The sequence below is a fragment of the Streptomyces sp. NPDC044064 genome (assembly GCF_056434245.1).
Genome location: NZ_JBWKFN010000010.1, coordinates 224230 through 265105 on the forward strand (window position 1 = coordinate 224230; position 40876 = coordinate 265105).

Below are 40876 nucleotides of genomic sequence, written 5' to 3' on the forward strand. Positions count from 1 at the left end.
CTCATGCCCAGCGCGTGGGCCGCCTCGGTCTGGCCCTCGTCGACAGCGAGCAGACCGGCACGGCAGATCTCCGCCATGTACGCGGCCTCGTTCAGACCCAGGCCGAGCAGCGCCGTCAGCAGCGGCGTCATGAAGTCCGACCAGTAATTCTTGTAGATCGGACCGAGGTTGATGTACTCGAAGACCAGGCCCAGGTTGAACCACAGGAACAGCTGGACCAGGACCGGGGTGCCGCGGAAGAACCAGATGTAGAACCACGCGATCGACGAGGTCACCGGGTTCTTCGACAGGCGCATCACGGCGAGGCCGATGCCGCCGAGGATGCCGATCAGCATCGACAGGACCGTCAGCAGGAGGGTCTTGTAGACACCGGTCAGGATCCGGTCGTCGAAGAAGTAGTCCGGAACCGCGTGCCAGTTGATCTTGCCCTGGCCGAACGCGTAGATGATCGCGACGAGGAGCGCGATCGCGATGACGGCGGTGACGTACCGCCCGTAGTGGCGGACCGGGATGGCCTTGATGGCCTCCGGGCCGGCCGGCGGGGTGTCCGCCGGCTGCGCCGTCTTCTCGATGTCAGTCACGGGTGTTGCCTCTCGGTGGCCGCTGGGGTGCCGCGGGTCACTTGCCGCCGTTGATCGCGGACTCCTTGACGGCGCCGTCCTGGGCGCCCCACTTCTCGAGGATCTTCTGGTACTCACCGCTCTTGATGATCGCGTTCATCGCCGCCTGGAGCGCGTCCCGCAGCTGGGTGTCGTTCTTGGCGACGGCGATGCCGTACGGGGCCGCCTCGACCTGGTCACCGACGATCTGGAAGTCCTTGCCGCCGCCCGAGGTCTTCACCGCGTACGCGGCGACCGGGAAGTCCGAGGAGGCCGCGTCCACGCCGCCCGAGCGCAGGCGGGTCTGGGACTGCTGGTCGTCGTCGAACGCCTCGATGGCGAGCTTCTTGCCGCTCGGACACTTCTTGGCCTCCTGCTTGGCCAGGTCCTCCGAGACGGTGCCGCGCTCGACGGCGATCTTCTTGCCGCACAGGTCCGCCCAGGACGTGATGCCCTTGGCGTCGCCCTTGCGGGTGTAGATCGAGACGCCGGCGGTCAGGTAGTCGACGAAGTCGACGCCCTCGCCGACCTTCTTGCCGGTGTCCGGGTCGACGCCCTCCTGACGGTTCTTGTTGTCCGTCATCGCCGACATCGCGGTGTCGTAGCGACCGGAGCGCAGGCCGGTGAGCAGGGCATCGAAGGTGCCGTTCTCGAACGTGAGCTTCACGCCGAGCTGCTTGCCCATGGCCGCCGCCAGGTCGGGGTCGAGGCCGACGACGTTGCCGGAGGAGTCCTTGAACTCGACCGGGGCGTAGGCGATGTCCGAACCGACCTTGATCTCGCCCTTGTCGCGGATCTCCTTGGGGAGCTTGTCGGCGAGCGGGGCATTGCTCGTGGACGCACTGCCGGAGCCGTTGTCCTTGCCCTTGGTCTGGTCACCGCAGCCGGTGAGCAGCAGGGCGCCTGCGACCGCGATCGCACCGACCGCGGTGAGCCGGGAGTACGCGGCGGTCGTACGACGGGTGGAGCTTGCGGTCATCGTGGTTCCTCCGGCGGATGGGAAGAGGTGCCGATGGGTCGACGGAAACACACACCATCGGGTGTCGCGACCTCGTGGGTTTACCGCATCTTGCCATTCGGACTACGCCATTCAGGGGCGTGACTATGTCAAAATCGCATAACGGGTGACCCCCGAACCGCGTCAGGTCCCGCCAGGACGGGACTTCACGGCCGCAGATCTGCGGAAATCCATCACTCCGGCCGGAAAATCTTCGGGTCATCTCACGATGTGGTCCCCCCGTTGCGCGATGATCGATCAAGTCCGAGTTACCCATGAGTCACATCCGTGTTGTGCTCGTGTCAGCCGCGTGTCATCCACGTGTGGCCTTCTGGTCGCGAGATGTGACCTTGCACCTAATGGACTCGTCGTGAGCGCCGTCCGTCCGGTAAGAAGGTTCTTTACACCCCTCATCCGGGGCTCAGGGCGCGTGTGCGGCGCGCCCGTCGCGTATGTGCTCGTACGTATCAGCAATCGGGCCTTGCGCGGTGCCCGCCCACCCCTCACCAGGAGTGGTCGACCCTCAAACCATGCATACCTAAGGGGTAAATCAAAGTGGCAGCGGAGATCGTCAATCCTCGCAGCGACAGCAGTACGGATCAGGACGGGGCCGAGCCCCTCGATTCCTTCGATCCGGCATTCGCGCTGCACCGTGGCGGCAAGATGGCCGTGCAGGCCACCGTGCCGGTCCGCGACAAGGACGACCTTTCCCTCGCGTACACGCCCGGCGTCGCGCGCGTGTGCACCGCGATCGCGGAGCAGCCGGACCTGGTCAACGACTACACCTGGAAGTCCTCCGTGGTGGCTGTCGTGACCGACGGTACGGCCGTGCTCGGGCTCGGGGACATCGGTCCCCAGGCCTCCCTCCCCGTGATGGAGGGCAAGGCGATCCTGTTCAAGCAGTTCGGCGGCGTCGACGCGGTGCCGATCGCGCTCGACTGCACGGGCGTGGACGAGATCGTGGAGACCGTGGTCCGGCTCGCTCCCTCCTTCGGCGGAGTGAACCTGGAGGACATCTCGGCACCCCGGTGCTTCGAGATCGAGAAGCAGCTCCAGGAGCGGCTCGACATCCCGGTCTTCCACGACGACCAGCACGGCACGGCCGTCGTGACCCTCGCGGCGCTGCGGAACGCGGCGCGGCTGAGCGGGCGCGAGATCGGGCAGCTGCGGGCCGTCATCTCGGGCGCCGGTGCGGCCGGTGTCGCCATCGCCAAGATGCTGGTCGAGGCCGGCATCGGGGACGTGGCGGTGGCGGACCGCAAGGGCGTCGTGTCCGCGGACCGCGAGGACCTGACGTCGGTCAAGCGCGAGCTGGCCGGATTCACGAACAAGGCCGGCATCACCGGCTCGCTGGAGGACGCCCTCGCGGGCGCCGACGTCTTCATCGGCGTCTCCGGCGGTACGGTCCCGGAGGAGGCCGTGGCCTCCATGGCGGAGGGTGCCTTCGTCTTCGCGATGGCCAACCCGAACCCGGAGATCCACCCCGACGTGGCCCACAAGTACGCGGCGGTCGTCGCGACCGGGCGCTCGGACTTCCCGAACCAGATCAACAACGTGCTGGCCTTCCCGGGAATCTTCGCGGGCGCGCTGCAGGTGCGGGCCACTCGGATCACCGAGGGCATGAAGATCGCTGCCGCGGAGGCGCTGGCCGCCGTGGTCGGGGACGACCTCGCCGCCGACTACGTCATCCCGTCGCCGTTCGACGAGCGGGTGGCTCCGGCCGTGACCGCGGCGGTTGCCGCCGCTGCCCGTGCCGAGGGCGTTGCGCGTCGCTGACGTTGCGCTGAATGGCCCCGTGCGTTCGGACGGGGCCATTTTTTTACGCACCCGCCCGCCCGTTCGGGTGCCGCGAGGGCGCCCCTGAGGGCGTGGGCTGCGGGCTGCGCCGCACGGGTGCCGTCACGCAAGAGGGCATGTGTCACAGCGCCGTGCAGTTCCGTCAGCTGCACGGCGCACCTATCGTCGAGCCCATGTTCGCTGCCTACGCCGCCCGAATCGACCGCGACCAGCCGCTCTCCGGCCTTGAGTTGGGGGAGCGTCCGGCCCCCGGGGCCCGGCCCGGCTGGAGCACGATCACCGTGCGGGCCGCCTCCCTCAACCACCACGACCTCTGGTCCCTGCGGGGCGTCGGACTCCCGGAGGAACGGCTGCCGATGATCCTCGGCTGCGACGCCGCCGGGATCGACGAGGACGGCAACGAGGTCGTCCTGCACTCCGTCATCGGCCAGACCGGTCACGGCGTCGGCCCCAAGGAGCCGCGCTCCATCCTCACCGAGCGCTACCAGGGCACCTTCGCCGAGCAGGTCGCCGTGCCGACCTGGAACGTCCTGCCCAAGCCGAAGGAGCTGTCCTTCGCGGAGGCCGCCTGTCTGCCGACCGCGTGGCTGACGGCGTACCGGATGCTGTTCACCAACGCCGGGGTGCGACCCGGTGACTCGGTCCTCGTGCAGGGCGCGGGCGGCGGTGTCGCCACGGCCGCGATCGTGCTGGGCAAGGCGGCCGGCCTGCGGGTCTTCGCCACCAGCCGGGACGAGGCGAAGCGGAAGCGGGCCCTGGAACTGGGCGCGGTCGAGGCGGTGGAGCCGGGGGCCCGGCTGCCGCAGCGGGTGGACGCCGTCATCGAGACCGTCGGCGCCGCCACCTGGTCGCACTCGGTGAAGTCCCTGCGGCCCGGCGGGACGATCGTCATCTCCGGCGCCACCAGCGGCGACCGTCCCTCGCACGCCGAGCTGACCCGGATCTTCTTCCTGGAGCTGAAGGTCGTCGGCTCCACCATGGGCACCAAGGAGGAGCTGGAGGACCTGCTCTCCTTCTGCGCCGCCACCGGCGTACGGCCCGTCATCGACGAGGTGCTGCCCCTGGACCGGGCCCGCGAGGGCTTCGAACGGCTGGAGTCCGGTGACCAGTTCGGGAAGATCGTCCTGACCAACGGCTGACGTGCCGCGGCCGCCGAGGTGCGGCCGAGGTCTCTCCGTCCGGCGGCGTGTCCCGGGTGTCCGGGGCACGCCGCCGGGTCGTCCCGGGCGGTCAGACCTTCGGGCCGCGCAGCAGTGCCCCGATGTGGGCCGCCGCCGTGGACAGATGACGGCGGGCGTCGCGGAACTGCTCGGCGGTGACGCCCTGGTCGCGGGCCGCGTCGCGGATGTCGTCGCGGAAGCGGTCGAGCAGGCGGTCCAGGTCGCGGGTGGGGTCGCCGCTGCCGTCCTCATGGGCCCAGGACGGCTCGTACTCGGCCGGGAAGTCCTCCGGGCCGGCGGAGTAGTCCGGTCCCTCGGCGGCGGCCGGTTTGCGGGCGGCCCGGCCCGGCCCCCCGGCGGTGCGGCCGAAGCCCCGGTCCCTGCCGAACTCCTTCCCGTAGTCCTTCCCGAACTCGCCGAACTCCTTGGCCAGTTCGGTCAGGCCCTCCCGTACGCCGGTCGGCCAGTCGCCGCGCGTGAAGTGGTCCTGCACCCGCTCCTGGACATGCCGGGCGATGCGCTGCATCTCCTCCTGGGCCTGCGCCCGCGCCCGGGCCTGGGCCTCCTGGGCCTGGTGGCGGGCCCGCTGGGCCTCCTCGCGGGCCCGGCGGCTCTCGTCCTTGGCGCGGCGGGCCTGTTCCTTCCACTCCTGCTTGACCCGGCGCATCTCCTCCTTGGCGGCCCGCCAGGCCTCCTTCTCGGTGAGGTCGCCGTACTCCGCGAAGGGGCCCGCCTCGCCGCTGTCCGCCTTGGCGCCCCGGCGGGCCTCGGAGGCGGCGGCGCGCATCTCGCGCCGCAGGTCGCCCGCCGCGCCGCGCACGTCCGCCTTTATCTCGGCGGCGAGTTCGGCGACGGACTCGCGGATCTCCAGTTCCAGGTCGGCCAGCTCGCCGCTGCGGTCGGCCAGTTCGGCGCGGCCGGCGTCCGTGATGGCGTACACCTTGCGGCCGCCCTCGGTGGTGTGCGTGACCAGGCCCTCGGCCTCCAGCTTGGCCAGGCGGGGGTAGACGGTGCCCGCCGAGGGGGCGTACAGGCCCTGGAAGCGCTCTTCGAGGAGCCTTATCACCTCGTAGCCGTGGCGCGGGGCCTCGTCGAGCAGCTTGAGCAGATAGAGGCGGAGGCGGCCGTGGGCGAAGACGGGGGGCATGTCAGAGCACCTTCTTGTCGGTCGTGCCGTCGGCCGGGTCACCGGGGGCGTCGGGGCCCTGGCCGGAGACGGAATTGTCCCCCGGGGCGGCGGCAGGTCCGGCCGCCGGGTCGGCCGGTGTCCCGGTGGCCGCGGGGCCGGCGGGTGCCGCCGCCTCCCACGGGGTGTCGTGCTCGTCCTCGCCCGGCGGGCGGCGCAGCAGGGCGATGGAGCCGGAGACCGTGGTGGCCCGGAGCTTGCCGTTGCCCGCGCCGAGGCGGCCGGTGATCTTGTGGGCGCCCCACTGGCCGTGCACCCGCAGGCCGTCGAAGGCGTTGGAGATCGTGCCGCTCGCGGTGTTCGCCTCCACGTCCGCGTCCGCCGGATGCGGCAGGCGGATGGCGATCTCGCCGGAGACGCTGGTCAGCCGGACGTCGGTGGGGCCGTCCGGGTCCAGGTCGATGATCATGGAGCCGCTGACGGAGTCGGCGCGGACGGAGGCGCCCGATCCCTCGACCACCGTCAGGTCACCCGAGACCGAGTTGAACCGCAGGTCGCCCGTGACGGCCTGTGCCACCAGGTTCCCGGCGACGGTGTCGGCGCGGACCGGGCCGGAGAGGCCGACGAGGGTCGTGTCGCCGTTGACGCCCTTGATCACCGAGGGCCCGCTGAGGCCGGAGACGACCGCGCCCGCGCCCACCACGCCCACCTCCACGCGCGTGTCGGCGGGGACCGCGAGGGAGACGACGGCGCTGCGCCGCCAGCCCTTGCGGTCGAGCCACTTGAGGAACCCCTTCCAGGGCAGGTCCTCGTACGCCACCGTGAGGGTGCCGCCCTCCTGCGTGACGGTCAGGGGTGGGCCCTCGATGTCCGAGACCTCCAGACGGGCGGAACCTTCGTCCGTGCCCACGACGTTCACCGTTCCGTTGACGATGCGCACGTGCAGGTCGCGCACAGGGGTGTCGAAGGTGAGCTTCTGCGGCTCGGCGACGGACCACTCGGACATGGGGAGCCTCCTCGGCGGGACACGGTCGCGCTGCCGCGACACGCCATATCGCGTCTTCTGTCAAACACGATATATCGCGGTCGCCGAAAGTCAAGACACCCTTTCGTGTCGCTCCGGGCGCACGCGGTGCCGGGTCCGGCGTGTGAAGGACCGCGCGGGCGCGGGTGGCCCATGCGCCGGGGCGCGGCCCTGTGCGGGTGCACGGGCACGCGGCCGTTCCGCGTTGCATAGGCTGTCCCTGAGCTCCGTACACGCAGGAAAGGCAGCCCATGTACTTCACCGACCGCGGTATCGAGGAGTTGGAGAAGCGGCGCGGCGAGGAAGAGGTCACGTTCGAGTGGCTTGCCGAGCAGCTGCGCACGTTCGTGGATCTGAACCCCGACTTCGAGGTGCCCGTCGAGCGGCTCGCGACCTGGCTCGCGCGGCTCGACGACGAGGACGACGGCGAGTAGGCCGCAGCGGTCACTTCCGTCACAGCAGGGGCGATCATCGGCCTTCTCGTCCCATGACCCTCCCCCGTCGCTTTATCCGGAGTTAGCCTTCTCCTCCCATTCAGCGAACGGGGGCGTCATGGGTGGAGGGGTCGAACGCATACGGCTCGACGACGGAACCGTCGTCTGGGCCAGGCTCGCAGCGGCCGACGAGGAAGCGCTGGGCGACGGCGCGTACTGGGACACCGGGTTCGGGGACCGGGTCATCGACATGGCGGGCGGTCTGGCCGGCACGGTCGGGGGCGTCGTGCGCTCTCTGCGCGCCGGTCTGGACACACCCGCACCGGTCGAGGTGTCCGTCAGCTTCGGAATCGAACTGACGGCGCAGGCCGGCAAGATCGTGAGCGCCATCGCGGAGGGCGGCGGCAAGTCCTCCCTCACGGTCTCCCTGACCTGGACCGAACCGCCCGCGACGGCGGACGGCACGGACCCCGCGGCGCCCGGCGGCGCCGTCGTACCGCCCCGGTCCCCGGACCCCGGCACCGTATGAGCGCCTTCGACGAGATGGTGCGCCCCTCCCTCGCACGCATCGGCGCACCGGGTGACGGGTATGCAACGGACCGTGACCTGTACTGGGGGTCGGGGTTCTTCATGGCCCCGGGCTGGCTGTTGACCTGCGCCCACGTCGTGGGGAAGGGGGGAGCCGCGGTGTGCCGAGGGGAGAGCGCCATACGCGTGACCTGGCAGGAGCGCACCGCTGCCGGCACCTGGGAGGAGCGCACCGGCGCCGGGACGGCCGAACTCCTCGCGCCACGGCCCGCGACCCCCGAGTCGTTCCGCGACCCCTGGCCGTTCCCCGACCTCGCGCTCGTCCGCGTCAGCGGCGCGGACGACGTGCGCTGCCTCTGGCTGAGCGACCGCGAGCCCGGCGCCCGCACCCCGGTCGGGCTGTACGGCTGGTCCGCGCAGACCGGCGAGCTGGGCATCCGGCACGGCACCGGCGAGCTGGCGGGCTCCGACGCGCGGGCGCTGCTGCTCGGCGGCAGTCTGCCGATCGGCGGGCTGTCCGGCGGGCCCGTCCTGGACCTGCGGCACGGTTCGGTCATCGGCGTGATCAAGGGGCGCCGCCGGGAAGAAGGGGTCGCCGTCCCGGTCGCCGCGCTGCACGAGCTGCCGGACCCGCGCGAGGGCCCCGCCGTCCTGCACGAGGTCCTGCGCGCACACGACCTGCACCACCTCCGCCTCCTCGACGACCCGTCGCCGTACGCGAACTGGACCACGCTGCAGGCCGCCCTGCCCGCCCTCGCACCCCCCGCCTCCGGGATCACCGCCGACCTCCGCGCCCGGCTCCACGGCCATCTCGCCGAGCTGCCACCGCCCGCCGGGGCGGGCGAGATCGTCCACCTCGTGGAGGAGGTCAAGGAACAGGTGCGCGGCGAGCGGCTGCGCTCGCTGGTGCTGCAGAACGTGCGGACGTGGCGGGAGGGCGCCGGGCTGCTGTACGGGCTGCGCACGCTGGAACCGGGCGGCGGCGGCACACTGGTCGACCTCGACGCCGTCCTGCTGTACGCCGCCAAGGTGGTCCGCAGGTGCGTGAAGGAGCGTCCCGGCGAGGTGGATCCCGCGCGGCTGAGCGCGTTCGCCGGCTGGCTCGGCGGGCAGGCGGACGGCCACCGGAACTGGGCGGTGGGCGAGGCGATCCGGGGGCTGCTGGAGGGCGTGGACGGCCAGGCCGCCGGCGGACCGGGTGACGGTGGCCAGGGGAACGGCGGCCTGGGTGACGGCGGTCAGGGGGACGGAGGTCGCCCCGCCGGGCCCGCGGCCCCGCCCCCCTCGCGGCCGGACGCCACCCGGACCGACGTCCTCGTCAAGGTGGGCCGGCCCATGTACGACGGGCGCTACCCGTGGAGCGTGCAGCTGATCTACGACGGCCTGGACGTCACCCCGGTCGACGCCGACGACCGGGGTGTCCGTGTCGAGGAGCTGGCCGCGGCGCTGCGCGCACCGCTGGCGCAGGCGCTCAGCCAGGGCGACCACGGGGAGCATCTGGCCGCGCTCGAGGTGTTCCTGCCCCGCAAGCTGTTCGATCTGCCGGTGGACGAGTGGCAGTTGCTGCCGGGCGCCGAGGCCATGACGGCCCTGGACACGGACGAGTACGAGGAGGGGTACGAGGGCGAGGAGGACGACGACGGTGACTTCGTCGACGAGCGGTCCATGCCGCTCGGGATGCGCCGGACCGTCATCATCCGGGACCTGCTGCGCAACGACCGTCCGCCCACGCCGGAGTGGCGCAGGCGCCGGCGCGGCGTGGTCGGTGGGCCGCTCGCGCACGAGCCGCTGCACGGCCGGGCCCCGGACGACGGCCACCCCGCCGCGGCCCGCCCCGCGGGCAAGTACCCGTACTACGGCGCCCTGTCGGCGATGGACGACGCGTGCGTTCCGGTCTACTGCGGTCCCGTCGGCAGCGGGGAGGGGCAGGCGGCGATGAGGGACGCGCTGATGGCCGGCCACTCGGTGGTGCTGTGGCGCCGGGACCGGCACGACCACGACGAGTGCAAGGACTTCCACCGGCAGGCCGCCCATCTGCTGGGGATGGCCCGGAACGCCGAAGGCCTGCACGGCCCGGTGCGTGACCTGCGCATCCGCCTGTACGACCCCGAGTCGGCCCGGGCCCAGGGCCTGCGCGGGAAGCTCGCCGTGCTGTTCGATCCGCCGGACCGGCCGCCGTACGGCACCGAGACGATGCGACCGCCGCCACTGGCCGCCCCCGGCGGCTGACCCGCTCCGCGTCCACTCCGGACACCCAGTCAATTCCCATGATTCGCAAGGCTGTTCGGCGGGCCGGAAGTGAACGCCGGACCCTCCGAACCCAAGCGGACACGGCCGCCTGATGGCTATTCTCGTACGGCCGGGCCCGCAGCATGATCACCAGAGCCGGGAGGAGCCCAAGGTGAACGACTGGCGGATCTACCGCGGAGTGGGCCAGCCGCACGACGGCATGCTGCGGTTGCCGGCACCGCCGCCCTGGCGCGATTTCGAGGCCTCCCGGGAGAGCACGGAGACCGGCCCCGAGGACCCCAGCAGTGCCCGCAGGCTCGGTGTCCGCCGGCGTCTGGTCGAGAGCTACGCGCCCCGGCCGGCCGAGGTGGACGCGGTCAACGCGGCCCTCTATCTGCGCCGGCCGCTGCTGGTGACCGGCAACCCGGGCACGGGCAAGTCCACCCTGGCGTACGCGATCGCCCATGAACTCGGTCTCGGCAAGGTGCTGCGCTGGCCCATCGTCAGCCGCACCACCCTCCAGGACGGCCTGTACCGGTACGACGCGATAGGCCGCCTCCAGGACGTCCAGCTGGAGCGCGCCCGCGGCGCCGAGGGCGCGACGGCCGCCCCCGGCATCGGCTCGTACATCCGGCTCGGCCCGCTCGGCACCGCGCTGCTGCCCTCCGAACAGCCCCGCGTGCTGCTCATCGACGAACTCGACAAGAGCGACCTCGACCTGCCCAACGACCTGCTCAACACCCTGGAGGAGGGCGAGTTCTCGATCCCCGAGCTGGAACGGCTCGCCGACCGCGAACCCGTCGTCGAGGTGCTCGACCACGACGGCGGCCGGGTCGCCGTGCACGGCGGACGGATCGCCTGCACCGCCTTCCCGGTGATCGTCCTGACCTCCAACGGCGAACGCGACTTCCCCGCCCCCCTCCTGCGGCGCTGCGTCCAGCTGGAGCTGGACCCGCCGGGCGAGGAGCAGCTCACCGCCATGGTCGAGGCCCATCTCGGCGCGGACGGCGTCGAGGCCGGCCCGGATCTCATCCGCAGGTTCCTGGAACGCGAACCAGGCGAGGTGCTCGCCGCCGACCAGCTCCTCAACGCCCTCTTCCTCACCCGGCACGACCCGCGCGCACAGAGCCTCACCCGGGAGCGGATCGCCGAGATGCTCATGCAGCCGCTCGACCGTACGAGGTGATGGCCCGATGCCCGGGATGCGCCTGGACGAGCTGATCGGCAAGCTGCGCCAGGGCGGGCTCGACCTCACCGCGGAGGACGTGGCGGACGCGGTCTGGCTCGCCCGGCGGCTCGGCGCCGCCCCGCCCCGCGACGCCCCCGGACCGCCCGGCACCACCCCGGCCCGCCGGTCCGACGCCGACTCGGAGCCGTCGCCCGCCGACTCGGCCGCGACACCGGTCACCGACCCGCCCCCGGCCCGGACGGACGCCCCCGCCGCCCCGGTCCCGCTGTTCACGCCCGGCCTCACGCCGCGCCCGCGGTCCGACTCCGCCGCGCCCGCCGCGTTCCCCGTCCGCGCTCCCGCCGCCGGCGCCCTGCCCGGACTGCTCGGCCTGGAGAAGGCGCTGCGCGCGCTCGGCCGCTACCGGGTCGCCTCCGTACGCTCCGAGGACGACCCGATCGACGAGGAGGCGACCGCCGACCACGCCGCCGCGAGCGGCATCGTGCTCCCGCTCACCCGGCCCGGCCGCCGCCGGCGCTGCGACGTCCAGCTCCTCATGGACACCGGGCCCGCCATGGCCGTCTGGGGGCAGCTGGTCGAGGAACTGCGCCAGGCCTGCCAGCAGTCCGGCGCGTTCTCCTCCGTCCGCGTCCACCACCTGTACGCCGACGCCTCCGGTGCGCCCCTCGTCGGTACGACCGCGGGGCCCGGCCGGCACACCCGGCTGCGCCCCGCCGACGAACTGCACGACCCGACCGGCCGCCGGCTCACCTTCGTCATCAGCGACTGCGTGGGCCCGCTGTGGCAGAACGGCAGCGCACAGCGCCTGCTGCACCAGTGGCCGCGCACCGCCCCGCTGGCCGTGGTCCAGCCGCTGCCGCCCCGGCTGTGGGGCCGGACCGCGCTGCCCGCCGAGCCCGGCGTGCTGCTGCGCCCCGCCGAAGTCGGCGGCCGCCTCGGCTTCCTGCCCGACGACGAGCCCTGGGAGGAACCGGCGCCGGGCGCCCGGCCCGTACCGGTGCTGCAGCCCACCCCGGAAGCCTTCGAGGCCTTCGCCCGGCTGCTCGGCGGCGCCGGCCCCACCAGCGAGCGCGCCTGGGCGGCCTTCACCGACCCGGGTACGACCCCGGCGGCCACCCCCGCCACGGCGGCACCGCGCAGCGACGACGACCTGCTGCGCGCCTTCCGCGCCGGAGCCTCACCCGGCGCCCTGCGCCTGGCCGTCTACCTCGCCGCGGCCCCCCTGACGCTGCCCGTGATGCAACTGGTCCAGCGGGCGATGCTGCCCGACACGGGCCCCATGGAACTGGCCGAGGTCCTGCTCGGCGGGCTGCTCCGGCAGCTCCCCGGCACCGAGGGTCAGCCCTGCTTCGCCTACTCGGGCCGGGTGCAGGACCTGCTCCTGTCCTCCCTGGACCAGGACACGGCCGGGCTCGTGCTCAAACACTGCTCGGCCTATGTGGAACGGCACTTCGGCCGGGGCACCCGCAACTTCGCCGCCCTCGCGGCCGCCCGGCTCGCCGACCACGGCCCGGCCGCCGGAGCCGCGCCGCCGCCCGAGGACACCGGCCCGGCGGAGCGCGGCGGCAGCGTCGAGGCCGAGCTGTTCGCCCGCATCCCGGCCCGGGTCCTGCGCTTCTACCTGCCGGACCTGGTCACGCCCGACCCGCTGACCGAGGCCGAGCGCCTGCTCGACCAGTGGCACCACCTGGCCGACCCCGAGGTGCTGCACCGCGCCCGCGAACAGGCCCTCGCGGCAGCCGCCCCCGGCACCGGGACCGTCCCCGGCACCGGCCGGCGGTCGCACCTGGTCCTCGGCCGCATCCTGCGCGCCGAGGCGGGCACGGCGGCGGCGCGTACGGCGGGCCGGCGCGCCGAGCTGCTGCGCGAGGCCGCGGCAGAACTCGCCGCGGCCCACACGGCGGCCCCCGCCGACAGCCGCGAGCGGGCCGAGGCCGCCCTGGAACTCGCCTCCTGCCGACGCGAGTTGTGGCAACTGACGGCCGAGACCGACCACCTCACGGCCGCCCTGGACGTGCTCGACCCCGAGCCGGCTCCCTGGCCGGGGCTGACGGATCAGGCGCGGTCCTGGTTCCGGGCGCGACGACAGGAGGACGGGGACACCGAACCCGACGGCTCCGGCGGAACCGACGCGCGTCAATCCGAGCCGGACGGTTCCGGCGAAACCGGCGGGCGCCAACCCGAGCCGGACGGCTCCGGCGCAACCGGCGCGCACCAACCCGAGCCGGACGGCTCCCGCGCCGGCCCGGGCGATCCCGTGGCGTTCGGACCCGCCCCGGCGGGCTCCGTGGACCGTCCGGGCCACGGCCCGGCGCAGGAAGCGTCCGGTGTGCCGCAGGCCGCCGGGACGGGCTCCGTGCCGTGGCCCGTCGCCGCCCACCGGGCCCGGTTGTTGCTGCGTGGCCGGATTCTGCTCGATCTGCGGCATCCCGGTGCGGCCGTCGGGGAGCTGCGGGAAGCCTGCGGGATCCTGGACGCCGAGCAAGCCGCGGATGCCGTACGCGGGCCCGCGTTGCTCGATCTGGCGCGGGCGCTGCGGGAGTCGGGGGCCGAGGACGGTCAGACGCGGCGGGCGCTGCTGCGGGCCCGGCGGGCCGCCGGGGACGACCCCGAGCTGCTGCTGCCCTGTCTGGCCGCGCTGGCGGCCTTCCACGACGCGGCGGGGGAAGCCCGGGAGACCGACGAGACGTACGAACGGGCCGCGCTGCTCGCCCCCGCCGACGGCACCCTGCGCTGCCAGCTCCTCACCGCCTGGGGCGAGTCGCTGCTGCGGCGGGCCTCGGCACGGGACGGCGCGGGCATCGTGGACCGGGCCGAGTACGTCCTGCGCGAGGCGCTGAAGTCACTGCCCGCCCGGTCCGCCCAGCGTGGGCGGCTCCAGGGCCTGGTCGGCAGCGCACTGGCCCAGCGGTTCCGCCATCTCGGCTTCTTGCCCGACCTGTTCGAGAGCCGTCACCTGCTCGGCCAGGCCGTGCGCGCGGCGGCCGACGCGGCCGTAAGGGCCGAGGCGTGGCTGCAGTTGGGGCGGGTTCGGCTGGAGGGGTGGCGTCACGCCGGTGCGCCGCTGCTGATGGACGCGTTGCAGGCGTACGAGAACGCCGAGCGGGAGGCGCAGGCCGCGCACGGCGCGGACCCGGGCTCGGTGACGGCCGCGCGGGCGCGGCACAGCAGCGGGGCGGTGCTCGCGCTGATGGGGCGGCCCGCCGCGGCCCACAACGCCTATCGGGCGGCCCGGGACCAGTGGCAGCGACTGGTGGCGGTCCTGCGGGAGGTCGACTGGGCGGACGTGGAGTTGACCCGTGGCGCCGCGGAGGAGCCGACCGCGGACGGGTCCGGGTGGATGCCGGATGAACAGTGGCGCCGAACTGCCCCACCGTGGTGGCCTTGGAACCCGGAGTGGAACAACTCGATTGAGCTTGACCGGAGTTGATCCCGGTCGGGTTTCTGCTCCCCGCCAGTCGGGAAGAACTGGGCAGCTGTCACGGCCGTGCGGGGCGGGCGTGGGGCAGGGAGGAGCCGAGGTGGGGGAGGACAGGATACGGGCGGTCGGCCTCGGCCGGACGACAGGAGAGGGCCTGGTTCTGCCCGACCTCACTGACGTCGACCTGCGGACTTTGCGGGACCTGGACGATCCGGAGCTGATCGCGGCGGTGGAGGGGGTGCTGGCGGACCCGGAGGAGCTGCGCCGCGTCTGGTACACCAACCCGGACGACGACGCCGTACCGGAAGGGCCCGAGGGGCGCGCGTTTTCGGCCGGTCGTGCACCGCGCCCTTTACTGAGTGAGGACACCGTGGCATGACCTCGGGGCCGGTCACGTCGGAGATCTTCGCCGAGCTGGCGCGGACCCGGCCGCTGCCCGTGACCACCACCGCGCTGCGATCCGCGCTGCATGCCCGCCGGATGCTGCTGCTCAAATCCCTCCTCGTCCGCGTCGAACGCCGGCACGATGCGCTGCCGCCCGCGGTACGACGGCGCTTCGAGGAGGACTGGGCACTGCTGGAGCGGGCCGAGCGGGCCGACCCCGCGGTGGTCCGTGACGTGCTCGACTATCCGACGACCGGCTCCTGGCTCGCCGAGCTGCTTGCCGCACCCGACGGTCCGGCCTTCGAGGAACGGCTGGGTCGGCTGGGCGATGTGGCGGTCGCCGCCGCGCTCCGGGCGGGGTGCCGTTTCACCACCACGTACCCGCTGCCGACGGGCACCCTTTCCCTGCCCGGCATCGGCCTGCTGCGCTGCGCCCCCGGACCGGCCCGGCTGAGCGGCCGCGCCGGCGTCGTACGGCTCACCGACAGCGCGGGCGGCACGGTCCTGCTGTCCGCGGCGGCACCGGAGGTCCCGGAGCCGCGCCGGGTGCCCCACGGCCTGCCGGCCTGGTCCGCGCTGCACATGCTGCCCGGTGGCGCAGCCGTCCTCGACGATATGGACCCCTACCGGGTGCCTTCGGGCGGCATCGGCCCGGCGGCCCTGCCCGCGGCCGAGCGTCCGTACTCCGACCACCTCGCCTGGACCACCCGCTGGCGTGACGCGCTGGCCCTGCTGGTCACCACGCATCCCGGCCGGGCCGCCGAGACGGCGGCGCTGGTCCGTTGCGTCGTACCGCTCACACCCCCGGCGGGCGCGGGTACGCCGATGAGCGCGACGCTGCGCACCGCTCCCGGCGCCGTCCTCACCCAGCTGCCGGCCGACCGGCGGGACCTGGCGGAGTTGCTGGTGCACGAGACGCACCACACCAAGCTGGCCGTGCTCGACGAACTCGTCCCCCTGCGGCGGCCCGGCGGCGGCACCCTGCACCGGGTCGGGTGGCGGCATGATCCGCGGCCCGTCTCGGGAGTGCTGCAGGGGGCGTACGCGCATCTGGCGCTGATGGACCTGTGGTGGAGGGCCCGGACCGGGCCGGGGGGCGACTGGACCTGGGGCCGGCGCGCGGCAGAGCGGTTCGAGGTACACAGGGACCAGGTCGGCCAGGCCTTGTCCGTGCTGCGCGATTCCGATGAACTGACCCCTGAGGGAAGGGAGTTCGTCCGGAACATGGGTGCGCACCACGGGAGTCTCGGGGCGACCGCCCGGCAATCCGGATAACGCTCCGTAGAAGCGCCTTTGCGTTACGTTATGTGTGTGGCTGCCCGAGAGGGCGGCAGCCGCGGGAACAGGGAGCGACGATGGCGGAACAGCGGCGGGCGGGCGAGGCCGGTGCGGCGGCACACGAGCACGTTCTCGTGGTCTTCCCGGGATACCACCGCTCATGGGCGGCATGGATCGCGCAGTGCCTGGAGCGCCACGGGCACCGGACCACCCTGCTGCGCTGGGACCCGCCGCGCGCGGTGCCCCTGGAGGACTCGCTCGGCGACCTGCTGCTGTCCAGCGGCAAGGTCCTCCTCGTTCTCAACGACTGGTTCTTCGAACTCGGCCCGCGTCCGCCCGGCGAGTGGAACGATGCCCTGCGCGGTTTCGTGGCCGCTCACGCCGACCGCTTCGCCGCGGTCAACCTCACCAACCGGCCGCTGCTCCCGGCCACCGCGGTGCTGGAGCCGGCCAGTCTGTGGGCGCTGAGCGAGGAGGCCGCCGAGGAGCGTCTGCTGAGCAGGCTCGGCCTCGAGCGCCGCCCGCGCCCGCGGCCCCTGCCGGATCAGATGCGTTACCCCGACGAGCGCTGCGAGATCTGGGGCGAGGTGCCGCGCCGCAACCCGCGCTTCACCGGCCGCGACGACCTGCTCAACGATCTGCACCAACGGCTCGCGGACGCCGAGCGCGGGGCCTCCGCCTGCACGCTCGTCGGCATGTCGGGCATCGGCAAGACCCAGCTCGCCGCCGAGTACGCGCACCGCTTCAGCACCGACTACGACCTGGTGTGGTGGGTCAACTCCGACGACCGCAACATCCAGCGCGACCGACTCGGCGAACTCGCCGTGGAACTGGGCCTGCGGATCGGCAGCGAGCCCGGCGAGCGCATCCGCGCGGTGCGCAACGCGCTGCGGCGCGGAGATCCGTACGCCAACTGGCTGGTGGTCTTCGACGGTTGGGACGACACCGAAGGCGTGTCGGCCCTGCTCCCGCAGGGCACCGGCCACGTCCTGATCACCTCACGCAACCGGGCCTGGAGCGAGCACACCGACGTCCTCGCGATCCCCTCCTTCCTGCGGGCCGAGTCCACCGCGTACCTGATGCGCCGCGCCCCGCACATCAGCGCCGCGGAGGCCGACGAGGTGGCCGCAGAGTTCGGCGACGTCCCGCTGCCGCTCGTGCAGGCCGCCTCCTGGCTCGGCGAGTCCGGCATGGACGTGGCCGAGTACCTGCGGATGGTCCGGGAACGACGGCTGTCCACCGTCGACGAGCCCGTCACCGGCGAGGGCTTCCCGCGCTCCTCCCTGACCTCGTGGGCCATACTGCTCAACCGCCTGCGCCGCTCCCAGCCGCAGGCCATCGACGTGCTGAGCCTGTGCACCTCGTTCGCACCCGGTCGTATCCCGCTCGGCCTGATCCGCGCCTACCCGCGGGCCGAACTGCCCGAGGAACTGCGCTGGATGTCCACCGACCTGCCGGCCTGGACCAGGGCCCTGGACACACTCGTCAACTTCTCCGTGCTCACCCGGGAGACCCGCGGACCGCTGGCCGCCGAGATGGGCCCGCACCAGGAGTCCGTGCACATGCACCGTCTCGTCCACGACATCGTCTCCAAGCTGACCAGCGAGGACAGCCGGGACCTGCACCAACGGGCGGTGCGCACCCTGCTCGCCGAGGCGGACCCCGGTAACCCCGCCGACAGCAGGAACTGGCCGCGCTACGCCGAACTGCTGCCTCACCTGGAGCCCTCCGGCGCCCTGGAGAGCCGCCAGCCCCGCGTCCAGGAACTGGTCCTGAACTGTCTGCGCTACTGCTCACGCAGCGGGGAGTACAGCGGCGGCCTCGAACTGGCCCAGCAGGTGCGCCCCCACTGGTCCCGGTTCATGGAGCCGCTCGACCAGCCCATGCTCGACCTGGCCACCCAGGAGAGCAACATGCTCCGCAACAGCGGCCGGTTCCGCGACGCCTACGAGCTGCACCGCGGCGTGCTGGACCGGCTGCAGGCCGCGCCCGGGCGGAACGAGATCGGCGAGCTGGTCACCAAGAGCGCCATGGCGTCCGGCCTGCGCAACCTCGGCCGCTACCAGGAGGCGTACGACCTGCAGCGCGAGGTGCTCGACGGCAACGAGCGGCTCCTCGGCCCGGACGAGCCCCCCACCCTGGTCGCCCGGCACAACCTCGGTGTCGGCCTGCGCCTGCTGGGCCGCTACGCGGAGGCGCTGGAACTCGACCTGGAGACGCTGGGCAGGCGCGAGAGCGTGCTGCGCGCACGGCACATCAACACCCTCAACTCGGGCAACGCGGTCACCCACAGCCTGCGGCTGCTGGGCCGCTACCGTGACGCACTCGCCCGCCAGGAACCGGTCGTACGCCTCCATGTGCAGGTGCTCGGCCCGCAGCATCCGCAGACCCTCGAAGCCCGGGCCCAGCTGGCCATGTGCAGACGTCGCGAGGGCGGTCACGCCCCGGAGGTAGGCCCGACCTTGGCCAGCCTGCTGGAGCAGCTGATCCAGCTGCACGGCCGCGAGCACTACCGGACCCTGGCCTTCATCACGAACTACGGCAACTACCTGCGGGAGCACGGCGACCTCTCCCAGTCCCGCGAGCTGATCGACGAGGCCGAGGCCGGCTACCGGGCCCTGCTCGGCCCGGCCCACCCGGTCGCCACCGGCATGCTCTCCAACACCGGCCTGGTCATGCAGGCCGCGGGCGAGCGCGGAGAGGCCCTGTCGATGTTCGAAGCCGCCCTCGCCGGTCTCACCGCCACCCTGGGCGCCGACCACCCCTGGGTCCTCGGCTGCGCCCTCAACGCGGCCAGTGCCCGCAATCTGAACGGCCGGATCGCCGATGCCGTCGAACTGAGCCGGGACACCCTGCGCCGGGCCCGGCACACCCTGGGGCACGAGCACCCGCTCACCCTCTCCGGCCAGGTGGCACTCGCCGCGGACCTGCGCGCCGCCCGTGAGCAAGAGGAGGCCGGGAAGCTGGAGGACGACGGCCTGCTCGGGCTCACCCGCACCCTGGGCGCCCAGCACCCGCACACCATCTCGGCCCGCCAACGCACACGCCCCTACTGGGACTTCGAGCCGTACCTGGGCTGACGGTCACAAGCGGAAAAGGGCCCGGCCCCGAGTCACTGTGAACTCGGGGCCGGGCCCTGCTTTCGGCTGAACCGCCGGAGGCTCAGGCCTCGAAGACCTCACGCACCAGCTGCTCCTGCTCGGCCTGGTGGCGCTTGGCGGAGCCCACCGCCGGGGACGAGCCGTGCGGACGCGAGATGCGCCGCAGCCGCTCGCCGGCCGGGATGTCCGCGCCGACCGCCAGGTCGAGGTGGTCGATCAGGTTGAGCGCGATGAACGGCCAGGCACCCTGGTTCGCCGGCTCCTCCTGGGTCCAGAGGTACTTCTCGGCGTTCGGGTACTTGTTGACCTCCGCCTGGAGCTCGGCACCCGGCAGCGGGTACAGGCGCTCGATGCGAATGATCGCCGTGTCCGTGACACCGCGCTTCTGCCGCTCGGCCTCCAGGTCGTAGTAGACCTTGCCGGCGCAGAAGACGACCTTCCGGACCGCGGCCGGGTCGGTGATCGACTGGTCGCCGATGACCGGGCGGAACTGACCGTTCGTGAACTCCTCCGCCTTCGAGGCCGCGGCCTTCAGACGCAGCATCGACTTCGGGGTGAAGACGACCAGCGGCTTGTGGTGCGGGTTGTGCACCTGCCACCGCAGGAGGTGGAAGTAGTTCGACGGGAGCGTGGGCATCGCGACCGTCATGTTGTTCTGCGCGCACAGCTGCAGGAAGCGCTCCGGGCGGGCGGACGAGTGGTCCGGGCCCTGGCCCTCGTAGCCGTGCGGGAGGAGCAGGGTGACGCCGGAGGTCTGGTTCCACTTCTGCTCGGCCGACGAGATGAACTCGTCCACGACCGTCTGCGCGCCGTTGACGAAGTCGCCGAACTGCGCCTCCCACATCACCAGCGCGTCGGGGCGGGCGAGCGAGTAGCCGTACTCGAAGCCCATCGCCGCGTACTCGGAGAGCAGGGAGTTGTAGACGTTCAGGCGCGCCTGGTCCTCGGAGAGGTACTGCAGCGGCGTGTACTCCTCGCCGGTGCTGCGGTCGATCAGGACCGCGTGGCGCTGGCCGAAGGTGCCGCGCTGGGAGTCCTGGCCCGCGAGGCGGACCGGGGTGCCCTCGAGCAGCAGCGAGCCGACGGCCAGGGTCTCGCCCATGCCCCAGTCGATCGTGCCGTCCTCGACCATGGCCGCCCGGCGCTGCAGCTGCGGCAGCAGACGCGGGTGGACGGTGATGTGGTCGGGGATGTTGACCTGGGACTCGGCGATCCGCTTGACGACCTCGGCGGAGATGGCGGTCGGGACCGCGACCGGGAAGCCGTCCTGCGGCTCCTGGACGACCCCGGCGGCCGGCTGCGACGTGGCCTCGCGGACCTCCGTGAAGACCTTCTCCAGCTGGCCCTGGTAGTCCTGCAGCGCCTGCTCGGCCTCTTCCAGGGTGATGTCGCCGCGACCGATCAGGGACTCGGTGTAGAGCTTGCGCACCGAGCGCTTCTTGTCGATCAGGTCGTACATCAGCGGCTGGGTGAAGGCCGGGTTGTCGGACTCGTTGTGACCGCGGCGGCGGTAGCAGATGAGGTCGATCACCACGTCCTTGTTGAACGCCTGGCGGAACTCGAAGGCCAGACGGGCGACGCGGACGACCGCCTCGGGGTCGTCGCCGTTCACGTGGAAGATCGGGGCCTCGATCATGCGGGCCACGTCCGTCGCGTACATGGAGGAACGCGAGGACTCGGGGGCCGCGGTGAAGCCGACCTGGTTGTTGATGACGATGTGGACCGTGCCGCCGGTGCGGTAGCCGCGCAGCTGCGACATGTTCAGGGTCTCGGCCACCACGCCCTGGCCCGCGAAGGCCGCGTCGCCGTGGATCGCCACCGGCAGGACGGTGAAGTCCGTGCCGCCCTTGTTGATGATGTCCTGCTTGGCGCGGGCGACGCCCTCCAGGACCGGGTCGACGGCCTCGAGGTGCGACGGGTTCGCGACCAGGCTGACCTTGATCTGCTCGCCGTCCAGGCCGGTGAAGGTGCCCTCGGCGCCCAGGTGGTACTTCACGTCGCCGGAGCCGTGCATCGACTTCGGGTCGAGGTTGCCCTCGAACTCGCGGAAGATCTGCGCGTAGGACTTGCCGACGATGTTGGCGAGGATGTTCAGACGGCCGCGGTGGGCCATGCCGATGATGACCTCGTCCAGGCGGGACTCGGCGGCGGAGTCGATGACCGCGTCCAGCAGCGGGATGACGGACTCGCCGCCCTCCAGCGAGAAGCGCTTCTGGCCGACGTACTTCGTCTGCAGGAAGGTCTCGAAGGCCTCGGCCGCGTTCAGACGGCGCAGGATGCGCAGCTGCTCCTCGCGCTCCGGCTTGGAGTGCGGGCGCTCGACGCGGTCCTGGATCCACTTGCGCTGCTTCGGGTCCTGGATGTGCATGAACTCGATGCCGGTGGTGCGGCAGTACGAGTCGCGCAGTACGCCGAGGATGTCGCGCAGCTTCATCATCGACTTGCCGGCGAAGCCGCCGACCGCGAACTCGCGCTCCAGGTCCCACAGGGTGAGGCCGTGCTCGACGATGTCCAGGTCGGGGTGCTTGCGCTGGCGGTACTCCAGCGGGTCGGTGTCGGCCATGACGTGGCCGCGGACCCGGTAGGAGTGGATCAGCTCGAAGACGCGGGCGGCCTTGGTGACGTCGTCGTCGTGCGAGGCGTCGATGTCCTTGAGCCAGCGGACCGGCTCGTAGGGGATGCGCAGCGCCTCGAAGATGTCGTCGTAGAAGCCGTTCTCGCCGAGCAGCAGGTTCGCGACCTGGCGCAGGAACTCGCCGGAGGCGGCGCCCTGGATCACCCGGTGGTCGTAGGTCGACGTGAGCGTCATGACCTTCGAGATGCCGAGCTTGTTCAGGGTGTCCTGGCTGGTGCCCTGGAACTCCGCCGGGTAGTCCATGGAGCCGACGCCCATGATCACGGACTGGCCGGGCATCAGACGCGGCACGGAGTGGACGGTGCCGAGGCCGCCGGGGTTGGTCAGGGAGACCGTGACACCGGTGAAGTCGTCCATCGTCAGCTTGTTGTCGCGGGCGCGACGGACGATGTCCTCGTAGGCCTGCCAGAACTCGAAGAAGTTCAGGGTCTCGGCCTTCTTGATGGCGGCCACGACGAGCTGGCGGTCGCCGTTGGGCTTCACCAGGTCGATGGCCAGGCCGAGGTTGACGTGCGCCGGCCTGACGAGGGTCGGCTTGCCGTCCTTCTCGCCGAACGACCAGTTCATCGACGGCATGGCCTTGATGGCCTGGACCATCGCGAAGCCGATCAGGTGCGTGAAGGAGATCTTCCCGCCCCGGGCGCGCTTCAGGTGGTTGTTGATGACGATCCGGTTGTCGAACAGCAGCTTCACCGGGACCGCGCGGACCGAGGTGGCCGTCGGCAGCTCCAGCGAGGCGTTCATGTTCTTCGCGACCGCGGCGGCCGGGCCGCGCAGCGTGATCAGCTCGGGGCCCTCCGGGGCCGGCGCGGCCTTGGCCTGCGGCTGAGCGGGCGCCTGTGCGGGCGTCGCCGGCTTGGCCGGGGCAGGGGCCGCGGCAGGTGCCGCAGGAGCGGGGGCCGGAGCCGCGGGAGCGGCGGCCGGAGCCGCGGCGACGGGCTTCGGGGCCACAGGTGCGGGCGCGGGGGCGGCCGGGGCCGCGGGCGCGCTCGGGGCCGGGGAAGCCGTGGTGGTGGTCCCTGCGGCCCCCGCGGCCGCAGTACCCGCCGGAGCCGCGGCGGCAGGAGCGCCCGGCTTGTAGTCGGCGAAGAAGTCCCACCAGGCACGGTCAACCGAGTTCGGGTCCTGGAGGTACTGCTGATAGATCTCGTCGACGAGCCACTCGTTGGGACCGAACGCAGCAGCGGGGTTCTTCCCGGCTTGGTCGTCGGTCGAGATGCTCGAGTTACTGGGGGACTGTGGCGACACGGCGGCAACCGCCCTCTTCCGCTTCACAAGGTTATGGACAGCGGAAATAAAGGCTACGCCCCCAAGACCGCGAAGGTCAGGTCGGGCCGGTTCATCGTCGCGTAAGTCACATCAGAAATCTTGTTTCAGGGCTTGATATGGCGGGAAACAAGCGTGGTTCCGGATGTGGGCCGGGGTGTGCGGGATCGCCGAGCGGGGCCCGGCGCGACCGACTGCGGTGCGCGTCGCGGGCCTGTGCCTGATCACACGTGTCCGACTGCGGGGACGCACGTGGATCTTGTGGCTCCGGTTCGGACTTTACGTCAACTTGGGACGGAAGTCAGTCCCGGAAGAGTGACGATGATCCTGCAGCCCCGGTCGGATTCGGCCACACCGATTCGGCCGTTGTGCAGATCGACCGCCCACCGGGCGATCGCGAGGCCGAGCCCGGTGCCGCCGTCGCTGCCCGGACCGTGCGGCCGGCTCACCGAGCCGCGGTTGAACCGCTCGAACACCCGGTGCCACTCGGACCTGGGGATTCCGGGCCCCTCGTCCAGCACCTCGAGCTCCAGCGACTCCGGCTGCGGCCCGCGCCGCGCCTTCACGGTGACCCGCCCGTGCGGCGGGCTGTGCTTGACCGCGTTGTCGATCAGGTTGGCGACGACCTGGTGGATGCGCTCGGGGTCCGCGCGCGCGGTCAGCTCCGGTGGGGAGACGTCCAGGTGCAGATGTACGTCCGTGCGCGTGTGGCTGCCGGATCCGGAGGCCATGCCCGCGCGCGCGGAGGCGACCATGTTGGCCTCCTTCAGTACGCCCGACAGGTACGGCCACACCTCGAAGCGGCGCAGCTTCAGCGGTACGACGCCGTTGTCGAGCCGGGAGAGGTCCAGCAGGGTCTCGACGAGCCGGCCGAGCCGCTCGGTCTGTTTCAGGGCCGTCCGCATGGTCTCCGGGTCGGCCTCGGTGACACCGTCGACGATGTTCTCCAGCACCGCGCGCAGGCCCGCGATCGGGGTGCGCAGCTCGTGCGAGACGTTCGCCACCAGCTCCTTGCGCTGGCGGTCCTGCGCCTCCAGCTCGTCGGCCATGAGGTTGATCGTCTGGGCCAGGTCGCCCAGCTCGTCGCGGCGGTTCTCGCGGACCCGGCGGGTGTAGTCGCCCTGCGAGATCGAGCGGGCCACCAGATTCATCTCGTCCAGCGGCGCGGTGAGTGAATGGGCCACGAACTGCGTTATCAGCAGTGTGGCGATCATCGAGAAGACCGTGATGAAGCGAAGCTCCGTCTTCGTGTGCACCGCGACGATCGAGAGACCTGTGGTGATCAGCACCGAGATGACGACGAGCGCGCCCAGCTTGGTCTTGATCGAGAACGGGCGTACGCCACCCCAGGGGTCCTCCCCGCGGCTCCTCCGTGCGGCCTCCCGCCCTTCGCTCATGGCGTCGGTGTCTCCAGCGCGTAGCCCACGCCGTGCACCGTGCGGATCCGCTCGGCGCCGATCTTCCGTCGCAGGGCCTTGATGTGGCTGTCCACGGTCCGTGTGCCCGACGCGTCCGCCCAGTCCCACACCTCGGCCAGCAGCTGCTCCCGGGAGAGCACCGCGCGCGGGGTGTTCGCCAGGCACACCAGCAGGTCGAACTCGGTGGGCGTGAGGTGGACGTCCTCGGACTTCACCCGCACCCGGCGCTGTGCGTGGTCGATCTCCAGCTCGCCGAGGCGCAGGATGCCCGAGCGGGGCGTGGACGCGGCGATGGCCGCCCGCTCCACGCGCCGCAGCAGGACGTGCACCCGCGCGGCCAGCTCCCGCATGGAGAAGGGCTTGGTCATGTAGTCGTCGGCGCCGACGCCGAGCCCGACCAGCATGTCCGTCTCGTCGTCCCGCGCGGTGAGCATCAGCACCGGCACCGGGCGCTGGGCCTGTACGCGCCGGCAGACCTCCAGGCCGTCGAAGCCGGGCAGCATGATGTCGAGGATCAGCAGGTCGGGCTGCCAGGCCTCGGCCGTGTCGACCGCCGCAGGACCATCCGACGCGGTCTGCACGAGGAATCCCTCGGCGCGGAGCCGGGCCGCGATGGCGTCGACGATCGTCGGATCGTCCTCGACGACCAGCACACGGCGCTGCGCGCCCTGGGTCGTCGTGGCCGCGCCGGTCTGGGAGGTGTGTGTCTGCTCCATCGCCCGCCCCTGTTGCTTTCCGGAATCCGTGGGGTGATCCCATGACTGCGATTGACGCTTGAATGATCGGCGTCAGGGCAGCACATTACGGGGACTCACCGCGCCGTCGCTATCCAGGTCGGACGGCGAGGTGTACGGCGTCCGGAACGCCCCGGGCAACGGGGACCTCTTCGGTACGCACCTGACGGAACCCGGCATTCCGCATGGTTCCTTCAAATTCCGGAGAGGGTTCGGCAGACCATACCGCCAACACCCCGCCCGGCCTCAACACCCTTGCACACGCCGCGAGTCCGGACGACGAGTAGAGGTCGTCGTTGTCCTCGGTGACGGTCCAGCCGGGACCGTTGTCGATGTCGAGACACAGGGCGTCGAACGTGTCCGATGTCTCTTTGACGTAAGTGACGAGATCGGCTTCGACGATCTCGGTACGGGGATCGGCGAGCGCGTGCGCGGAGACGGCCGACAGGGGTCCGTCGCCCCGGTGCCAGTCCACGACGGCCGGCTCCCGCTCGACGACCGTGATCCGGCCCCACCTGCCGGGATCCGCCGCGGCGTGTGCGAGCGAGAATCCCACCCCCAGTCCGCCGATCAGCACGTCCGGCGCCGGGCGCCCGTCCAGGGCGTCGTACGCGGCGTCGACCAGCAGCCGCTCCGAGCGGCCGTCGGAGGTGTCCATGAGGAAGCACCCGTTGGCGATGATCTGCAACAAGTCGCCGTGCCTGCGCAGCACCACCTCCCCGTACGGGCCTTCGCGACGGTCCAGGACCACAGGAGTGTCGTAGACGGCAGTCATACGCTCATCCTGCTTGAACGAGGCCCTGCGTTCACGGGAATTGACCACGAACCCGCGGGTGACACGGGTGTCACGGGTGGCGGGGCGGTGCGGACCTGATGCCGTCGCGCGCCGCCACCGCGCGCCTCGCGCGCGCCGACCGGAGCTCGTCCTGGCGTTCGTCCTGGAGTTCGAGGAGTGGCGGGAGCGGGCCGCGCGGCGGGGGCGGACGCGTTTGGAGCCTCTGAGGTTGCTGTGAATCCGCTCTCGCGTGGCGTCGGTCATAGACAGGGGCCGCGGGAACACGAAGGGTGGGGCGCGACGGAAGGAGCGCCTCAGCGTGGAACGGACCGTGACCGGGCCTGCGACGGCCACGCCCCCGCCCTCGGGCACGCCCCTTCCCGCCGACTCCCTGCCGGATGTCGCCGGCCTGCTCGACGGGGTCCCACGCCAACGCGAGCTGCCCGCCCCTGCCGCGACGCCGGCCCCGGCGACTGCGGCGCCCCGCCCCTCCTTCCGGTCCTGGTACCTCCTGCCGACCCCCACCGGCACCCCGTTCACCTTCTCCTACGCGGCCCTCCTCGCCCTCACCTCGCTGGTGGCGGCCTGGGCCGACCCCGCCCTGATGCACACGCTGTACCAGGGCTCCAGCACCGACGTCGCCCACCTGGTGCGCACACCGGTGCTGGTGCTGCTGACGAGCGCGCTGTGGATCGCGGGCGGCGTCGTGTCGCCGTACGCGGGTGCGTTCGTACTGGTGCTCACCGCGCTGGAGCGGCGGATAGGAGGTGCCCGGGCGGCCTGTGTGTTCCTGGCGGGCCACGTCCTGGCCACCCTCGCGACCGAAGTCCCGGTGGGCCTCGCGGTCCTGTTCGGCCACCTCCCGGACACCTCCCTGCACCGTCTCGACTACGGCATCAGCTTCGGCGTCGCCGGCAGCATCGGCGCCCTGTCCGGCCTGCTCACCCCCTGGGTCCGCTGGCCCCTCCTCGCCCTGGTCGCGAGCACGCTCCTCGACGACCTGATCGCCTTCCACGACCCGATGACCAACTGGGGCCACCTGATCGCCCTGGCCATCGGCATCGCCGGCTGGCCGCTGGTGCGGCGCTGGCGCCTCCAGGCGAATTCCCCGGTGTCCGTATGACCGATGCGGTGACGCGGATCGAACGGGCGGTCGAAGTGAACGGCGTTACGGACGCCCACAGGATGCCGGGCGTTTTCGGCCCACAGGTCCCCGCCCCGTCGGACGCGCCCCCGCACATCCGCCTGCCGGCCTTCCTGGGCCGTACGGTCGGTACGGGCTGAGCTGTTCCCCCTCCGAGGGCGGCAGGAGCAGCTCGCGCATCCGACGGCTCGCACCAGCGCGTCGTGAACCAATCGTGCGCGCCCGTCCGCTGACGCGTCGTCGAGACCGTCGCACCAGTCCGCGGCGGTGTCGTTGCCGAAGGGGCCCGTGTCCCAGGTGCCCATGCGGCCTCCCCGTTCGTGCCGATGTCCGGGCATCCTGGCAGGCCCCACCGACATCACCTCTGGCCTGCGACAACACCAGGGTCGCCGGTCGATCGCTCACAGCGAACAGGGACCCGGGAACATTGGCGGAGCGCCGTGCATTGAGTCGGCATAGCTCAAGTTGACTGCCTAAGGGGAGATCATGGCTGCTGAGTCCACGGCGTTCACGCTCGTGTTGCCCGTGCTGCCGCTCGACGACGAGGTCGTGCTGCCCGGGATGGTGGTTCCGCTGGACCTGAGCGACGCCGAGGTGCGGGCCGCGGTGGAGGCCGCGCAGGCCGCCGCCCGGTCGGAGCCCGGGAAGCCCAAGGTTCTGCTGGTGCCGCGCATCGACGGCACGTACGCCAAGACCGGTGTGCTGGGCACGGTCGAGCAGGTCGGCCGGCTGGCCGACGGCGACCCGGGGGCCCTGATCCGCGGCCGCGGCCGGGTGCGGATCGGTGCCGGTACGACGGGTCCCGGTGCCGCGCTGTGGGTCGAGGGCGCGCGGGTCGACGAGACCGTGCCGGACCCGCTGCCCGGGCATGCCGCCGAACTCGTCAAGGAGTACAAGGCCCTTGCCACCAGCTGGCTGAAGAAGCGCGGCGCCTGGCAGGTCGTGGACCGCGTCCAGGCCATCGACGACGTCTCCGCGCTCGCCGACAACTCCGGGTACTCGCCCTTCCTCACCACCGAGCAGAAGGTCGAGCTGCTGGAGACCGCCGACCCGGTGGCCCGGCTCAGGCTCGCCGCGCAGCAGCTGCGCGACCACCTCGCCGAGCAGGACGTGGCCGAGACCATCGCCAAGGACGTCCAGGAGGGCGTCGACAAGCAGCAGCGCGAGTTCCTGCTGCGGCGTCAGCTCGAGGCCGTCCGCAAGGAGCTGCGCGAGCTGAACGGCGATCAGGACGGCGAGGAGTCCGACGACTACCGCGCCCGTGTGGAGGCCGCCGACCTGCCGGAGAAGGTCCGCGAGGCCGCCCTCAAGGAGGTCGACAAGCTGGAGCGGTCCTCCGACCAGTCGCCCGAGGGCTCGTGGATCCGCACCTGGCTGGACACGGTCCTGGAGATGCCGTGGAACGAGCGGACCGATGACAGCGCCTCCGCCGACATCCAGGGCGCCAGGGCGATCCTGGACGCCGAGCACGCGGGCCTGGAGGACGTGAAGGAGCGCATCACCGAGTACCTGGCGGTGCGCAAGCGGCGCAGTGAGCGCGGCCTCGGTGTCATCGGCGGGCGGCGCGGCGGGGCCGTGCTGGCTCTGGTCGGGCCGCCTGGTGTCGGAAAGACCAGCCTGGGCGAGAGTGTCGCCCACGCCATGGGGCGCAAGTTCGTCCGGGTCGCCCTCGGTGGCGTCCGGGACGAGGCGGAGATCCGCGGTCACCGGCGTACGTACGTCGGCGCGCTGCCCGGCCGGGTCGTGCGTGCCATCAAGGAGGCGGGGTCGATGAACCCCGTGGTCCTGCTGGACGAGATCGACAAGGTGGGGTCCGACTACCGGGGCGACCCGGCCGCGGCCCTGCTGGAGGTGCTGGACCCGGCCCAGAACCACACCTTCCGGGACCACTACCTGGAGGTCGAACTGGACCTGTCCGACGTGGTCTTCCTCGCCACCGCCAACGTTCTGGAGGCCATCCCGGAGGCGCTCGCCGACCGTATGGAGATCGTCCGGCTGGACGGCTACACCGAGGACGAGAAGGTCGTCATCGCCCGTGACCACCTGCTCCCGCGTCAGCTGGAGCGGACCGGCCTGGCCGAGGACGAGGTCACGATCGACGAGAGCGCGCTGCGCAGGCTCGCCGGCGAGTACACCCGCGAGGCGGGCGTGCGCACCCTGGAGCGGTCCATCGCACGGCTGCTGCGCAAGGTCGCGGCCCAGCACGAACTCGGCGAGCGGAAGCTGCCGTTCACCGTCCGGGACGAGGATCTCCGCGCGCTGATCGGGCGTCCGCACCACGTGCCCGAGTCCGCCCAGGACCCGGCCGAGCGCCGTACGTCCGTGCCGGGCGTGGCGACCGGTCTCGCGGTCACCGGAGCCGGTGGTGACGTCCTCTTCGTCGAGGCGTCCCTCGCCGACCCGGAGACGGGTGCGGCGGGGCTGACCCTGACCGGTCAGCTGGGCGACGTGATGAAGGAGTCGGCGCAGATCGCGCTGAGCTTCCTGCGCAGCCACGGCGCCGAACTGGAGCTGCCGGTGGCCGACCTGAAGGACCGGGGCGTGCACATCCACTTCCCGGCGGGCGCGGTCCCGAAGGACGGACCGAGCGCGGGCATCACGATGACCACGGCCCTCGCGTCCCTGCTCTCCGGCCGGCTGGTCCGCACCGACGTGGCGATGACCGGCGAGGTGTCGCTGACCGGCCGGGTGCTGCCCATCGGCGGTGTGAAGCAGAAGCTGCTCGCCGCCCACCGCGCCGGGGTGACCACCGTGATCATCCCCAAGCGCAACGAACCCGACCTGGACGACGTCCCGGCCGAGGTGCTGGACAAGCTCGACGTCCACGCCGTGACCGACGTCCGTCAGGTCCTGGAGCTGGCGCTCGCGCCCGCCACGAACGGCGCGGCACCGGAGGTTCCGGTCGCGGCGTGACGGACGTGACCGGATGAGGCGAGGCCCGGGTCCCGTGAGGGAGGCCCGGGCCTTCGCCGTGCCGTGGACGAGCGCGGCCGTGGACAAGCGCACATATGGATCAACTGGATAGAATTCAGGCGTGAGTGGGCAGGTGGTGCAACCCTCCGGCCCGATCGGGACGGAGATCGCCGGCTACCGCGTGGAGCGCGAGCTGGGCCGCGGTGGCATGGCCGTCGTGTACTGCGCCAAGGATCTGCGCCTCGGCCGTACCGTCGCCCTGAAACTCCTCGCCCCCGAGTACACCCGCAACGACGCCTTCCGCCGCCGCTTCACCCAGGAATCACGGGTGGCCGCGGCCATCGAGCACCCGCACATCGTGCCTGTCTTCGAGGCCGGCGAGACCGACGGGATCCTGTACATCGCGATGTGCTTCGTGCACGGAATGGACCTGCGTGCCGTGCTCGACCGGGACGGCCCGCTCTCCGTGCCGGCCGCGCTGCGCATCGCCGCCCAGCTGGCGTCCGCGCTCGACGCGGCCCACGAGCACGATCTGGTGCACCGGGACGTCAAGCCCGGCAACGTCCTGGTCACCAAGGGTGTCGACAGCGACCACCCCGAGCACGTCTACCTCACCGACTTCGGGCTGGCGAAGAAGTCCCTGTCACTCACCGGGTTCACCACCGCGGGAGAGTTCGTCGGCACCCTCGACTACGTGGCGCCGGAGCGGGTCGCGGGCCGCCCCGTGGACGGCAGATCCGATCTCTACAGCCTGGCCTGTGTCGTCTACGAGACCCTCGCGGGCGCGCCGCCCTTCCGCCGGGACGACGACCTGGAGCTGCTGTGGGCGCACCAGTACGACCCGCCGCCCCTGCTGAGCGAGGAACGGGACGGGATCCCGGCGGCCGCCGACGCCATCCTGTGCAGGGCGCTGGCCAAGGCCCCGGACGACCGGTACGGCACCTGCCTGGAGTTCGTCGCGGCCCTGCGCGCAGCCCTGGCCGACTGCGGCCCGCAGCGCCGTACGCCCACGCAGGTGGACGCCCGTGCGACCGACGCCCTCCCCGCTGCCGACGCCGTCCCCGCTGCCGACCCGGTGCCCGCCCCGCCCGCACCGCCGGCCCCGCCCGGCTGGGCCGGCCCGGTCCTCGGGGGACCGGCGTCCTAGGCGCGCCGCGCTGAATACCCGGTGCTTTCCTCTTCGTCAAGTCCCGAGTCCTCGGAACATGACCGCGTGCCGGCATTCCGGCCTACTTGAAGCACGGCCCCACCGGAGAAACCGGAAACCGAAAAAGGGCCCCGAATCAAGTAGGAGAAAGTCATGAAGCGCATCGACGAGAACCGTGAGTCCGTCCGTACCAAGCGTGGTCTCCGCCTCTCCACGATCGTTGCCTCGGCAGTGGTCGTCGCCGGCGGAATCATTCTCCCGGCCACCGCCGCCTCGGCCGCCCCGGCGCACGAGTCGTCGGCCGTCACGCTGGTGGCCAAGCACCACGACAAGCACGACGGTAACCACCACAAGAAGGCCAAGAAGGGCAACGCGACCGGCGGCAACGGCGGTAATGCCACGAGCAATGGCAAGGGTGATGCGACCGGCGGTGACGGCGGTAATGCCACTAGTAACGGTAAGGGTGATGCGACCGGCGGTGACGGCGGTAATGCCACGAGCAATGGCAAGGGTGATGCGACCGGTGGTGACGGCGGTAATGCCACGAGCAATGGCAAGGGTGATGCGACCGGTGGTGACGGTGGCAATGCCACGAGCAATGGCAAGGGTGATGCGACCGGTGGTGACGGCGGCAATGCCACGAGCAACGGCAAGGGTGATGCGACCGGTGGTGACGGCGGTAATGCCACGAGCAACGGCAAGGGCGACGCGACCGGTGGTGACGGCGGTAATGCCACGAGCAACGGTGGTGGCGACGCGACCGGCGGCAACGGAGGTGACGCCACTGCCAACTGAGGCCCGCCTCGCTGACAGCAGCGAGTGAGCGACGGCGGATCCGGGTGGCGCGGTCAGCGGCCGCGCCACCCGGTCACCGGCCACCGGCCACGAGCCCCCACCCCCCCCGCAATCCCGACCACCCCCCTCAAGAAACGGCACCTCCCCCCATGATCCGCAACGTCCGCAAGAGCAGCCTGGCCGTGGCCGCCGCCTCCCTCCTGTTCCCCCTCGGCGCAGTCCTGATCCCCGCAGGCGCCGCCTTCGCCGCCCCCGCGCCGTACAGCGTGACCGCTTCGGCGAAGCACGACGACCACGGCAGCAAGGACCACAAGAAGAGCGACGATCACCACAAGGACGACCACGGCAAGAAGCACGGCGATCACGGGGACGGGCACCACGACGACCACGACTCCTGCCAGGCCGGCAACGCCACGGGGGGCAACGGCGGCAACGGCACCGGCGGTGACGCCACGATCTGCACGGCTCCGGGCGGTACCGGCACCGGAGGCACCGGTGGCCGCGGCAGGGGCTCGTGCGGCGGCAAGGGCACGAACGGCCGCAACGGCACCGGCACCAACGGCAGCGACGGCCCGCCGTGCCCCGACCACAAGCCGGACCCGTCCGGTGGGGACACAGGCAGCACCTCCACACCGGCGACGCCCGCCCCGCCGGATCACCCGGCCGACCCCGGACCCGCGGCCCCGGACCCCGGTCAGGACAGCGGCGGCACCACCGGCCAGGACGCGCCCGCTCCGCCGGACGTGGTCGTCAACTGAGCACAGAAGATCGTCAACCGTACCTGGAGAAAACGAACACAGAGAAAGCCGACCGCTCACTGCCCCGCCCCTCCCCGGCGGGGCAGTCCCATGTCAGCTCGGGGTCAGTGACTGCTCCGCCCACACGGTCTTGCCCACCCGGTCGTGCCGGGTGCCCCAGCGCTTGGCGAGCTGGGCGACCAGCAGCAGGCCCCGGCCGCCTTCGTCGAAGATCCGGGCGCGCCGCATGTGCGGGGTGGTGCCGCTGGAGTCGTAGACCTCGCAGATGAGGGTGGAGTCCTGGTGGATGAGCCGGAGCTGGATGGGCGGGCGGCCGTAGCGGATGGCGTTGGTGACCAGCTCGCTGACCATCAGCTCGGTGGTGAAGGCGGCCTCGTCGAGTCCCCAGCGGCTCAGCTGGTCGCTCGTGTGCTTGCGGGCCCGGGCCACCACGGAGGGATCGCTGTCCAGCTCCCAGGCGGCGACCCGGTCGGCGTGCAGTGCCCGGGTGCGGGCGACGAGCAGGGCGATGTCGTCGTCGGGGCGGTGGCTCAGCAGCTCGGTCAGCACCCGGTCGCACACCGCGTCCAGCGTCGGCGCCGGGCGGCCGAGCGCGCCGAACAGCTTGTCCAGCGCCTCGTCGATGTCGTGGTCGCGGGCCTCCAGCAGCCCGTCGGTGTAGAGGGCGAGCAGGCTGCCCTCGGGAATTTCGGTCTCGAAGGCCTCGAAGGGCAGGCCGCCGAGCCCCAGCGGCGGACCGGGGGGGACGTCGATGAAGCGGACGGTGCCGTCCGGGGTGACCACGGCGGGCGGCGGATGGCCGGCCCGGGCGAGCGTGCAGTGGCGTGAGACCGGGTCGTAGACCGCGTACAGACAGGTGGTGCCGATGCCCCCGGCGGTCTCGGCCGCCGGGTCGGCGCTGCCCTCGTCGGCGGCCAGCCGCAGGACGAGGTCGTCGAGGTGGGTGAGCAGCTCGTCCGCGGGCAGGTCGACGTCGGCCAGGGTGCGCACGGCGGTCCGCAGCCGGCCCATGGTGGCGGAGGCGCGGATGCCGTGGCCGACGACATCGCCGACGACCAGGGCGACCCGCGCCCCGGACAGCGGGATCACGTCGAACCAGTCGCCGCCCACACCGGCCTTGGTGGCCGCGGGCAGATACCGGGTGGCGACCTCCAGGGCCGCCTGGTCGGGCAGCGTGTGCGGGAGCAGACTGCGCTGCAGGGACATGGTGGTGGTGCGGGCGCGGGCGTGCCGGCGGTCGCTGTGCAGGCCGGTGGCCGCTTGTGCCGTGAGGTCCTCGGCGATCCGCAGATCCTCCGGGCCGAACGGCTCGGTGCGCCGGTGGCGGCCGAAGAGGGCGACCCCGAGGGTGCTGCCCTCGGCGAGCACCGGCACCAGCATCAGCGCGCGCGTGGCGTACGCGCGCAGCCACGCGGCCGCCGGGTCCACGGCCGCCCACGCCGCGACCACCGGGTCCGAGGTGTCGTAGAGGACGGCGTTGCCCGAGGCCAGGCAGTCCGCCGGGGGCGAGCCCGGTTCGTAGGCGATCGCCTGGCCCACCCCGGTCCCGGAGGAACTCACGGCGTCGTCCGGGACGGCGCGCAGCACGGCCCGGCGCAGGACCACCGGGCCCATGTCGACGGAGTCGGCCGCGGAGCGCGGGGCGTCGAGCAGGTCCACGGCCATGAAGTCCGCGAGCCGGGGGACCGTGGCCTCGGCCAGCTCCTGCGCGGCCCGCCCGAGGTCGGGAGCCGTGCCCGGGTGCGCGCCGGTCTCGCCCCCGGTGCCCCGGCGGGCGGACTCCGCGGCGTGCCGGTGCGCCGCGAGGCAGACGGCGCGCACCCTGCCGGTGCCGTCCTTGAGCGGGGTCAGAACGGTGGGCAGGTCCAGATCCGGGACGACGCCGGTCCGTACCTCCTGGGGCTCGCCGGTCTCCAGCACCTGGTGCATCGACCGGTCGGCCTCCTCGCTCGCGGGACCGGGCGAGATATGGGTCAGGCGCAGCCCGCGCATCGCCGCCTCGGGCAGGGACAGGGCACGTTCCAGGCGGCGGTTGGCACGCATCAGGCGCTGCTCGGTGTCGAAGATCGCCAGCGGGAAGGGGGACTGGATGAACGTCCACTCCTCCAGCGGTTCGCCCCGGGGCGGCTGGGGCCGGTCCGCCACGGCGGTCACCACGAGCCAGTCGACGGCCCCGGTGCCCGACGTCCGGCGGTGGGCGAGGAGCCCCTGCTCCAGGCGCCGGCCGTCCTGGTGCCGCAGGGGCACGGTGCCGTTCCACCGGTCGCGCCCGGCCAGGATCCGGCGGGCCGATCCGGCCTCCGCGGCGAGCAGCGCGGACGCGGGCCGTCCGACGACCTCCGAGGCCTCGTGGCCGAGCAGCCGCTGGGCGCCTTCGCTCCAGCCGGTCAGGATGCCCTGCTCATCGATGGTGGCCGTGGCCGTGTACGTCGACTGTCGCTCCATCGCCGCTCATCTCGCCCTTGCTCGGCAGGCTCCTCTCCTGACCAGCATGATCCCGGCCGGCGCGGAGCACCAACGCAGCGCACGGCGGCCGCCCGCGGGGACGGCCGCCGCACCCGCTCAGCGGCGGCTAGCCGTTGGCCAGCGCCACCACCCGGTCCAGCGCTCCATTGAACTTGTCGTGGTCCCCGACGGTCGGGCCGGAGGAGGTGTACTGCCACATCGTGTAGTACGACCAGCCCGCGGGCAGCGTCCCCGGGTCCGAGGCGTAGCGGGCGATCCACAGCGGGTTGTTCACGGCGAAGCCGCCGTAGTTGCCGGTGCACTGGGTCCACCAGCTGGTGGCCGTGTAGATCACGGGGTACCGGCCCGTCCGCGCCTTGTAGGTGTTCAGGAAGTCGGCGATCCAGCCGACCATCGCACTGGCGGACTTGCCGTAGCAGGCGGCGCCGTACGGGTTCCACTCGATGTCGAGGGCGCCGGGCAGGGTCTTGCCGTCGCGGGACCAGCCGCCGCCGTGGTCGACGAAGTAGTTCGCCTGGGTGGCGCCGCTCGTGGTGTCCGGGGTCGCGAAGTGGTACGCGCCGCGGATCATGCCGACGTTGTACGAGCCGTTGTACTGCTGCGCGAAGTAGGGGTTCGTGTAGTACGTGCCCTCCGTGGCCTTCGTGTAGGCCCAGCGGACGCCGCTGTTCCACAGCGTGCTCCAGGCGACGTTGCCCTGGTAGCCGGCGACGTCGACGCCCTCGGTCTGGGTGGCGTCACCGGTGGACGGGGTGCCGTTCTGTCCGTCGTGGGCGAGGACTCCCATGCCCATGTACGCCGAACCGCGGCTGGGCGTGCTCGCGGCCTGGGCGGTGGTGAGGGGGAAGGCCAGGGAGACCGCCGCCAGCACGGCGGTGACCAGAACGGCGAGGGGACGCGGGCGGGGGGAACCGGGTCTGTGCACGGGCATGACGTGCCTCCGAGGAGTGTGGTGGGGGGACCGTGGAGTGACCGCTGATCCACTGGCGTGGGCATGCCATTGATTGCCTGCTAAAGAAGCTACGCACGTAGATGACGGCGTGGGAAGGGGGTCCGGAGGCTGCCGTTGGTCTACGCCTGCGAAATACTTACGGAGCTGCGGCAACGGCGGCGTTCGACAGAAACTTTCAGGACAGCGAAACCGATCAGGGGTGCTGACGTGCACGAGGACGGAAACGGCGGCGGGCATCGGGTCACCGACCAGGTGACGCCGAGTGGTGCAGACCAGGAATTCCTGGCGCTGGAGCGCGAGTTGACCGTGTTGCTCCGGCGCGCCCGGGCGAACCAGGGCGAGATGGCCCGCGAGGTCCACCCGGACCTGGAGTCCTCCGCGTACGGCCTGCTCATCCGCCTCGACGAACTCGGCGGCCAGCGCGCCACCGAGCTCGCCGCCTACATCGGCGTCGGCAAGGCCACCATGTCCCGCCAGCTGCGCGCCCTGGAGGAGCTGGGCCTGATCGCCCGCGAGCCCGACCCCGCCGACGGCCGCGCCTGGCTGGTGACCCTGACCGACGAGGGCCGCGGCCGCGTCGGCAAGGTCCGCGAGGCCCGCCGCGCCCGGTACGTCAGCCAGCTGGCTCACTGGGACCGCCTGGAGGTGGCCGAACTGGCGCGCCTGCTCCACCAGTTGAACACCGTCATGGAGAAGTAGCCGGCGCTCCGGAGGTCCTGGGGCCTGTCCGGCAGTCCCTAGAGCTCGACGTACACCGCCGTCGCGTCGTCGTGCGTCTTGCTGCGGCCGAGGAACGCCCGCTCCTCCCGGTCCGCAAGCTCCAGCTCCCGTACCCGCTCGACCAGGGCGCGGGGGCCCTCCTTGGCGACGAGGCCGAGCAAGGCCGTCCAGTCGCCCTCGTGGAACTTCTCCGTCCAGCGGGTCGCACCGTCCGTCAGGGCGGCCAGGGCCCGCACCTCGTGCCGCGGAAGAGTGCCGGTGACCGCACGGGAGGCGACCGAGGGGTCGGCGGCGGCCGTGAAGAAGCCGCCCTCCTTGTTGCGCAGATGCGCGTCGATCAGGGCGTCGGTGGCCAGCGCCGAGCGGGGCAGCCGGTCGAGCCGGTCGTCCAGGACCGGGGTGACCGCGCCGTCGGGGGACTGCAGGAGCAGGACGGAGTCGGACAGGACCAGGTACTCCACGGTCTCGTCGGACCAGCGGGTCAGGACCACTGTCGCCTGGGGGGTTCGCGGGTGAGAAAGCTCACAGGTGCGCGCGTGGGCCTCCGCGGTCCGGGCGATCGCCCCCGAGAGAATCTCCGGGAGCGTCAGATCTCGCCCGGAAACGGTCAGTTCGGTCAGCGCGCCGCCGAGTCGCGCCGTGAACCAGGGGACCGAATGCAGACACCCCGTCCCGTCCCGCGGTGGTGTCACTCCGTCCAGCAAGATCACACAACCCCCCTGACCGGACGCGGGTAGTCCGACTCCGGCGAAGTCCTCGTTGGGTCGGGTCGGGTCGCCGGCTTCCGAAACGAGATCAGTGCGCATTCGGCCAGTCTGCACGACCCCTTCACAGGCTTCGCCAAAGGCTGGCAAGCACCGCCGAATTGGCACGGCTCCGCAGGTCAGGCGCCTGGTTTGGGGGTAAATGACACGCTCTGGAAAGACGTGGTGGCGAATACTGCCAAAGCCTGACCCGCGCGTCCAACCGGCCCACCGCACAAGGGCCCTGCACACGCCACAGGAACTTGCCCGTCAACTCCCCTCCGATGTTCACTCCTTCGGGTGGCGGGTCAGGTGATGGACGGCCCCTGCCCACCGGCGCTGGGAGGGTCGGGAACCGTACGAACCGGGGGTGTACGCACCACTTGGTACCGAGATCACGGGGCGCCACCCGGGCCCTTGGGTAGACGAGTTCAGGAATGCGAGCACCGGTGCAGATGAAGCGGCCTCGGCGCACAGACAAGCAGACGGCCCCCGAGGGGGCCGCCGAGCAGACCCCCGTGGGCACCGGCCGCCCCACTCATGTGCGCACCCGGCTGATCGTCGCCGTGGCCGTGGTCGCCGCGGCCATCGCAGGAGCGGGAGCCCCCGCGCTGCTGACCGCCTCCCAGGACCTGGGCGACTCGCAGGACCTGGTGACGCTGGCGGCCCGCACGCAGGACGCGCTCGCGCTCGCCCACTCGCTCGCCGACGAACGCGACGAGGTCACGGCCTACATCGCCGCCGGCCGCCCCAAGGCCAAGGCGCCCTCCGAGCAGCGCAGCGCCCGCGTCGACCGCCAGGTCGACGACCTGCGCGCCGACACCGACGCCCCGGCAGCGCTGCGCACCGACCTCGACGCCATCGCGGCCGTCCGGCGCGCCGCCCTCACCGGCAAGACGAACGCGCTGCAGACCCACCAGGCGTACTCGGCCACCGTCAGCGAACTGCACCGGCTCGCCGACGACCTCGCCGACCGGCTGCCCCCGCGGGCCGGCTCGGGCGCCCACTCCCTCGCCGAACTGGACTCCGCCGTCCAGCAGTCCGCGGCCGCCCGCGGCCTGCTGCTGGCCGCGCTGAACATCCCGTCCACCACCCAGACGGTGATCAGCCCCACCACCGGTCTGCCCGTCACGACCACCACCCCGAACGAGGCGGACCGCAAGCAGCGCGACGCGCTCACCGCCGCCGCCCAGCAGGCCCGCCTGCGCGCCGACGCGGCCCTCGCCGACTTCCGCGAGACAGCCCCCAAGGCGGCGGTGGCCTCGTACGACTCCACGGTCACCGGCCCCGAGGTCAACTCGGCGGAGAAGTACCTGGCCGCCCTCACCGACCAGCCGACGTTCACCGGCAGCGAGTCGACCACCAGCGTCAAGAAGCTGGACGCGGCCCTGTCCGCCCGTGTCGACCTGATGCGGGGCGCCGAGTCGGCCCTCTACGAACACCGCACCAAGGACCTCGCGGGGCTCCGGGACGACGACGTCACCGCCCTGGAGATCCGCATCGCCGCCCTCGGTGTCCTGATGCTGGTCGCCGTGGGCGTCGCCACCGCCATGGCCCGCACCCTCACCCGCCCGCTGTCGGTCCTGCGCCGTGGCTCGGCCCGGCTGGCCGAGGCAGAGGACCCGGTCACCCAGGAACCGATCGCCTTCACCGGCCGCAACGACGAGTTCGCCCAGGTCGTCCGCTCGGTCAACGCCCTGCACGCGCACGCGGTCGCCCTGCACGAGCAGACCGCCGCCGCGCACGAGCGGGTCACCACCCTGGAGACCGACCGCAAGCACCTGGTGGGCCAGCGGCAGAAGATGGCCGACGCCCGCGAGGAGCTGCGCGCCGAGCTCGACGAGTCGGCCGCCCAGCTGGAGCGGCTGCGCGGCAGCATCGGCGGTACGTTCGTCAACCTCGCCCTGCGCACCCTGGGGCTGGTTGAGCGCCAGCTGGCGGTCATCGAGGGCCTGGAGGAGCGCGAACAGGACCCCGAGCGGCTCGCCACCCTCTTCAAGCTCGACCACTTCGCCACGGTGATGCGCCGCCACAGCGAGAACCTCCTGGTCCTCGCCGGCACCGAGCACGTCCAGCAGCACCACGGCCCGGTCCCGCTGGTGGACGTCGTACGGGCGGCGGTCAGCGAGATCGAACGCTACGAGCGCGTCCGCATCGCCGCCCTGCCCCCGCACGCCCATGTGGCGGGCTTCGCGGCCGACGACCTCTCCCACCTGCTCGCGGAACTCATGGAGAACGCCACCTCGTTCTCCCCGCCGGACCTGCCCGTCGAGGTCTCCGGCTGGCTCCTCGAATCCGGCGAGGTCATGCTCTCCGTCCAGGACGAGGGCATCGGCCTGGCGGGCGACCGGCTCGACCGCCTCAACGCCCGCCTCACCGACTTCGACCCCGCCTCGCCGTACGACCAGGAGGGCGAGGCCGGCCTCGGTCTCGGCCTGTACGTCGTGGCCCGCCTCGCCCACCGGCACGGTGTCCGCGTCCAGCTGCGCGAGCAGAAGCAGGGCGGGGTGGCGGCGGTCGTCGTGCTGCCGCAGTCCCTCCTGGCCGAGGCCTCCGCGGCGGCGGTCCCGCCCTCGGCCGGACTCCCGGACTCCACCCAGACCGTCTCCTTCCCCGGCGCGGACGCCGAGGCCAACTCCAACGTCCTGCCCGCCCGCGCCAAGGACCCGGACAAGGACACGGACCCGCTGGTGGCGCTGGCGGAGAAGCTCGCCCGCGAAGCGGAGGACCTGGAGGCCCAGGCCCACACCAGGCCGGAGCCCGACGAGCAGGCCACCGGGGAATCGGTGACCCGCCCGAAGGAGCCGGTGGAGACCTTCGCCGAGACGACGATGGAGCTCCTGCTCCCGGACACACCGCCCGACTCCGAGACCTCCCACGCCACCGAGCGGCCCGAGGCCGACGACGCGCCGGAGTCCCGCGGTGCCCGTGCCGCCTCCGGGGCACCCGAGTCCCACGACGCATCCACGGCTCACGGCGCACCTGAGTCCCGTGGCGCCCGTGCGGCCTCCCGCGCACCCGAGTCCGACGCGCCCGAGGCCCGTGGCGCCCGTGCCGCCTCCGGGGCACCCGAGTCCCACGACGCATCCACGGCTCACGGCGCACCTGAGTCCCGTGGCGCCCGTGCGGCCTCCCGCGCACCC

At 72.2% G+C, this 40876-nt stretch carries 29 protein-coding genes and 1 pseudogene (1 of these 30 cut by a window edge); 18 read left to right on the forward strand and 12 right to left on the reverse strand.

Features of this window, described 5'->3' with window-relative positions:
- Together AC07DS_RS18670 and AC07DS_RS18675 are read right to left on the reverse strand one after the other, a co-directional pair.
- Nucleotides 1-581, reverse strand: partial view of an amino acid ABC transporter permease gene (locus tag AC07DS_RS18670; protein WP_479146597.1) — the 5' portion only. 352 nt of this gene lie to the left of the window's left edge; only the first 581 of its 933 coding nucleotides appear in the window; its start codon is at nt 579-581; the stop codon falls past the left edge of the window.
- Nucleotides 582-618: 37 nt separating this feature from the next.
- Nucleotides 619-1578, reverse strand: coding sequence for an ABC transporter substrate-binding protein (locus tag AC07DS_RS18675; RefSeq protein ID WP_479146599.1), 960 nt, complete (start codon nt 1576-1578; stop codon nt 619-621).
- 573 nt (nt 1579-2151) lie between these two features.
- Here AC07DS_RS18675 and AC07DS_RS18680 point away from each other — a divergent pair.
- Nucleotides 2152-3372 carry an NAD(P)-dependent malic enzyme gene (locus AC07DS_RS18680; protein ID WP_479146601.1) on the forward strand — a complete coding sequence of 407 codons (1221 nt, stop codon included), beginning with the start codon at nt 2152-2154 and terminating at the stop codon, nt 3370-3372.
- 194 nt (nt 3373-3566) lie between these two features.
- On the forward strand, nt 3567-4532 hold the full coding sequence (locus tag AC07DS_RS18685) for a zinc-binding dehydrogenase (RefSeq protein WP_479146602.1): 966 nt from the start codon (nt 3567-3569) through the stop codon (nt 4530-4532).
- Nucleotides 4533-4623: 91 nt separating this feature from the next.
- Here the strand turns inward: AC07DS_RS18685 and AC07DS_RS18690 are convergent, their stop codons facing one another.
- Together AC07DS_RS18690 and AC07DS_RS18695 are read right to left on the reverse strand one after the other, a co-directional pair.
- The gene (locus AC07DS_RS18690; RefSeq protein WP_479146604.1) at nt 4624-5700 is read right to left on the reverse strand and encodes a PadR family transcriptional regulator; all 1077 of its coding nucleotides are present in this window, start codon (nt 5698-5700) and stop codon (nt 4624-4626) included.
- Between the two features lies 1 nt (nt 5701).
- Nucleotides 5702-6685, reverse strand: a complete 984-nt coding sequence (locus tag AC07DS_RS18695; RefSeq protein ID WP_479146606.1) for a DUF4097 family beta strand repeat-containing protein — start codon at nt 6683-6685, stop codon at nt 5702-5704.
- A 269-nt stretch (nt 6686-6954) separates the two neighbouring features.
- Between AC07DS_RS18695 and AC07DS_RS18700 the strand changes: the two genes are divergently transcribed.
- The 8 genes from AC07DS_RS18700 (at nt 6955) to fxsT (ending at nt 19246) form a co-directional block, all read left to right on the forward strand.
- A complete protein-coding gene (locus AC07DS_RS18700; protein WP_479146608.1) occupies nt 6955-7137 on the forward strand; it encodes a DUF6104 family protein in 183 nt (60 codons plus the stop codon).
- Between the two features lie 118 nt (nt 7138-7255).
- Entirely contained in the window at nt 7256-7666 is a 411-nt protein-coding gene (locus tag AC07DS_RS18705) for a CU044_2847 family protein (protein ID WP_479146610.1), read from the forward strand.
- Complete coding sequence (locus tag AC07DS_RS18710) at nt 7663-9894, forward strand: VMAP-C domain-containing protein (RefSeq protein WP_479146611.1); 2232 nt, start codon at nt 7663-7665, stop codon at nt 9892-9894. Before AC07DS_RS18705 ends, AC07DS_RS18710 begins: the two co-directional genes overlap by 4 nt.
- Nucleotides 9895-10066: 172 nt before the next feature.
- Nucleotides 10067-11080, forward strand: coding sequence for an AAA family ATPase (locus tag AC07DS_RS18715; RefSeq protein ID WP_479146715.1), 1014 nt, complete (start codon nt 10067-10069; stop codon nt 11078-11080).
- 7 nt (nt 11081-11087) lie between these two features.
- The gene (locus AC07DS_RS18720; RefSeq protein ID WP_479146613.1) at nt 11088-14513 is read left to right on the forward strand and encodes an SAV_2336 N-terminal domain-related protein; all 3426 of its coding nucleotides are present in this window, start codon (nt 11088-11090) and stop codon (nt 14511-14513) included.
- A 91-nt stretch (nt 14514-14604) separates the two neighbouring features.
- The gene (locus AC07DS_RS18725; RefSeq protein WP_479146615.1) at nt 14605-14883 is read left to right on the forward strand and encodes a hypothetical protein; all 279 of its coding nucleotides are present in this window, start codon (nt 14605-14607) and stop codon (nt 14881-14883) included.
- On the forward strand, nt 14880-16163 hold the full coding sequence (locus AC07DS_RS18730) for an HEXXH motif domain-containing protein (protein ID WP_479146616.1): 1284 nt from the start codon (nt 14880-14882) through the stop codon (nt 16161-16163). The genes AC07DS_RS18725 and AC07DS_RS18730 overlap by 4 nt, the downstream gene beginning before the upstream one ends.
- An 80-nt stretch (nt 16164-16243) precedes the next feature.
- Nucleotides 16244-19246 (forward strand): FxSxx-COOH system tetratricopeptide repeat protein, encoded by a 3003-nt coding sequence (fxsT, locus tag AC07DS_RS18735; protein WP_479146618.1) that lies wholly within the window; start codon nt 16244-16246, stop codon nt 19244-19246.
- Nucleotides 19247-19328: 82 nt separating this feature from the next.
- On the opposite strand, the gene AC07DS_RS18740 is transcribed toward fxsT, so the two are convergent.
- From AC07DS_RS18740 to AC07DS_RS18755, 4 genes are all read right to left on the reverse strand, one after another.
- The gene (locus tag AC07DS_RS18740; RefSeq protein ID WP_479146620.1) at nt 19329-23150 is read right to left on the reverse strand and encodes a multifunctional oxoglutarate decarboxylase/oxoglutarate dehydrogenase thiamine pyrophosphate-binding subunit/dihydrolipoyllysine-residue succinyltransferase subunit; all 3822 of its coding nucleotides are present in this window, start codon (nt 23148-23150) and stop codon (nt 19329-19331) included.
- A gap of 302 nt (nt 23151-23452) precedes the next feature.
- Nucleotides 23453-24565, reverse strand: a complete 1113-nt coding sequence (locus AC07DS_RS18745; protein ID WP_479146622.1) for a HAMP domain-containing sensor histidine kinase — start codon at nt 24563-24565, stop codon at nt 23453-23455.
- Complete coding sequence (locus AC07DS_RS18750) at nt 24562-25302, reverse strand: response regulator transcription factor (RefSeq protein ID WP_145883083.1); 741 nt, start codon at nt 25300-25302, stop codon at nt 24562-24564. The genes AC07DS_RS18745 and AC07DS_RS18750 overlap by 4 nt, the downstream gene beginning before the upstream one ends.
- A 109-nt stretch (nt 25303-25411) precedes the next feature.
- Complete coding sequence (locus AC07DS_RS18755; protein ID WP_479146624.1) at nt 25412-26095, reverse strand: spermine/spermidine synthase domain-containing protein; 684 nt, start codon at nt 26093-26095, stop codon at nt 25412-25414.
- 319 nt (nt 26096-26414) lie between these two features.
- Here AC07DS_RS18755 and AC07DS_RS18760 point away from each other — a divergent pair, with 319 nt between their 5' ends.
- Together AC07DS_RS18760 and AC07DS_RS18765 are read left to right on the forward strand one after the other, a co-directional pair.
- Nucleotides 26415-27218: a rhomboid-like protein gene (locus AC07DS_RS18760; protein WP_479146626.1), complete on the forward strand. Its 804-nt coding sequence runs from the start codon at nt 26415-26417 to the stop codon at nt 27216-27218.
- Nucleotides 27215-27379, forward strand: coding sequence for a hypothetical protein (locus AC07DS_RS18765; RefSeq protein WP_479146722.1), 165 nt, complete (start codon nt 27215-27217; stop codon nt 27377-27379). Before AC07DS_RS18760 ends, AC07DS_RS18765 begins: the two co-directional genes overlap by 4 nt.
- Nucleotides 27380-27436: 57 nt before the next feature.
- Here the strand turns inward: AC07DS_RS18765 and AC07DS_RS18770 are convergent.
- Nucleotides 27437-27598, reverse strand: a pseudogene (locus AC07DS_RS18770) (DUF4259 domain-containing protein); the annotation flags it as partial.
- Between the two features lie 127 nt (nt 27599-27725).
- Between AC07DS_RS18770 and lon the strand changes: the two are divergent.
- The 4 genes from lon (at nt 27726) to AC07DS_RS18790 (ending at nt 32852) form a co-directional block, all read left to right on the forward strand.
- On the forward strand, nt 27726-30152 hold the full coding sequence (gene lon, locus AC07DS_RS18775; protein WP_479146628.1) for an endopeptidase La: 2427 nt from the start codon (nt 27726-27728) through the stop codon (nt 30150-30152).
- Between the two features lie 121 nt (nt 30153-30273).
- The gene (locus AC07DS_RS18780; protein ID WP_479146630.1) at nt 30274-31299 is read left to right on the forward strand and encodes a serine/threonine-protein kinase; all 1026 of its coding nucleotides are present in this window, start codon (nt 30274-30276) and stop codon (nt 31297-31299) included.
- A gap of 153 nt (nt 31300-31452) precedes the next feature.
- Complete coding sequence (locus AC07DS_RS18785) at nt 31453-32094, forward strand: hypothetical protein (protein WP_479146632.1); 642 nt, start codon at nt 31453-31455, stop codon at nt 32092-32094.
- Between the two features lie 149 nt (nt 32095-32243).
- Nucleotides 32244-32852, forward strand: a complete 609-nt coding sequence (locus tag AC07DS_RS18790) for a hypothetical protein (RefSeq protein WP_479146634.1) — start codon at nt 32244-32246, stop codon at nt 32850-32852.
- A gap of 93 nt (nt 32853-32945) precedes the next feature.
- Here the strand turns inward: AC07DS_RS18790 and AC07DS_RS18795 are convergent, their stop codons facing one another.
- Nucleotides 32946-35297 carry an ATP-binding SpoIIE family protein phosphatase gene (locus tag AC07DS_RS18795; protein WP_479146636.1) on the reverse strand — a complete coding sequence of 784 codons (2352 nt, stop codon included), beginning with the start codon at nt 35295-35297 and terminating at the stop codon, nt 32946-32948.
- Nucleotides 35298-35424: 127 nt separating this feature from the next.
- Nucleotides 35425-36249 carry a lysozyme gene (locus AC07DS_RS18800; protein WP_479146638.1) on the reverse strand — a complete coding sequence of 275 codons (825 nt, stop codon included), beginning with the start codon at nt 36247-36249 and terminating at the stop codon, nt 35425-35427.
- Nucleotides 36250-36477: 228 nt separating this feature from the next.
- On the opposite strand from AC07DS_RS18800, the gene AC07DS_RS18805 reads away from it, so the two are divergent.
- Complete coding sequence (locus tag AC07DS_RS18805; RefSeq protein WP_479146640.1) at nt 36478-36969, forward strand: MarR family winged helix-turn-helix transcriptional regulator; 492 nt, start codon at nt 36478-36480, stop codon at nt 36967-36969.
- Between the two features lie 38 nt (nt 36970-37007).
- Here the strand turns inward: AC07DS_RS18805 and AC07DS_RS18810 are convergent, their stop codons facing one another.
- Nucleotides 37008-37796, reverse strand: coding sequence for a hypothetical protein (locus AC07DS_RS18810; protein WP_479146642.1), 789 nt, complete (start codon nt 37794-37796; stop codon nt 37008-37010).
- Nucleotides 37797-38182: 386 nt separating this feature from the next.
- Between AC07DS_RS18810 and AC07DS_RS18815 the strand changes: the two genes are divergently transcribed.
- Nucleotides 38183-40876: sensor histidine kinase (locus AC07DS_RS18815; RefSeq protein WP_479146717.1), on the forward strand; the 2694-nt coding region annotated here is incomplete at its 3' end.

Bases quoted from the DNA above. Each gene is read 5' to 3' on its own strand.
- AC07DS_RS18710 (WP_479146611.1), top strand. From the start codon at position 7,663: ATGAGCGCCTTCGACGAGATGGTGCGCCCCTCCCTCGCACGCATCGGC.
- AC07DS_RS18705 (WP_479146610.1), top strand. From the start codon at position 7,256: ATGGGTGGAGGGGTCGAACGCATACGGCTCGACGACGGAACCGTCGTC.
- AC07DS_RS18720 (WP_479146613.1), top strand. From the start codon at position 11,088: ATGCCCGGGATGCGCCTGGACGAGCTGATCGGCAAGCTGCGCCAGGGC.
- AC07DS_RS18685 (WP_479146602.1), top strand. From the start codon at position 3,567: ATGTTCGCTGCCTACGCCGCCCGAATCGACCGCGACCAGCCGCTCTCC.
- AC07DS_RS18730 (WP_479146616.1), top strand. From the start codon at position 14,880: ATGACCTCGGGGCCGGTCACGTCGGAGATCTTCGCCGAGCTGGCGCGG.
- AC07DS_RS18690 (WP_479146604.1), bottom strand. From the start codon at position 5,700: ATGCCCCCCGTCTTCGCCCACGGCCGCCTCCGCCTCTATCTGCTCAAG.
- fxsT (WP_479146618.1), top strand. From the start codon at position 16,244: ATGGCGGAACAGCGGCGGGCGGGCGAGGCCGGTGCGGCGGCACACGAG.
- AC07DS_RS18795 (WP_479146636.1), bottom strand. From the start codon at position 35,297: ATGGAGCGACAGTCGACGTACACGGCCACGGCCACCATCGATGAGCAG.
- AC07DS_RS18790 (WP_479146634.1), top strand. From the start codon at position 32,244: ATGATCCGCAACGTCCGCAAGAGCAGCCTGGCCGTGGCCGCCGCCTCC.
- lon (WP_479146628.1), top strand. From the start codon at position 27,726: ATGGCTGCTGAGTCCACGGCGTTCACGCTCGTGTTGCCCGTGCTGCCG.
- AC07DS_RS18800 (WP_479146638.1), bottom strand. From the start codon at position 36,249: ATGCCCGTGCACAGACCCGGTTCCCCCCGCCCGCGTCCCCTCGCCGTT.
- AC07DS_RS18810 (WP_479146642.1), bottom strand. From the start codon at position 37,796: ATGCGCACTGATCTCGTTTCGGAAGCCGGCGACCCGACCCGACCCAAC.
- AC07DS_RS18785 (WP_479146632.1), top strand. From the start codon at position 31,453: ATGAAGCGCATCGACGAGAACCGTGAGTCCGTCCGTACCAAGCGTGGT.
- AC07DS_RS18750 (WP_145883083.1), bottom strand. From the start codon at position 25,302: ATGGAGCAGACACACACCTCCCAGACCGGCGCGGCCACGACGACCCAG.
- AC07DS_RS18695 (WP_479146606.1), bottom strand. From the start codon at position 6,685: ATGTCCGAGTGGTCCGTCGCCGAGCCGCAGAAGCTCACCTTCGACACC.
- AC07DS_RS18755 (WP_479146624.1), bottom strand. From the start codon at position 26,095: ATGACTGCCGTCTACGACACTCCTGTGGTCCTGGACCGTCGCGAAGGC.
- AC07DS_RS18700 (WP_479146608.1), top strand. From the start codon at position 6,955: ATGTACTTCACCGACCGCGGTATCGAGGAGTTGGAGAAGCGGCGCGGC.
- AC07DS_RS18745 (WP_479146622.1), bottom strand. From the start codon at position 24,565: ATGAGCGAAGGGCGGGAGGCCGCACGGAGGAGCCGCGGGGAGGACCCC.
- AC07DS_RS18675 (WP_479146599.1), bottom strand. From the start codon at position 1,578: ATGACCGCAAGCTCCACCCGTCGTACGACCGCCGCGTACTCCCGGCTC.
- AC07DS_RS18765 (WP_479146722.1), top strand. From the start codon at position 27,215: ATGACCGATGCGGTGACGCGGATCGAACGGGCGGTCGAAGTGAACGGC.